General features: G+C 65.4%; 36 protein-coding genes. 5 read left to right on the top strand and 31 right to left on the bottom strand.

What is annotated here, in order from left to right; all coding sequences use genetic code 11:
* Positions 1-192 precede the first annotated feature (192 nt).
* The 21 genes from E3T61_RS16405 to E3T61_RS16305 form a co-directional block, all read right to left on the bottom strand.
* Entirely contained in the window at positions 193-489 is a 297-nt protein-coding gene (locus E3T61_RS16405) for a WXG100 family type VII secretion target (protein ID WP_130176088.1), read from the bottom strand.
* A gap of 780 nt (positions 490-1269) precedes the next feature.
* On the bottom strand, positions 1270-2046 hold the full coding sequence (locus E3T61_RS16400; protein WP_134641933.1) for a hypothetical protein: 777 nt from the start codon (positions 2044-2046) through the stop codon (positions 1270-1272).
* Positions 2047-2188: 142 nt separating this feature from the next.
* Positions 2189-3055, bottom strand: coding sequence for a hypothetical protein (locus tag E3T61_RS16395; protein ID WP_134641932.1), 867 nt, complete (start codon positions 3053-3055; stop codon positions 2189-2191).
* Positions 3052-3642: a hypothetical protein gene (locus E3T61_RS16390; RefSeq protein ID WP_134641931.1), complete on the bottom strand. Its 591-nt coding sequence runs from the start codon at positions 3640-3642 to the stop codon at positions 3052-3054. Before E3T61_RS16390 ends, E3T61_RS16395 begins: the two co-directional genes overlap by 4 nt.
* Entirely contained in the window at positions 3639-4280 is a 642-nt protein-coding gene (locus E3T61_RS16385; protein ID WP_134641930.1) for a hypothetical protein, read from the bottom strand. The genes E3T61_RS16390 and E3T61_RS16385 overlap by 4 nt, the downstream gene beginning before the upstream one ends.
* 4 nt (positions 4281-4284) lie before the next feature.
* Positions 4285-5619 (bottom strand): putative T7SS-secreted protein, encoded by a 1335-nt coding sequence (locus E3T61_RS16380; RefSeq protein ID WP_134641929.1) that lies wholly within the window; start codon positions 5617-5619, stop codon positions 4285-4287.
* Positions 5620-5686: 67 nt separating this feature from the next.
* The gene (locus E3T61_RS16375) at positions 5687-6001 is read right to left on the bottom strand and encodes a hypothetical protein (protein WP_134641928.1); all 315 of its coding nucleotides are present in this window, start codon (positions 5999-6001) and stop codon (positions 5687-5689) included.
* 141 nt (positions 6002-6142) lie between these two features.
* Positions 6143-10621: an FtsK/SpoIIIE domain-containing protein gene (locus E3T61_RS16370; protein ID WP_134641927.1), complete on the bottom strand. Its 4479-nt coding sequence runs from the start codon at positions 10619-10621 to the stop codon at positions 6143-6145.
* Between the two features lie 51 nt (positions 10622-10672).
* Complete coding sequence (locus E3T61_RS16365) at positions 10673-11161, bottom strand: DUF6121 family protein (protein WP_134641926.1); 489 nt, start codon at positions 11159-11161, stop codon at positions 10673-10675.
* A gap of 30 nt (positions 11162-11191) precedes the next feature.
* The gene (locus E3T61_RS16360; RefSeq protein ID WP_134641925.1) at positions 11192-12211 is read right to left on the bottom strand and encodes a hypothetical protein; all 1020 of its coding nucleotides are present in this window, start codon (positions 12209-12211) and stop codon (positions 11192-11194) included.
* A gap of 154 nt (positions 12212-12365) precedes the next feature.
* The gene (locus tag E3T61_RS16355) at positions 12366-13088 is read right to left on the bottom strand and encodes a hypothetical protein (protein ID WP_134641924.1); all 723 of its coding nucleotides are present in this window, start codon (positions 13086-13088) and stop codon (positions 12366-12368) included.
* A gap of 2 nt (positions 13089-13090) precedes the next feature.
* Positions 13091-13753: a hypothetical protein gene (locus E3T61_RS16350; protein ID WP_134641923.1), complete on the bottom strand. Its 663-nt coding sequence runs from the start codon at positions 13751-13753 to the stop codon at positions 13091-13093.
* Positions 13750-14778 carry a type IV pilus assembly protein PilM gene (pilM, locus tag E3T61_RS16345; RefSeq protein WP_255455697.1) on the bottom strand — a complete coding sequence of 343 codons (1029 nt, stop codon included), beginning with the start codon at positions 14776-14778 and terminating at the stop codon, positions 13750-13752. The genes E3T61_RS16350 and pilM overlap by 4 nt, the downstream gene beginning before the upstream one ends.
* 59 nt (positions 14779-14837) lie before the next feature.
* A complete protein-coding gene (locus E3T61_RS16340) occupies positions 14838-15611 on the bottom strand; it encodes a prepilin peptidase (protein ID WP_134641936.1) in 774 nt (257 codons plus the stop codon).
* Positions 15612-15670: 59 nt separating this feature from the next.
* A complete protein-coding gene (locus E3T61_RS16335; RefSeq protein ID WP_134641921.1) occupies positions 15671-17533 on the bottom strand; it encodes a hypothetical protein in 1863 nt (620 codons plus the stop codon).
* Positions 17534-17583: 50 nt separating this feature from the next.
* Positions 17584-18360 carry a PilW family protein gene (locus E3T61_RS16330; protein ID WP_478213452.1) on the bottom strand — a complete coding sequence of 259 codons (777 nt, stop codon included), beginning with the start codon at positions 18358-18360 and terminating at the stop codon, positions 17584-17586.
* Positions 18361-18365: 5 nt separating this feature from the next.
* The gene (locus tag E3T61_RS16325; protein ID WP_166793280.1) at positions 18366-19781 is read right to left on the bottom strand and encodes a type IV pilus modification PilV family protein; all 1416 of its coding nucleotides are present in this window, start codon (positions 19779-19781) and stop codon (positions 18366-18368) included.
* Positions 19782-19833: 52 nt separating this feature from the next.
* On the bottom strand, positions 19834-20310 hold the full coding sequence (locus E3T61_RS22550; protein WP_134641918.1) for a type II secretion system protein: 477 nt from the start codon (positions 20308-20310) through the stop codon (positions 19834-19836).
* A gap of 141 nt (positions 20311-20451) precedes the next feature.
* Positions 20452-21681, bottom strand: coding sequence for a type II secretion system F family protein (locus tag E3T61_RS16315; protein ID WP_166793279.1), 1230 nt, complete (start codon positions 21679-21681; stop codon positions 20452-20454).
* On the bottom strand, positions 21681-23234 hold the full coding sequence (locus tag E3T61_RS16310; RefSeq protein ID WP_134641917.1) for a type IV pilus twitching motility protein PilT: 1554 nt from the start codon (positions 23232-23234) through the stop codon (positions 21681-21683). Before E3T61_RS16310 ends, E3T61_RS16315 begins: the two co-directional genes overlap by 1 nt.
* 29 nt (positions 23235-23263) lie before the next feature.
* A complete protein-coding gene (locus E3T61_RS16305) occupies positions 23264-24934 on the bottom strand; it encodes a GspE/PulE family protein (RefSeq protein ID WP_134641916.1) in 1671 nt (556 codons plus the stop codon).
* Between the two features lie 195 nt (positions 24935-25129).
* On the opposite strand from E3T61_RS16305, the gene E3T61_RS16300 reads away from it, so the two are divergent.
* A complete protein-coding gene (locus E3T61_RS16300; RefSeq protein WP_134641915.1) occupies positions 25130-25363 on the top strand; it encodes a hypothetical protein in 234 nt (77 codons plus the stop codon).
* A gap of 94 nt (positions 25364-25457) precedes the next feature.
* On the opposite strand, the gene E3T61_RS16295 is transcribed toward E3T61_RS16300, so the two are convergent.
* The 7 genes from E3T61_RS16295 to rpoB form a co-directional block, all read right to left on the bottom strand.
* Complete coding sequence (locus E3T61_RS16295; protein ID WP_134641914.1) at positions 25458-26138, bottom strand: hypothetical protein; 681 nt, start codon at positions 26136-26138, stop codon at positions 25458-25460.
* Positions 26139-26213: 75 nt separating this feature from the next.
* Positions 26214-26912 carry a hypothetical protein gene (locus E3T61_RS16290; protein WP_134641913.1) on the bottom strand — a complete coding sequence of 233 codons (699 nt, stop codon included), beginning with the start codon at positions 26910-26912 and terminating at the stop codon, positions 26214-26216.
* A gap of 295 nt (positions 26913-27207) precedes the next feature.
* Positions 27208-28404: an Acg family FMN-binding oxidoreductase gene (locus E3T61_RS16285; protein WP_134641912.1), complete on the bottom strand. Its 1197-nt coding sequence runs from the start codon at positions 28402-28404 to the stop codon at positions 27208-27210.
* Positions 28401-29192, bottom strand: a complete 792-nt coding sequence (locus E3T61_RS16280) for a hypothetical protein (RefSeq protein ID WP_134641911.1) — start codon at positions 29190-29192, stop codon at positions 28401-28403. Before E3T61_RS16280 ends, E3T61_RS16285 begins: the two co-directional genes overlap by 4 nt.
* 62 nt (positions 29193-29254) lie before the next feature.
* Positions 29255-29737 carry a PNPOx family protein gene (locus E3T61_RS16275; RefSeq protein WP_241992632.1) on the bottom strand — a complete coding sequence of 161 codons (483 nt, stop codon included), beginning with the start codon at positions 29735-29737 and terminating at the stop codon, positions 29255-29257.
* A gap of 318 nt (positions 29738-30055) precedes the next feature.
* Positions 30056-33952, bottom strand: coding sequence for a DNA-directed RNA polymerase subunit beta' (locus E3T61_RS16270; protein ID WP_134641910.1), 3897 nt, complete (start codon positions 33950-33952; stop codon positions 30056-30058).
* Between the two features lie 44 nt (positions 33953-33996).
* On the bottom strand, positions 33997-37488 hold the full coding sequence (rpoB, locus tag E3T61_RS16265; RefSeq protein ID WP_134641909.1) for a DNA-directed RNA polymerase subunit beta: 3492 nt from the start codon (positions 37486-37488) through the stop codon (positions 33997-33999).
* 446 nt (positions 37489-37934) lie between these two features.
* Between rpoB and E3T61_RS16260 the strand changes: the two genes are divergently transcribed.
* Positions 37935-38804: a spermidine synthase gene (locus tag E3T61_RS16260; RefSeq protein ID WP_134641908.1), complete on the top strand. Its 870-nt coding sequence runs from the start codon at positions 37935-37937 to the stop codon at positions 38802-38804.
* A 56-nt stretch (positions 38805-38860) separates the two neighbouring features.
* Here E3T61_RS16260 and E3T61_RS16255 read toward each other — a convergent pair whose 3' ends face one another.
* The 3 genes from E3T61_RS16255 to E3T61_RS22390 form a co-directional block, all read right to left on the bottom strand.
* Positions 38861-39820: a metallophosphoesterase family protein gene (locus tag E3T61_RS16255; RefSeq protein ID WP_166793278.1), complete on the bottom strand. Its 960-nt coding sequence runs from the start codon at positions 39818-39820 to the stop codon at positions 38861-38863.
* Between the two features lie 53 nt (positions 39821-39873).
* A complete protein-coding gene (locus E3T61_RS16250; protein WP_134641906.1) occupies positions 39874-41661 on the bottom strand; it encodes a CotH kinase family protein in 1788 nt (595 codons plus the stop codon).
* Positions 41662-41811: 150 nt separating this feature from the next.
* Positions 41812-42288 (bottom strand): hypothetical protein, encoded by a 477-nt coding sequence (locus E3T61_RS22390; RefSeq protein WP_241992631.1) that lies wholly within the window; start codon positions 42286-42288, stop codon positions 41812-41814.
* Here E3T61_RS22390 and E3T61_RS22385 point away from each other — a divergent pair.
* The 3 genes from E3T61_RS22385 (at position 42268) to E3T61_RS16235 (ending at position 44263) form a co-directional block, all read left to right on the top strand.
* Positions 42268-42495, top strand: a complete 228-nt coding sequence (locus E3T61_RS22385) for a hypothetical protein (RefSeq protein ID WP_241992630.1) — start codon at positions 42268-42270, stop codon at positions 42493-42495. The genes E3T61_RS22390 and E3T61_RS22385 overlap by 21 nt on opposite strands.
* A gap of 143 nt (positions 42496-42638) precedes the next feature.
* Positions 42639-43772, top strand: coding sequence for a PQQ-dependent sugar dehydrogenase (locus E3T61_RS16240; protein WP_134641904.1), 1134 nt, complete (start codon positions 42639-42641; stop codon positions 43770-43772).
* The gene (locus E3T61_RS16235; RefSeq protein ID WP_134641903.1) at positions 43772-44263 is read left to right on the top strand and encodes a SprT-like domain-containing protein; all 492 of its coding nucleotides are present in this window, start codon (positions 43772-43774) and stop codon (positions 44261-44263) included. The genes E3T61_RS16240 and E3T61_RS16235 overlap by 1 nt, the downstream gene beginning before the upstream one ends.
* Positions 44264-44306: the final 43 nt, after the last annotated feature.

Genomic DNA, 44306 nt, shown 5'->3' with positions numbered 1-44306 from the left:
CGTGACGCGGCGGGTGGCGCGGGTGCTGCGCGTGACGCGGCGGGTGGCGCGGGTGCTGCGCGTGACGCGGCGGGTGGCGCGGGTGCTGCCGGCGTGACGCGGCCGGCGGAGCGTGTGCTGCCGGCGTGAAGCGGCGGATTGACCAAAGGCGTGACCGGAAACCGGTCACGCCTTTGCTCACACAATGCGGAATTAGCCGCCGATGCCGCGGGCGAGCTCGCTGTCGACGTTCTCCAGGGCGGTGGCCGCCCGGGTGAGGAACTCCGACATGCCCTGCAGGCCGTTGACGGCCTCGGTGGTGCCCTTGGTGAACTGCTCGTACGAGGTGTGGAAGGCGCCCGATGCGGCGTCGGTGACGAAGCCACCGGCGACGAGGTTGTTGACCAGGCTCTGCAGCTGCGACAGCTTGGCGGTGAGGTCGTCCTTGCCTGCGATCAGGCTGCGCGACGCATCGGTCATCTCGCCGTAAGTTACGTTCATATTCGCCATGAGTTACTGCTCCTCTTATTAGTAGTTCGGGGCCAACCCCCTCAGGCCGACCGACTATGTACAACCTAACGAACCTGCGTTGCTCCGCGGAATGGGCAGCACTCCCCATGCACTCGATGGGTAGGCATCCGTCATGAGCGGCGACGCATCCGCCACTAAAGGCGGAGTTTTTCGCGAAACGCCGTGCTACGCGGCCCAAGACACGGCGTGCCGCGAATTTCTCCGCCTTTACTGCACGCCGATGGGCTACGGATGGCGCGAGGCGCGGGCAGGTCCCGCGGCGACGCATCCGTCACTGGCGGGTAGACACCCGTCATGAGCGGCTACGCATCCGTCACGAAAGGCGGAGTTTTTCGCGAAACGCCGTGCTGCGCGGCCCGAAACACGGCATGTCGCGAATTTCTCCGCCTTTGCTGCACGCCGATGGGCTACGGATGCGCGAGGTGCGGGCACGTCACCCCGCGACGCATCCGTCACTGGCGGGTAGACACCCATCATGAGCGGCTACACATCCGTCACTAAAGGCGGAGTTTTTCGCGAAACGCCGTGCTACGCGGCCCGAAACACGGCATGTCGCGAAATTCTCCGCCTTTACTGCGCGCCGATGGGCTACGGATGCGCGAGGCGCGAGCACGTCACCCGGCGACGCATCCGTCGTTGGCGGATAGACACCCGTCATGAGTGGCGACACATCCGTCACTAAAGGCGGAGTTATTCGAGAAACGCCGTGCTGCGCGGCCCAAAACACGGCATGTCGCGAATTTCTCCGCCTTTACTGCGTCAGGACACGGATTCCCCGCTGTAGAGCGACTCGCCCGAGCGCCAGGCGCTCAGGCAACCGATCAGGGCGAAAGCGGCACAACCCGCGGCGCCCCAGATGAGCCAGGCGAGCTGGCCGGCGTCGGGAACCGGGACGCACTCGTTGGTGTAGCAGCTCTCGGCAGCGAGTTGATAGACGAGCGGGATGGCACCGAGGAGCGCGCCGCAGCCGAAGGCGAACCACAGTTCGAACCGGAATTGGTAGGACAGGAAGCGCCAGGCCCGTTGGTCGGCCGAGCCGTAGACGATGCCGCCGCCGAACCGGGCGGCCAGCCGCTCGTAAGTCATCCGCTTGAGCAAGGAGAAGAGCAGCAGCACGGTCATCCCGGACGCGAACAGGCCGTGCGTGACCAGCAGGGTCCACAGGCTGGAGTCGGCGTCGGCGAAGACGTCGGTGGTGATGTCGTAGTACACCGGCCCCGCGATCAGCGCAGCCCAAGCCAGGACGCTGATCAGCAGCCAGAAAGCACGAAACCGGAGCCGGGCGGGCCGCAGCACCACCACGTTGGAGCCGCCCTGGAAGAAGCCGCGTTCGCGGGTGAACCACAGGCCGCGGCGGTGATACTCGGCCAGGAACAGCGGCGCCGCGGCGACCATCAGGATGAGGAACGGAGCGGTGATGAGGTTGTCGCCCCACTTCTCGCCACCGGAGAATTCGCGCAGGTGGTCACCGCCGGCCGTGCGCACGACCAGCAGGCAGAGCACCACCACAGCTGCGGCGCACAGAGCACCGCCCACGAGATACAGGGTGCGTGCGTTGAACGGGGTGGGTTGACTCGGTGGCCCGTGCGAGGCCACGGTGAAGGAACGGCTGCGGATCTCGGCCTTACGGCGCTGCGCCGCACTCCGCCTGCGAGGCTGGGGCAACGAGGGCCCGGCCCTAGGAGTAGGACTCGGCAGCGCCGAGGGGCTCGCCGGCGCGCCAGTAGTTCACCGCGAGCAGCAGGCCGCCGGCCACGAGGGCCAGGCCGATCACCAGCGTGGTGATGAAGAACGGGGTGTCCTCGAATCCGAGGGCGATCCAGCACAGGCCGAGGAATCCGCCGCCGAGTCCGGCGATCCACAGGTCGAAGCGCCAGCGGAAGGTGAGCCAGCGCCAGGTGCGCTTGCCGGCGCTGCCGGTGACGGCATCCGGGTGCCGCGCAATGTGGCGCACGTACACGGCCTTCTTCACCAGCGACACGAGGATCACCGTGAACAGCGCGGCGGCCAAGCCGCCATACGAGGCCAGCAGCATCCACACCGCGGTGGCGTTCTCGTCTTGCAGGCCGGCAGGCCACGCCGTGCCGCCGATGAGGTTCTGCAGTGGGATCAGCACCAACACCACCCAAGCGGCCAGGGGCACCAGAAGCCAGGCGGCGTGCAGGCCCAGCGGCAGCGGCTTGAACTTGGCAGTGGTGGATCCTCCGCGCCAGAAGGTCGTGTCCCGCTCGGCCATCACGCCGCGGCGGCGCAGATACCCCGGGATCAGGAAGCAGGCGGCGGCCACCAGGATCGCGGCCGGGATCGCGGTCATGGCGGACAGCGACGAGAGCTCCCGCTCGACGAAGCCGAACTCCGCCCGGTACGACAGGTTCTCCTCGTTGATGCGGGCCAGGGCGTCCGCCTGCAGCGAGGAGATGCCCACGATGGTGACAAAGAGCAGTGCGACCGCCGCGAGGGTGAGCACCACCCCGATCGAGAGCAGGATCAGGCCGCGGGTGTTGCGACCTGTCGTGACTTCGGGCGTGGCGGTGCTGTGGCTCATATCGAGTCGGCCTTCCAGGTGATCGAGTCAACGATCGCGTCGAACAGTTCGGTGAAGAGCTCGGGGCTCTCCACCATCGGTGCAGAAATCGTGATGCGCAGCAGGTCATCGCTGTGCGGGCGGGGCAGCCAGTACACGACGCGCAGCGACGGCACCTTCTCGCCGCCGACCCGTTGTTGGGCGAACTCGGATTCCCTGGCCACCGGCCCGGTCTGCTGTTCGAGCAGCACGGCTCCGGGCAGAGCGGCGCGCAGTCGGTCGGCCAGGTCCAGCTCCGCCGACGCGAGCACCGGCCAGCTCTCAATCGTGGAGAGCATCGCGGCGGGAAACGGGATGCCGGGCATGATTTCCAGCGACAGCGCGAACGACGTGGCACCGGCATCCCGGGCCTGCTCGGCGCTCTTGACGAACTCGTCGCGGGTTTGCCGGCGCACCCGCGCGGCGCGGTCGCCGCCGCCGACCTGCTTCTTCACCAGGGCCACGATGCGCTTGGTCATCGCGGTCTCGTCCTGCAACGGGATGACCGCCCAGGTGCCGGGCAAGATGATCGAATAGGTCTGGTCCGGGCTGACTACCTCACGGGTCACGCGGCCACCTCGAGTTCGATGCGCAGGGCCGCGACAACCTCTTCGGTCTGACGCGGCATATTGACGAAGGCGCCGACACCTTCGGCGGAGAACACCAGCTGCACGTACTGCGCGGCGCCGGGCGGGAACACGGCGAAGACCGTGCGCTCCTCGATGGTGGCTTCCTCGTCACCGGGGTCGCGGCGGGAGATGAAGGTGTGCGCGGCCACGAACGGTCCGGCGGGCACCTCTCCGGTGAAGGTGGTGACGCCCAGGTACTCCGTGCCGGGGAAGCGCCGGCCCTCGTCGGCCTGCAGCTCGGCGAGGTAGGCGGCGGCGGCCTGCTCGCTGGTGAGGCCGGCGCCGATGTCGGTGAGTTCGAAGCCGAGAGCGCAGGAGGCCCGACCGGACTCGGGGTACGGGATCCACACGGCGCAGCTGATCCGCGGGTTGCCGATGCCGGCGAGGCGCACCTGCAGCGTCGTGAGTTGCCCGCCGAGCGTGCGGCGACTGACGGCATCCGCCACCACCTCAGCGGCGAGGGTCTCCCCCCACAGGGCGGTCTCCGGGCCCCCGAGCGGAATCGGATACCAGGTCTGGTCAGGGTTGACGCTGAGGTCGACGATGTCCCTGGTGGGAAGCGGGGTACGCGAAGTCATCGGTCTAGTCTCTCCCGAATGTCTTCTGCGCCTGATCCACCACACCCGAGTAGTCGCCGAGGAACGGCTCCATCGGGTTCTCAATCAGGTTGTCGACGGCCTTGTACATGGTGTTCAACTGGTAGGTCGAGAGCATGACGCCCTGGATGACCATGGGCGCGTCGAGCAGGCCCGGCGCCTTCGCGGCCATCCGGTAGAAGTCCAGGAGGTCGGTGTTCAGCTTGAGCAGGTTGGTCGGCGCGAGGTTGTCCAGGGTGGGCAGCGCCTTCTCGGCCGCCTCTCGCAGCAACTGCGCCGGTCCGGCACCCGGGGTGACGTCGGGCACGAAGGACTTCTTGAACGCCTCACCCAACGAATCCTTGAAGGGCTTCACGACCACTGCCGCCGCATCGTCCACGCTCATGTACGCGGAGCTGTGTCGGCCGACGCCGCTGAGCTGGCGGCTGAGCGCCGGTGCGCCATCCATACTGTTGGCGGCCTTGGTGATCATGGATGCGCGCAGGTACTTGGCGCCGATCGAGAAGATCTTGCCGCCGAAGACCGACAGCACCGCGCCGACTGCCGCACCGGCGACCGCCCACCAGCTGCCGTCGCCGTTGATGGCCTTGATGGTGGCTTCGATGAGGGTGAGCACTGCGCCGACGGCGGCGAGCACCAGCAGCACCTGGCCGAGGATGGGCACCCAGGCCAGGAAGATGGCGAGCACGCCGGCCCAGTCGCAGATGACCTTGAGAATGTCGAGCGCCTTGGCGCCCCAGTCATCCCACCAGCTGTCGTTGAGGTCCTGGCTCTTCTTGCCCTCGACGACCTCGAGGATGGCCGTGATGGCCGTCTCGGCGGCCTGGTTCTTCACGGCGAGAGCCGAGTGCCACTCGCCGTGCGCTGCCTGCAGAGCCTGACCGGCGGCCTGGGCGGCCTCGTCGGCCTTGTCGGCGGCGGCCGTGTCGGTGGCGGTGGTCTCCGGGGTGGCGCTGGCGGCGGTGGCGGCCGTGCGGGTCGCGGTACGGCCGGCGGTTTCGGCGGCGGTTTCCTTGTCGCCGATGTGCGCGATGGCGGTGTTCGCGGAGTCCTGCGCGAGGCGCAGCTGCGCGGAGTACGTGATCAGGGCCTGCGCCGTGCCGGAGTAGCGGTCCTTGGCCTTGCTGATGTCGTCGGCAACGTTGCCGGCCTCTTCACGGATCGCGTCGATGGCCTTGGATGTCATGCCCTCCACCGACTTGATCGAATTGAGGGTGGTCACCGAGCGGGCGATGGCGTTGGCGATCTCGGCGTAGTGCTGCGCCTTGGTGCGCAGCAGATCCGGGTCACCCTCGAGGGCGCGGAATTCGGTGTCGGTCATGATGATTCCTTCGGCAGGCTGCGGGAAGTTCTCGGGGTGGCCGGGCGGGCGGGTCGCGTGACCGGAGTCACTGCGGGGTGGCGGTCTGCAGCGGCGGGGCCGAGTCGGTGAGCGCCTTCGCGAGGCCGTCGTCCACCTGGGTGAACCCGTCGGTGATGCCGTCGATCTTCTTGCGCAGGGCCTCGACCGCTTCGGTCATGGCCTTGCGCTTGTCGTTCCACTTGTGCGCGAAGTCTTCGACGTGGTTGCCGAGGTTCTCGTGACCGGTGGCGGTGGCCACGTCGTCGCTGAACTCGTCGGCGTTGGTGAATTCGGACACCACGGCATCCAGGTCGTCCCGCAGCTGATGAAGCAGCTGCAGGTTGATGATGAGATCACTCATGATCGGTTCCCCCTAGGTATTCGGCTGGGCCGGCTGAGCCACGACGGATGCGCGTTGGCCGGCTGCCTGTTGTGAACACTACCGAAGCCGGCGAACGGGTTCGATGGGCAGCGGTCCCCATCACGCGACCTGGCGCCCGTGTCACGCGAGGAGCGGCAGCTGCACCCGCACGAAGTTGCCCTTGGCGATGAGCACACCGCGGCCGGGCGGGAACTCAGAGCGGTTGAGCCGGGGCAGCGCGGTCTTCAGCAGGATGTCGCCCTCCACCGATTCGGGCTGCAGCAGCAGTCCGCGGCGGGAGTTCTTGATCTCGCCGAACAGCGGCCAGGACGAGTTCCAGACACTGGTCTCGGCCTCGGCCAGCAGGAAGTGGTCGCTGCGCTTGACCGCCCGGGTGAGCTCAAGGATCCCGCCGTCGGCGGGTGTCTGCAGGAAGTCGCCCAGGCTCTCGACGAACACGGCGATGCGACCCTCGGTATCGGGGTCGGCCACCGCCGCGGCTAGGTCTTTGGCCAGCGCCGCGATGGCGTCGACCGTGGTCGCGGCTTCGGTCCAGAGGTCCAGCCGGGAGATCGGCGAGCGGGCGTTGCCGAAGTAGTACAGCCGGGCATCCGGTTCGAACCGTTTGAATGACGCGGCGATCGACTCGATGGCGGTGCTGCGGCCGCTGGCCGGAGGTCCCGCCAGCAGCAGGGTGCCGCTGGGCTCGAAACCGGCCGGGCCCAGGTCGATGTCGCCGAGGCCGAGCACCACCCTCTCGCCCACCCGGGCGGGCAGCTGGCCCTGCGGGAATTCCTTGGGCAGCGCCCCGATTGCCGGCGCCTCGGCCACGCCCGCGCGGCGCATGGCGTCGGCGAGTCGTTTGGTGGCGGCGGACTGCGCCGACTGCGCCGACAGGCCGCCGAGGATGGCGATCTGGGTTTCGAAGCCGTCGACGATGGCGCGGCCGGCGGGCGACTTGATGCTGAGGATGTCGCCGGGCACGTCGAGCATGCCGTAGCCGTCGTCGGCGAGCCGCAGCACCACCTTGCGCTGAATCGCGGAGGAGATCGATGCGGGCACAGCGCCGGCCCGGTCCGCGGTGAGGGCCACGTGCATGCCCAGCTGGCGGCCGTCGGAGAGGATGTCCTTGAACACGTCGAACCACTGGGCACGGCCGGCCATGATCTCGAAGTCGTTACGGAAGTTGGGGAACCCGTCGATGAGCAGCAGGATGCGCGGTTCGACCGGTTGGCCGGCCAGCTGCCGGTATTCGCTGATGTTCGACGCGTTCGCCTCGGCGTAGAGCGCTTTGCGGCGGTCGAGTTCGCTTTGCAGGGTGCGGAACAGGCGCACGATGCGTTCGGTGTCGTCGCCCATGATGATGGAGCCCACGTGCGGCAGCTGCTCGAGCATGCGCAGGCTGCCGGCGCCGAAGTCGAGCCCGTACACGTGCACCGGGCCGCCGCGCGGGGTGATCGCCGCGGCGCAGGCCAGGGTGCGCAGCACCGCGGATTTGCCCGAGCCGCCGGTGCCGAAGACGGAGATGTGCCCGTCGACGTCGGGCCGGAAGTACGCGGAGACCTGTTGCTGCTGCTCGGCGATGTCGGAGACGCCGAGCAGAAGTTCGGCATCCGTGCGCTGCCGCAGCAGGCTGAGGTCGTAAGCCTCGGCGAGTTCGTCGAGCCAGGGCCGGCGGGGTGCGGGGATGCCGGCGCCGGCGTTGGCGCCGACGATGGTGGTGACCAGGCGTTGCTGGTCGGTGGGGCCCAGGTCGCGGTCTTCGTCGACGTAGCCTACCTCGCGGGGTTCCTCCCAACGGCTCTCGGCGCCGAAGCGCAGCTCGTGCACGTCGATGCCGGCGCGTTCGGGTTCCCGGCTGGTCCAACCGCCGGCGTAGGCGGACTGGAACTGGGCGAGCCGGCCGGGGCCGGTCTTGGCGACGCCGCGGCCGGGGATGGCCGGGTCGAAGTGCGCGGATTCCTTGGTGCCGATCACGTCGGTGCTGTCGGACTCGTCGGCCATCCGCAGGGCGATGCGCAGCGGGGTGTTGGCGCGCAGGTTGTCCTTGATCACGCCGGCGGGGCGCTGGGTGGCCATGATCAGGTGGATGCCGAGCGAGCGGCCACGCTGGGCGATGTCGACGACACCGTCGACGAACTCGGGCACCTCGGTGGCCAGGGCGGCGAACTCGTCGATGACCAGCACCAGGGCGGGCGGGCTGTCGGGGTCGCCGCGCTTCTCCAGCTCGAGCAGGTCCTTGGCCTTCTTGCGGTTGAGCAGGTGCTCGCGGTGGTGCAGTTCGGCGCGGAGGCTGGTGAGCGCGCGCCGCACCAGGTGCGGGCTGAGGTCGGTGACCAGGCCCACGCAGTGCGGCAGGGTGACGCAGTCGGCGAACGCCGAGCCGCCCTTGTAATCCACGAACAGGAAGGTGACCCGGTCGGGGCTGTACTCAGCGGCCATACCGAGCACCCAGGCCTGCAGGAACTCGCTCTTTCCGGCGCCGGTGGTGCCGCCGACGAGGGCGTGCGGACCCTGGGTGCGGAGGTCCAGGTGCATGGCGTCGACACCGGCGGAGCCGATGATGGCGCGCAGCTTGCCGGCCCGGCGGGGTTTGGGGGTGCCGCCGCTTCGGTCGTGGATGGAAGTGTTCTGCTGCCACCGGTCGATGACCGCGGCGCTGGTCTCCACCATGTCGTGGCCGAGCAGGGTGACCAGCGACACGGTGCGGGGCAGGTCGCTGGCGTCGGCGACGAGGGCGCCGGCGTCGATGACCGGGGCCATCCGCTTGGCGAAGTCGAGCGCGGCAGCGGAGTCGACCTGTTCGGTCACGACGTTGTTGATGGTCTCACCCAGGCGCACGAAGCCCACGGTGGCGATGCCGGGTTCGTCGCCGAGGTGCAGGTAGGTGCGGCAGACGGCGGGCAGCGCGGCCACGGTCGGGCCGATCCAGATGGGGTAGACGCCGGCGTCGGCGGCGATCTCGGCGAGCTGCACCAGCCGGGCCCGGTCGATGGCGACGTCGTCGGAGATGAGCAGCACGATCGCGGGGATGGCGGATTTGGTGCCCTCGTTCAGGCTGGAGGAGCCGACCTCGCCGCCGCGCTCGAGCGCGGCATCCGTTTGCACCATGGCGCCGCGGCGTTGGCTCTTGGCCTGGGCGAGGCGCGCTTCGACGACGCCTTCGATGCTGGAGAGCACCGCGCTGGCGCTGGCGGCGCTGTCGGCGAGGTGGCTGCCCTCGATGGGGCTGTGCGGGGAGGAGGTGTGCGGCATCCACTTGAGCCACTCCAGCTCGCGGGACCAGCTGGGCGTGAGCAGGGACGCCACGACGAGTTCGGCCGGGGAGTGCAGGGCGGTCAGCTGCACCAGGATCGAGTTGATCGACCCCATCGCCTGGGCGGGTGAGCCGGCGATGCCGAGCGCGCCGGAGTCGTAGAGGTTGTCGATCAGGGGTACGCCGTCGAGGGTGCGGTTGGCGTTCACCACCTCGGTGAGCTTCTCCTCGAACTCCGGCAGCATGTCGCCGCGGCTGGAGTCGGAGATGGTGTTGCGGGAGTTCATGGTGCCGCAGCCGAGCCGCACGTTCAGGAACGACCAGTGCTCGGGCCGGCGGGTCCAGAGCATCGGTCCGCGGTTCATCGCGTGTTCGTGCGCCTCCAGCGTGGACGGCGATTCTTTGAGCCGCAGCTCGTGCTCGATCACCCGTTCGGTGGCCAGGCGATTGGTGAGCACCTCGAGGCGGGAGCCGAACTTCGCCACGGCCTTGGCCATGCGGCGCTTGTCGCGGCTCTTGGTGGTGAGGAAGTTGCCGATCAGCATGACCGGGGAGAGCAGGCAGAACAGCAGGGTGGTGGGGCTCTTGGTGAGCGCGAACATGGCGCCGCCGAGCAGCAGCGGGGTGATCATCGCCAGCAGCGGGAAGGGCGGGTCTTCCTTCTCGGTGGGAACCTCCGGCGAGACGAACTCCTGGCCGATGTAGCGTTTCTCCACCTTGGGCGAGCGGTTGAAGAAGATCGGTCCGGGCTTGGGGGCGCTCTCCGGGGCCGGCGCGTCGGTGAGCAGGCGGATCTCCACCTCGGAGTCGCCGAGCAGCAGTCGTTCGGTCTTGGCGATGCGCAGCCGGCCCACGATGCCGCCGTCCACAACGACGCCGTTGGCGCTGCCCAGGTCGATGACCTCCACGGCGTCGCCGATCTCCAGCCGCACGTGCTTCTTGGAGACCAGGCTGTCGTGCAGCACGATGTCGCAGGAGGGGTCGCGGCCCACCAACAGGCTGCCGGGCGCGAGCGGGAACTCGCGGCCTTCGTCGGGGCCGGAGAGCACGGTCAGCTGCGCAACCGCGGGCACCGTCAACGTTGACGGGGCCTGGTAGAGCACGCCGGCGTCGGCGAGGCTCACGGATGCGCCGGAGCCGATCCACGCCTCCCCCACCGGGCCGTCCGGCGGCAGGGTGAGCGGCACACTCTGACCGGGCAGCGTCGCCCGCAGGGTGAGGAACCGATCCGGCGAGTGCACGGTCTGCGCGTCGACCCGGCTGATGGTGCCGGCGATTTCGGAGATCGTGGCCGCGGCATCCGCGGTGACGATGATGTCGCTGGCGGCGCCGTTGGGGCGAACCAGGGTGAGCTTGAGGCGCATTCAGTCCCTATTTCAGTACTGCGGTCGGAGCAGGATCACGTGCCGGTGGTGCTATTCGCCGCGGCGTTCCCACGGCCAGAGCGGGCGGCCGTTTTCGCCGTAGTGCGAGGCCAGCAGGATCGAGTAGATCAGGGCCACGATGAAGGCCAGCAGCGCCACGGTGAGGGCGAACGGGCTGGCCAGCATGCCGCCGGCGAAGAGCAGCGCCCCGAACGGGTCACCGTTGCCGGCGGCCACGAGGATGGCGCCGGTGGCGATGAACAGGCCGTATGCGGCGATGCCGGTGGCAACGGCAAACCCCACCACGACACGTTGCTTGTCGGGTGGGGTGGCGACGCCGAGGGTGATCAGCATGATCAGCACCAGCACAACGGCGACGGCCGTCATGGTGGGGCCCACCAGCGGGCCGGCCGAGCGGTCGGCGATCACGTCGAGGTTGGTGGCCAGGCTGATCAGGCCGAACGCGGCCACGAGCAGCGCGGCGTAGAGCACGGTCGCGAATACCGCGACGATGGTCGCGTATTTCTGGTAGTCGCGCATTGTGCTCCCCCCGCACTGCCCTGCCGGTGGTTAGGCCGGACGAGCGAGCTGCGGTCCTTCGGCAAGCTGACGCTCGTAGTCGGCCTTGGCGGCGATGTTCTTCGCCGTGACGCTGCGTCCGCGGCGGGAGATCCAGGCGCCGAACCAGATCGGCACCTCGCGGGCCACGATGGCTGCGGCGATCGCGCCGGGGTTCAGCCACTGGGTGCTCACGAAGCGGGCGGCTTCGGCGGCGGTCAGGTTCCAGGCCTGGACCGACAGCAGGGCGCCGCCGATGTAGGAGAAGTAGACCACCACGGCGACGAGGAAGCCGCCGAGCACGTAGGCCCACCAGCCGGCGCGGTTGAGCACCGCGACCAGGAGGGCGAAGGCCAGGAAGAAGAAGATCACCGGCACGTAGAAGACCGGCAGCACCAGGAAGTCGGTGAACCGGGCGGTGGCGTCGGCGACGGTGGCCGCGCCTGCGGCGGAGATGAAGAACGCGATGAGTGCGTAGACCGCGCCGAATACCGCGGTGGCGATCAGGCCGATGAGGATGCCGGCGGCCCGGTTGCCCTGGGTCTTGGGCGGGGTGGGCGCGGTGACGTAAACCGGGCTCGGCGCGAACTGCTGGGTCTGCTGCTGCTGCGTGGGCTGCACCGGCTGCTGCACGGTGGGCTGCGCGGTCGCGGGGATTGCGACGCCCTGCGCGGGAACGTAGGTGGGCGTGTAGTCCTTCTGCTCCGCAACGGCTTCATCGCGGGCGACCTCGGCCGGGGTGGGCTCAACGATGAGACGTTCGACCTTCTCGGTCGGCGCCTCCGAAGCGGATGCCGTGACGGGAGTGGCCGGTTCGTAGTCGATGGGCTCGCCGGGAACGTAGGCGGGCTCGGGCGCAGCGTCGGGCGTCGACGTCTCCACGACCGGTTCGCTCACGATCTCGTCGACCGGCTTGCTCGGGTCGGCGACCGTGGTCGGCTCCGGGTTGGTGTCGTTGGGGGTGTCGAAGTGCTCAGTGGGAGCATCCGGGTTGTCGTTCTTGTGTCCCTCGTTGGGGGTCGTGTCGGTCATGCTGCACTCCTCGTGAGCCTCGTGGCCGTAGCTCTGTGCTGCCACTGTAGCAATCAGGCGCGCAAAGTCGCCGGAAGCGCGGGGCGCAAAACGCGCGTCGACCAGCCCCGGAGAACATTTCGAGGGCAGTTAGTGGTGAAACTCGAAGTGTCTCCTAACCGGCGGCCGGGGCCACAGCCGCGTCCGCGGCAGGCACCAGCACGTAGACCAGCCCGGAGATCACCGCAGTGACCAGTCCCGAACTTGCCTCTCCCACCGCAGGGGCCTTGGTCGTGGTGGTGAGACCGGACACGAGGAACAAGCGCTCACCGGTCTGCAGCCCGTTGACGAAACTGAGCGCGTTTGCGTACCCCCCGCTTACCGTCACCGTCACGGCCAACGATGCGAAGTTCTCCGCGGTGATCTGCGCGCTCGTCACCGGGGGCACGCCGGCCGTCGGCACAGTCGCCGCATCGATCGGCGCGGGTGCGGGCGTTGGAGTCGCCGTTGACCCGGCTTCCGAATCGACAACGGCAGCGGGAGCCTCCACAGGCGCATACGGTGTCGCATCCGAGACAGTGAATCCATCCAGCGTCACCTGCGTCGAGCCGGCGAGCGTGTCGAGCTGCTTGACGAACGCGGGCATCATGGTGCCCGAGGGCACGGATGCGCTGAGCGGGGCCAGCTCCGCCTTAAGGGTGCCGATGTCGTCGAAGTCCTTCTTGAGCTGGTCGAGCACCGCAGCCTGGCCGGCATTCGACGCTTCAACGCTGACACGTTGCTCGTTGGCCGTTGCAGCTGCCGCAAGTTGCGGCTGGATTCCCAGGAAAACACCTCCGACGAGCACAAAGACCATCACGAGCACGGAGCCGATCAGCCACAAGCGGTTCTTATCCATGACTACTTCCCCTCGATGACGAAGCGCTGTGCGTAGGCATCGTCGTTGACGTGCATGGTGATGGCGACGGTGTAGACACCGCTTTCTGCCCGTGTCACGGATCCTGGCAACGCGTCGGCATATCCCGGCAGAGTGGCCAAGGAGTCCAACCAGGTGGGCACGTCTGGCAGCACGGCACTCTCCGCGGTGAACGACACGGTTGCCACACGAGCCCCTTGCAACGGTGCTGTGGGCTGCCCATATAGGGCCAGCGGCGACGCCGAGTCCACGGCAACCGTACTGATGGTCACGCTGGGAGGAAGAATCGCCTGAACGCCTTCCAGGTACTGCTTCCAGTTGATTTCGGTCGACACTCCAACCTGCTGCGCCGCCGTGACCAGGTCAACTTCGCCCTGCACAATGCGTACTTCCATGTACTGGCCCTGATCGGAGATGAGACCCGATGTCAGCGCCTGCTGGCTGGCCAGCTGGGTCTGAGCCGTGATGGCTAATGCAACCGACGCCCCGGTGCCCACGATGGTGATCGCGACCACCCCGATGACACCCAGCCCGAGTCGACGTCGCACGGCCTTGGCTTGGCGCTGCCGGTGCACTTCGGGCGGGAGTAGGTCTACCCAGGGCTCGCCACCAATGACCAGGGCGCCAGCCTTCCCCGCGCGGCTCATGCTGCACGACCTAGGGCGAGTCCGAGCGCGACGGCGAACTCAGAACCGTTCCTGTGCAGCTCCTCGAGGCTGAGCCCCCGGCCCAATGCGACCGTGCTGAAGGGGTCTGCTACCTCTACCGTGAGTCCCGTGATTTCTGCCAGAGCCTCAGGAAGGCCGCCGAGCTGGGCGCCGCCGCCACTCACCAGGATCTTGTGCACAGCATCGATCGGCCGGGTATTGACGAAATAGTTGATGGTATTGCGCAGGCTCGTCAGTTGTTCACTCGCGACCTTGTAAATGGTTTCGACCGCGCGTTTGTCAGCTGCCGCCACCGGGCCGGTGGCTAAGCCGAGGCGCTGCTTTACGTCTTCCGGCGGCTCCGTTTCCGGGGTGCTGATGGCGCTCAGAGCTTCTGTGATGTCGTCTCCGCCGGTGGCGATGACACGCATGAATTGAGGCACTCCGTCGATGGCTATGACAACGCTGGTGGTGCTTCCGCCGATGTCGACGAGGGCTACCGTTCCGGCCACCTGCGGCCGGGAGATCAGAACCCGGCTCAAGGCAAACGGGATCAGGTCGACGTCCGTTGTGGTGAGGCCGGCGAGCTCGGTGGTGTTGACGTTCGCGAGCACGGCAGCTTTGACGGCCGCGATGAGCAGCCCCCGCACCATGGGACCGTTCTCGCCCGCGACCTCGGCGATCGGATAGAAGTCGAGAAGGGCGTCGGCCACGGGGATAGGAAGCATTTCCTGCACCTCGAATGGCAGGGACTCGCGGATGCGTGCCAGCGACATCTTTGGCACGCTGAGGTCGCGGGCAAGCACCCGCTGGTTGCCCACGCCCAACACAACCTTCCGGCTCTTGAATCCGCCGTTTGACCAGAGCTGCCGGAGCGCCGCAGCGACGGTGTTGGGTTCGATGACTTCGCCGCTGCTGACGGCACCCGCCGGAAGCGGCACCTGGAAGTACCGCAGCATCGTGGGCCTGGACGACCCGGCATCGGCCACTTCGACAGCGCGCAGCATCGAGCTGCCTATGTCCACCCCTACGATGCTTGTTGCCACGATTTACGCTCCTTCACTGCTGTTGATCTTGTTCATTGCTACACAACTCCGAGAAGGGACAGGTAGCCGTTCCACAAAGGCGCTCCCAGGAAGATCCCGACCCAGGCGCCGGCCAGCATCCACGGCCCGAATGGGATGCCGCTCTTGCGGTTGGCGCGGCGAGTCACGAGCAGTGCCAGGCCGAAGAGACCGCCAAGCAGGAACGCAGCGAACGCACCGACCGCAAATTCGCCCCAGCCGAGATAGCCGAGAAAAAGGCCCAGGACGCCGGCAAGTTTGACGTCGCCGAAGCCCATTCCGCCTGGATACGCGAGCGCCATACCGAGATACGCCACCCACAGAACGGCAAGTCCTATCCCTGCTCGAACTAGCGACCCCAGGTCGCCGGACGCAAGACCCGCACCGCCGAGAAGTACAGCACCGACGACGTACGCCGGTAGCACGATGGAGTTCGGCAGCCGATGCACGTCGATATCGATCAGCGCGAGAGCGATACTCACGGTCGCAAGATACAAGAAAGCCACCAGAGTGAGGCTTCCGGCGAGCATGCCGTCGTCGGCCGCTGTCGCGAGGAGCCAGGCCGACACTGCCGCAAAGGCGATTCCCGTGCCCAATTCCACCAATGGGTACCGTGTCGAGATTGCGGTCTTGCACGATCGGCACTTGCCGCGCAACACGAGCCAGGAGAGTACCGGCACGTTGTCCCTGGGGCTGATGCCTGCACCGCAGCGAGGGCATGCGCTCGGTGGCGACACGATGGACAGACCGGCAGGCACGCGGTAAACGATGACATTCACGAACGAGCCAATCATCAAACCGAGGATGCCGACGACGGTGAGATACACCGGGTTTGGGCCGTTAGGGATGAATGTCACGGTCCCGTACTTCCATCGGACTTGAATGCCGCCGCGACATCGGCGAACTGGGTGATTCCGTAGGTTGTTGACGTGGGCGCAAGGAATTTAGGAGGTGCGATAGTGAGAAGGCGCGTGTCATACGTGTAGATCTTGTCGTACCCATTGATGATCGAGCCGTTGTTGAATTTGACAGGGCCTCGGTAGGTCTGCGCGATTGCACCCATCACTCTAAGGTCGCCTCGGTCACCGCCTGTATCAAAATTCTGAACTTGAAACGTGTGTCCAACAGCGAGGATGGCAGCTTGAATTAGACGCTCGCCTGGGGTCGCGTCCGTCGGGGGCATCGCGGTACAGGTTCGGCGACTTCCGGTCGCGAAGCTGAAAGTACCCGTGCACGACTTCATGGGATTCCAAACCCAGACGGTGTTCTGGGCGACAAGACCCAGCACATTCGTTGCCGCATCCTGATAGCTGAGATCGCCAGTGATGTAAACGTTGTTCTGCGCCGCAACGGTCACCGCAGCGTTTAGAACGCCTTTTACGTAGACATCCCCGTTGGTGCATTTGTATGCCGGTGAGGCCGGTGTGGATGAGGGCGGTGTGACCTCACCAGCTATCGGGTACTGAAAGGCGATTGGAGATGAAGCTGGGTACTGAAACTTCCAGCCAGAGTCCGCGCCCGTGTCTGTACAGGTGAAGCCTGCCGGCGCAGCCGGTGGTGTGGCCGCCAGATTCCAGTAGTTCGGATTCGTTGGTGATGTCTGAACGTTTTGTATGAAGATGAGGTTCTCGTTTGGGACCGAAATCAATGCGCCTGCCGATGACCTGAGGTCCGCCAGCGCGCCGCACGCAGCCGGCAGCGGGTCGGAGTTGGCGACGCTGGTGTTCAGAGTCGGTCTCGTCACCCGAGTCCAGGGTGAGATCACTCGCATCTTTCCGTCGGACGTGAAGGTGATTGTCGTCGGGCCCGTGTACATACAGCCAGGTCGGGGGACGAGTGCAGATAGGTCATTCCTGGTTTCGTCAGCCATGCTTCCGTTTGTAAGCGGTAGCGTCAGCACTCCACCCGGCACCGGGCCAGAAACTCCGGTGCCCCAGTCCGTGGTCGAGCACCCTCCTCCATTGGTGTAGAGCGGAGTGTTACTCGACGTTACTTTGCCGTCGAAGGACGAAGCACAGACTTTGAGCGTGTCGTTGGAATGGACTGGCCCGGTGACCTCGTCGGAGGCTCCAAACGCAATTTCTACACACCCCACGTTGTGCCGTGAGCCTGAGACCACGGTCGTGGACGCGTGGCTTGGAACGCACGCGACAGTGGTCGTGGCCGGGTCTAGTAGCTCGTAGTCGGTGAAGTAGACGTAATTGATAAATCCTTTCTGCTTGAGGTTGGCGATTACGCTCCGCGTCTCGCTACCCACCCGACCTGTCGAACGGATCCTGACAACACCTTGGGCGGAGTAGTCCGAATTGTCTACTTCATAGCGAAAGGAGGCCCGGGTAGAGGCCCCGGCAAGGCTCGCCCAAGTGCCACCGGCGCTGATGCCGAATGCGGCATTCACACTCGCGACGCCAGGCAGGTTGGTTGTTAGTGCGCTGCCTGAACTGACGGTGAATGCCGCTGCCGGATTGCCATACTTCTGATACGTACTGTCGTTCGACAGACGGCTCGCGTACTCGTCAACCCCGGCATAGGCCGCCGATAAAGCCGCGTTCCAGTCTTGGTCATTCCGGGCCTTCACCAGACCACTTGTTGACAAACTGAGAACTGTTGCAACCATCAGCAGCATCACCATCGCAAGGCCGATGACAGCGACGAGCGCAACGCCGGACTCATCTGATTGTCGTCGCCCGGGGCGACACTTGGTAATGCCAATCATGGGGTGGCCTCCTTCGATGCGGGCTCTCTAGCGGTCTTCACGAGGCGCGGTCAGGGGGACTTGAGGTTCGGCGGTGCCACGGTGTTGACAACCGATATTGCGCTGCCAGGCGAACCGGTGACGGTGGGCAGGTTTACAGAGATCTGAACAGATCTCACCAATTTGAGGTCCGCAGGCGAGAGACTTCCCGTTGGTGACAGCGCGATTTCAACGCCAAACTCATTGAAGTATGAGAAAAGGGGCGGACTCGCGCTCGATAGCGGCAGGGTCATCGGCGCGATTGGGCCACCCAGGATTCTCGTCGAGTTCGCCGGTGCCGTCGCGGCTGGCGATGCAGGCGACGCCGGCGGCACAAAGGTCCACGATGTCCCCGACGAGTGGGCAGTTGCGGTCCACCTGCTCTCGACCAGCCGACGTCCGGGTGACGAAATCTCGAATCGCACCATGGTGGGTTTCGCTGGGAGGTAGGTCAGGTCGGAGGCCGCATCCACGTCCACGCTGCTATAAAAGACGACTGCTTCGCGGCCTGCGAAACGAAGCGCCGGGTCGCTGACGAGCGCGCCGGTCACCTTCAAGGTTGTGGCAGCCCGAATCACTCGGCTCATCTCGTTCACAGCGTTGGAAGCCGTCCGCGTGTTGTCGTCAGTCGCCCTTTCAAGCGAAACGGACTTCGAAACGCTCATGAACAGTCCTGTCACCATGGCTAACACGAGGCCGAGGAGCATCATGCTGACCAACAGTTCAACCAGAGAGATTCCGGCCTCGCCAGGTGCGGCTCTCCGGGCCAGAGTCGGGAATGGCGAGGACCTCGGCCGGAGCCCGGTCATCCCACTCATCGTGGATCCAAGGCGAAGAGCCCACCGGTCACGGCCATGGGTTGGCCGGCCGTAATCATCCACATCTTGCCCGGTTTGTCGAAGAGAGTCGGAGTAGTGTCCGTCGCGCTCTGGGTGGTGTACAGACGCCAGGACCCAAACGGAAGTGCGATGCGGTAACGGCTGCTGCCACCGCCAGTCATCAATTTCCCGAATTTGTAAGTCATCATGACGTTGCAGGCGGGTTGACCAGGAATGGCTGTATCGCTCTGCGACACGGCCGTAAGCCACTGGTCTCCGCCATCTCGTTCGACGTCGACTATTCCCATCGGGATATCAACGTCCGCCACCACGAGGGGTGCGAGGGGCACGGCGGGCAGTTTCAGTCTGGTCAGGGCCGGGCTAACCCGCGTGTCCGGAGCCCAGGATTCGGGATCGACCGACAGACATGAAGGCGTGAGATCGACGTAGGTGCCAGCCACCGCCTGGTAGCCGACCTCCCATGGGTGAAGTTTGACGCTGGTACCGGTCGCGGCGATTGGGAAGACGCCGTAGGAATTACTGAACGTGGCGCTCATGTCTGGGGGAATAGTAGGGGTTGGAGCCGGAGCCGGAGGGGCGTTCGATGCATAGTGCAGGTTGACTGTCGCCGCATCGTCGTACTTGAAAGCGAACGACGTTGAGGAACCGACAGTCACCGGGAGCGTTTTGTCCGGGTTAGCCAACTGCTTGTGATCGACCATCCCAGTGTTGCTAAGTCTGATCGTGTAATCCCCAGCTGGGACCTGAAGGATGAAACTGCAGCCATCCGCATCAGTCGGGGAAAGCGTGACGGCACCGAGAGATGGTGAGACCGTGAATGTCACGTCCTTCTTGCCTCGATCCCTAGCGTCAACAACCGAGATCAGGATTGTTCCCTTTGTTGGGTCGTTGATTCTGGTCGTAGGGGCCAACAGCGTGTCAGTGATGACAGGGTCAGACGTCGATCGCATCCCCTGCCACGAGACGGAGACCGTGACGAGTTTGTACTGCAGCGCTCCGCCACCAGTTCCGCAGGTGGACGCCACACCCGCGGGAGTGACCCACGCCGTGGTGCGTTTGATGGTGTAAACCCCGCCCGAGGCATTGTTCACTGTGCGGTCCAAGACATTGAAGATCTTGAACGGGTCACCGTTCGCCCGGACCGCATCAATCTCAGACGCGGCCAGGCTTGAGGCCACCTCGCGTGATTTGTTGTCATGGGCAATCACCAAAGTGGAGAGGAGGGCAGCGCTAACCCCGATCGCTACAATCGCGAAAATCAGCATCGAGACCATGATCTCGATGAGGCTGAGGCCCGCGTCGTTCTCCGATCGAGATTCGGCATGCCGCTGACTGGCCATATTCCTCCCCTCGAGGTTCGAGTCTGATGCGAGATGGATCTTGACGAACAAGAATGAGTGGAGCCTCCTGCGGGAGGCCCCACTCATTCATCGCCGAGCGGAGCTAGCTGGCGACGCCGGCCGCGCAAGTTCCTTCTTTAACTCCAGTTGCGTCACTGGCGACGAAGGTCTTTCCAGTCACGCTCTTGGCTGTGATGCAGAACGCAGACGAGCCAACAGTCGCGCTGAAAGTGATGGTAGGACGGAGGACGTCAGTGAAGTAGTTGGAAACTCCAGGAAGTGCGTAGCCGTCGGTCGCAAGACCGTCGGCGAAGTCGGCGGCGGTCGGCATTACGCCAGCGTGGGCCGTCGAATACGCAACGACCGCGGTCTTCGCGTTGGAGATGTCGGATTGGACGGCGCTCTCTTTGGCGGTGTTCTGGATGCCCAGGTACACCGGAATGGCGATCGCGGCGAGGATGCCGATGATGATGACGACCACGAGGAGCTCGATCAGGGTGAAACCCTTTTCATTCGATTCGGGGTCGTTGCGGCGGCGGTTCAGTGCGGCGAGGCTGCGAGAGAGCAAGGTGGGGTCCATTCCATAGGTGTTATTAAACTCGCGGTCGAGCCGCTGGAACTTTCATGATATTGGCAGGATATTTTCAGCCACGACCCAAGAAGGAGGGGTATTCTTCGCAATCGCCACCCCACTCCAGGGGACAGAATTCAACCCCGACGGTTACTTGACAGCGCTAGCGATGCTGAAGATTGGCATGTATAGAGCGATGACCATTCCGCCGATCACCACGCCAAGGAATGCGATCAATAGCGGCTCAATCGCAGCAGTGAGTTGCTCAGTGGACGACTCAACTTCCTGGTCATAAAAGTCAGCAATCTTGTTCAGCATGATCTCAAGGGAGCCCGCGTCCTCCCCCACCGCGATCATCTGGGTGACCATTGGCGGAAAGACCGGATGCAAGATGAGCGGCCCGGAAATCGACTGACCCTGCCGTACGGACTCCGCGACCTTCATCAGGGCGTTTTCGATGACCCAGTTACCTGATGTCTCGCCGACGATTTTCAAGGCCTGCAGGATCGGCACGCCGGCGCCGATCATGTTGGCGAAGTTCCGACTGAATCGGGCAACGGCGATCTTCCTCAGCAGGTTTCCGAACACGGGAAGCCTGAGCTTCACCGGGTCCACTCTCATTCGCACCTGCTCGGTGTGCTTGTTCTTGCGCCACCAGAGACCAAAGATGACGCTCGCCACGACCAGCACAGGGACAACGTAGACCATCGCGTGGGAGAGATTAACGAGAATCATGGTCGGCACGGGAAGGCCGCTCCCGAGCCCACTGAACATCTTCTCGAAGATGGGCACGATGAAGATAAGCATGATCATCACAGAAACCAGGGACATGATCAGCACGATCACCGGGTAGGTCATAGCTGATTTGATAGTGCCTCGCAGCTTGACCTCTTTTTCGAAGTTGGCCGCTATCGACTCGAGTGCACCGTCCAAGAAGCCACCAGTCTCACCCGCACGCACCATGTTGATCATGATCGGGGGGAACGACTGCGCATGCTTGGCGAACGCATCGGAGATCGAAACACCGGTCTCCACCTCGTCACGAACCTGAGTCAGGATCTTCGCGAGGGGCTTGCTCTCCGTTTGCTCGGCGAGGATGTTGAGGGTGCGCAAGAGGGACAACCCCGAACCGATCATGGTCGCCATCTGGCGGCTCATGATCGCGAGGTCTTTGAGACCGACACCCTTGCTGAAGCCGGGGATGGAAATCTCGCGGTTGAGACCGGTCCCCTCCGTCGATTCCCTAATCGAGATCGGCGAGATGCCCATTGCTCCGAGGCGAGATGCGACGGCGCCCTCACTCGACGCATCCAGTTTGCCCTTGACGGTCTTGCCCTTGTTGTCGCGGCCGACGTAGGCCCAGGCCTGTGCGGTGGACATCAGCGAGCGGGCTGCGAGTAGTTGTCGCCGTAGTCGATGCCGCCACTCCCCATATTGCGTGAAGGCGAATCGAGGGGGGTCTCAGCACGCTTAATGAGCTGGGCCAGGCTGTCTGCGTCGTGGGCCTTGTCCATGGCCGCCTGCCGGGTAATCTGGCCCGAGTCGACGAGGTCGGCGAGGTGCTGGTCCATGGTGTGCATGCCCTCGGCTCCACCGGCCTGCATCATGGAGGTGATCTGGTGGGTCTTGCCCTCGCGAATAAGGTTAGCGATGGCCGGAGTGGTGACGAGGATTTCGGTGGCCACAACACGGCCCTTGTCATTCGCCTTCTTGACCAGGGTCTGGCAGACGACACCGCGCAGGGTCGCGGCGAGCTGCGTGCGGATCTGACCCTGCTGGTGCGGCGGGAACACGTCGATCATGCGGTCGATCGTCTGCGCGGCATCCTGGGTGTGCAGGGTGGCGAAGACCAGGTGGCCGGTCTCAGCGGCGGTCAGGGCCACCGAGATGGTCTCGAGGTCGCGGAGCTCGCCGATCAGGATGATGTCGGGGTCCTGGCGCAGCACGTGCTTGAGGGCGGCGGCGAAGCTGTGGGTGTCGTGACCCACCTCGCGCTGGTTGACCAGCGACTTCTTGTGCCTGTGCAGGAACTCGATCGGGTCCTCGACCGTGACGATGTGGTCGGGCCGGGTGCTGTTGGCGAGGTCGACCATGGCCGCGAGGGTGGTGGACTTGCCCGAGCCGGTGGGGCCCGTGACGAGCACCAGTCCCCGCGGGAGCAACGAGAAACGACCGACCGACTCAGGCACACCCAGGGCCTTCAGCGGTTTGATCTCGCGTGGGATGAGCCGGAAGGCCGCACCGATCGAGTTGCGCTGGTGGTAGAAGTTCACCCGGAACCGGGCGCCGGCGGCGGTGTAGGCGAAGTCGAGCTCGCGCTCCTCGTCGAAGCGCACTCGGTCGCCGATCGAGATGATGCTGTACAGGGCGGCGTTGACCTTGTCGGGCATCCAGACCGGGAGGCCCTCGATGGGGCGCAGGGCGCCGTCCATGCGCATGGTCGGCGGAGCGCCGACGGTGATGTGCAGGTCGGAGGCCTCCAGCTCGAGCACCAGGGTGAGTGCGTCGATGAGGTCGGGGTCGGCCTGGCGGCCGTCCGGGCCGATCTGCGGGGGTGCCGGAGCGCGCACTGGTGTCTCTGAGACGACCGGCTCGGCACGGATGGCAGCGCGGCGACCCGAGGGGACGTGAACCGAACCGGGTGCGTAGACACGCTCGCCCTGGGGCGGGGCGTAGGTGCTTAGGATCGGCACCGTCGCTGGTTCCACGACATCGAGTTGGAGTGTGGCCACCTGATCCGCCACTGCTGATGTCAGTTTCGGGGCTATAGCGTCGATCTGAACGATGGTCTCATCGACTTCGTCGGCCTGGGCTGCGTCAGCCAACACGGCAGGGGCAACGCTCCCCTCTTCCGCTTCGGCAGCGATTGCGTCCCACCAGGAGACGTTGTCCCCGGGCTGGCTCGCCGGAATCTCATAGATTGGCTTTTCCATGCTGTGTTCCCCTTCGGCACGCGCGAACGCTATGCGACGACTCGCAGAATCTCTTCGATAGATGTCAGGCCCATGCGAACCTTTTCCCAACCGTCTTCACGGAGGGTTATCATTCCTTCGGCCCGAGCCGCCCGGCCGATGTCGGCGCTTGACGCACGTTCAACGGCGAGCCGTTCGATGCCCTCGGTCACGGTCATGACTTCGTGAACGGCGATTCGTCCGCGGTAGCCGGTCTTTGAACAGTTCTGGCACCCGATCGGCTGGTACAGCACCGGCAGGGGCAACTGCGGGTCGTACCCGAATCGGAGGTGGTTGAGTTGGTCGATCGTCACCTCGGCCGGCTGCTTGCACCGGTCGCAGAGCCGACGCGCCAGCCGTTGGGCCACTACGCAGTCCAGTGCGGAGCCCACCAGGAACGGCTCGATGCCCATCTCGGTGAGGCGGGTGATGGCGCTGGGCGCGTCGTTGGTGTGCAGGGTCGACAGCACGAGGTGGCCGGTGAGCGAGGCCTCGATGGCGATCTGTGCGGTCTCGTGGTCGCGGATCTCACCGAGCAGAACCACATCCGGGTCGCTGCGCAGGATGGAACGGAGGGCGCTGGCGAAGGTGAGCCCCGCCTTGACGTTCACCTGAACCTGGTTGATGTCTTTCATGCGGTACTCGACCGGGTCTTCGACCGTGATCACGTTGATCTCGGGCCGAGCGACGGAGTGGAGCGTGGTGTACAACGTGGTGGACTTGCCGGAGCCGGTGGGGCCCGTGACCAGGATCATGCCGTAGGGCTTGGTGTACGACTTCTTGTAGGCGTCGTAGTTGTACTCGAGCAGGTTGAGGTCGTGCAGGCTCATCGTGGTGCTCGAGTTGTCGAGGATTCGCATGACGATCTTCTCGCCCCAGACGGTGGGCAGGGTCGCCACGCGGAGGTCGATCTGACGGCCACCGTGGCTGACCGACATGCGGCCGTCCTGCGGTTTGCGTCGCTCCGCGATGTCGATGTCGCTCATGATCTTGAGCCTGGAGATCACACCGTTCTGGATGCTCTTGGGGGCGTGCTGCATCTCGTGCAGGACGCCGTCGATGCGGTAGCGCACGCGCAGGCTCTGCTCGCCGGGTTCGATGTGGATGTCGGACGCCTTGTCCTGGATGGCCTGACTGACCAGCAGGTTGACGAACCGGACGATGGGCGCGTCGTCGTCGAGGGAATCCGAGACCCCGAAAGAAGTGCTTTCGACCGGAGCCTGCTCCTCTTCCATGGTTGTGGTGAGGTTGCTGAGCTCGTCGTCGGCGCGGTGATATCGCGCGATGGCGGCCAGCAGGTCGCCCCGCTCGGCCACAACCGGGATGATCCGCATATGCGCTGCCTCGCGCATGTCGTCGATGGCGAACACGTTGCCGGGGTCGACCATGGCCACGACCAGGCGACCGGCCTCGATCGTGATGGGCAACACCAGGTGGCGCCGGGACATCGCTGGGGTCACGAGCGAGACGGCCAGCCGGTCGACCGGATACTCCATCAACTCCACGAACGGGAGGCCGGCCTGTTCGGCACGCGCCTTGGCAAATTGGATCTCGGTGATGACCCCGGAGTCGACCAGGGCGCGCACGGCGGTCTCATCGGCGGGGTCTCCGGCCATGAGCGTGTCGAGGTGCTCGATGGGCAGCAGGCCGTGCAAGATCAGGATTTCGGTCAGGGTGGGCATACGACGCTCCCCCTACCGGCGTGTACTGCGAAAACTCGGGAAAACGCCTGATGAGGGTCAGTCGGGCCCGAGGCGTCTGTGGTGACAGCCCACGCTATCGCCGCGGGTTCGGTTGGCGACAGCCCCGCAACAGGGGTCACGGCGGGGCGGCTGCGGGCTGCGGGCTGCGGGCTGCGGGCTGCGAGACTCTTGGACATGGACTCGTTTACGCTGATCAGCCTGTATGCACTGATTCTCTGGGTCATCGTGCCCGCCGTTGGCCTCCTGCTGCTTTACGGTGTCGTGCGCGTAGCGGTGAGCCGCGGATTACGGGACCACCAGAAATGGATGGAGAAGAACCGACCGGGCGGGTGGGCGCCGCCCGAGCAGCGGTCGACGATGGGGCAGTATCTCGGGTTCGGGGTGACACCGTCTGATCCACCACGCTGATTTGCCGTCGCTGTCGGGCCGAAGGGCGCCTTGTGGGGTCTCGACAAGCTCGACCAGCGGGATGGCGTTTCGCAGGGCGGGGCACCGGGACCGCTCAGGCGCCGGCCCAGATGGTGCCGATCATGTCGTGGGTGTAGCCATCCGGACCCGCGTTCACCCACACGGTGGCCAGCCAGATGCCGCCGCGCAGAAAGTGCGACTGGCCGAAGTTGTCGGTGTCGGTGGTGGTTTCGGTGATGCAGCGCAGCCCCCCGAGTTCTTCGTAGCACTCCATGCCGAGCGCTCGGAGGCGGGCCTCCACGGCGGCGGTCTGCGCCTCGGTGACCCAGACCACGTTCGTGGCCACACCCGTGCCTGAGGGCCCAACCGGGCTCACCCAGCGGCAGCTGAGGTGCTCGGTCGCGTTGATGACGGCGAGCAGCTCGGGGTCGTCGGAGCCGTCGCTCACGTCGGCGCCGGGTTCGGTGGTCCACGGCGGGTTGAGCACGAGATCGCCGAATGCGTTGACCATCGCGGGGCTGTAGATCTCGCCGCACGACTCGGGTTTGGGGGTGCCCGGGGCTATCACGGCGGTGGGCATGGCGACCGGGGCCGGTTCCGGCGTCGAGCTGGGCACGGGCCGACCTGCCTCGGGGACCTCGGGAGTGTTCGCGGGCCAGGGCATCGAAACCACCCACACGGCGGCCGCAATGACGAGCACGGTCACGAGGCCGCCGAGAATCAGCAGCACCAGCTGGCGGCCTGGTGTGATCGTCGACTTTCCGTGAACGGGCATGGGGCCTCCCTGAGCGCGATCCTCCCGGAGGATTTTGCGCACAGCATAGCCCGGACCGGGCGAGGCAGGTGCGGGTTAGGCGCCAGCCCAGATCGTGCCGACCATGTCGTGGGTGTAGCCATCCGGGCCCGCGTTCACGTAGTGCGTGGCCAGCCAGATGCCGTCGCGCAAGAAGTGCGACTCCCCCGCTACGCCTTCACCGCTCTCGGCCGATTCGGCCACACAACGGATGCCGCCGAGCTCTTCGTAGCAGTTCTCACCCAGGGCCAGCAGCCGCTGGTGCACCGTCTCGAGCTGCTCGGCCGACACGAAGACCACGTTGGAGGTGAGGCCGCTGCCGGAACCGCCGTCGGGGTTGCCCCAGACACAGGTGAGGTGCTCCGCGCCCTCGATGAGGGTGCTCAGTTCGGCGTCTTCGGTGCCGACCAGCACCCCGGAGGCGGCGTCCTTCTCGGCCCAGTCGGGGTTCAGGGTGCCGGTCTCGTTCAGGGTGGCCAGCATCGCGGGGCTGTAGATCGCCTCGCAGTCGGTGGGGCGAGGCCCGGCGGCCACGGCGGGGGCTGCGGGGGCCACGGCCTGCGGCTCGGCCGTCGCGGACGGCGTGGGGCGGGTTCCCGGCAGGGTGTCGTTGCTGCCGGTGGGCGTGCCCGCTCCCCCGCGCCAGACCACGAGCACCACGATCAGGGCCACGACAAGCACCACACCGACGGCGCCTAGGGCGAACCAGAGCGGGCGCCGGGACGGTGTACCTGTCGGCGACGTTGCAGCACCCATATCGGGGACCCCTTTCGAGAATTTCCCCCAGCCTAGCTGCCCGGATGCGGCGCTCGGCTCAGCGGCAGGCATCCGTCGTGAACGTGGTTCGGGGTCGCACCGGGGTTTGCGGGCGGGGCCGATGGGGGCATGATGGCCACGAGCCACCGTGTGTTCATGACTCCTAGTTGCGCGACCTAGTCCGCACTGTCTGTCATACGGTGGCTCCTCGCATGCTGCCGGACAGTCGCCCGGCATCGGGATCCTCATCCGTTGGGCTCCCGGCCCGCACGGCGCCGACACGGCACGCCACGAATCAGGGCGTGCGCAGGAGGGAGGTCACATCGCGCCTCATGGACACCGGAAACTCCGTCGTGGGGGTTCCGATGCGGAGGAGCATTTGGATCGTTTGCCCGTCGGGCGCGTATGCGTCATGGATTGCCGCATAGGGCACCGCCATTGTCGGGTATTCCTGCAGGACCTGGCTCAACGGTTGCATGACCAGGCCGAGGGTGCGGGCGTGGAGGCTGATCCGCGCGTACAGGATCCCGGCCTCGACCTGCTCCGACCTGGTGTTGCTTGGCGTACTGACGAGTCCGTATGCGGCCGTGTGGTCCACGCCGGCCTCGGTAAGAGCGATCGCATTCCTGGCTCCGGCAGCATCGTCGTTCAGCGCAGGGAAGACGGTGAGGAGGCCTTGGAGCAAGTACTTCTTGACTCCCGTAGTTCCCTGGCCCTCAACGGCGAATCCCGAACGCGCCTCGTTCTTGGCTTGCTCCGTGCCGTGGAACACCGCAGCGCTCTCCGCGGTGGCAGCGCGGTACTGAGTCTCGATGAGGGTTCCCTCGACGGCGAATGCTCCGAGGGCGATCATGTCCTGTTGGTCGCTGAGTATGGAGAGACTTGCCGCAGAGCCCTCGGCGAGGGCCGTCAACGCGTCCGTCTGCGCCACGGTCAGGGGCGCTGCCGTGTACGGGGCCCGATTGGTGTCAGAGAGGAACAGGGACGAGTAGTCATCGGTCGCCACGGATGAGTCCTTTGCCAGGGTCACCCGAGCCACCGGCTGCTGGCTCATCGACTTCTCCAGGTTGGTCTCGTCATAGCTGCCGTCCGGGAACAACTCGAATGAGGCCGAGTACCCAAGCTCCTCCGCAGCGATCCGGAGGTAGGCGAGAAAGGCTCCCTGCGAAACCATGGTCTGCCGTGCATCCGGATCGACAGCCGGGGTGAGTCGGCTCGGGTCGGCATACAGGTCGAGAACGCTTGCATCGGCCTCATCGAGCACAACGTTCCACGGCTGCATGTTGTGTCCGCTCGGAGCCAAGATTGCATGCGCGACCACCTGCATCCGGGCGTCGGTCGACTGCTGGTAATACGTCGCGGTCCACGGTTGGAGGTAGGTCGCGGGAACGAAGATCCCACCGACGGTCAGGATCGCCCCGAGACCCAGCCCGAGCACGCCGGCCACCGCTCCGATCGTGATGAGCAGAATGCGTCGGGTACGGTGCTTCACGGGCGCTCGAAGTGAAGGGTCGCGAGGAACCAACTCAACACACCGACGAGGATCGCCGCGACGATACCGATCGGAATCATGACGCCCCACGACGCTGGTTCGTGCAGGGTCAGCTGCACGAAAGGCGTTATCAGAATAGGCATGCAGGTCAGGAGCAGGAAAACGAGGAAGGCCGCCGCGATCGGGTAGGCGAACGCCCGCCGGCGAAGGAGCCCCACACTGGTCAACACGGCTGCTGGGAGAAAAAACGCATAGTCAAGAATGTGGACGGGGTTTGTGGGCAGAGCCAGGTCTACGACGCTTTGTGGCCTCACGCCATTGAGCAGGGCGGGCAGGTCCTCGGAGAGCCAGAGCAGGCCGAACAGTCCGGCCACCACCAAGAGAGTCCACGCCGCCACCACAGCGGCACGACTGTGCGTGAAGCGCCCTGTCGAACTCTGCCGGTTGATGGATGCCAACCCGCCGATCAAGGCGAAGAGGCTGAGGCCGAGCACCCCGACCCACAACAGGAAGATCGGACCGAACGGTATCGAGAAGGTGTAGATCACGTAGCTGTAGACGGTGAACGCCACCGCCCCCAGGCACAGCAGGCCCGCGCGATACGACCGGCGCAAAGCCAGAATGGCGCAGAGCACGATCGTCGGAGCGACCACGACCGCATTGATGATGTCTTGTGCCAGCGCCTGGTACAGGAACGCCGATGTCAGGTTGTCGTAGATCCCGTCAACCGACAGCCCGACGATGCTGCCGACGAAGGCCAGGGCGGCCGCGGCGATCGACAGACCCAACCAGGTTCTGGCCGCGGCGTTCGCCCGGTGCTGGTCGACGTCGTCTGGCGCAAGGTCCGCAGTCATGGCCGGCCCCTGCCCCCGACATCCCGCACCTTGAACACGGGGAAGTCCGCTGCGATGGTCTCGAACGCCGCCACCGGCTGGGACCGATCGACCGGAATGTGCGGTCGGGCTCCCGGTGCCTGCGCGAGAAAGGCCTTGAGAATCGGCGGGCGAGCAGCCACGGGAACCTCGTCGAGCAGCACCTGTCGCCTGCGTCCCGCGCGAATGACGGCGCTCCCATTCGCAGCCCGAACGTTACGCACCCATCGTGAGCCCTGGCCCAGCATCGAGACCACGTACTCGCCGCCTTCGTAGCGGGCGACCACAAGCGGCAGGGTGAGCAGGGTGCGCGACTTCGGATTGACGGTTTCCAGGCTCACAGCGCCATGGCCGACGATACCGAGTGAGAACAGCCGCGCGCTGACGCGGTTCAGGAACCGCGCCCACCGGTTGGGGCGTCCGCCGGCGTACATCTGCCGGAGGGAGTCTTCACGATTCACGATCCACCGCGTGTCCTGGAGATGAAGCTGGTCTTCATGGGGCTCAGCGTATCCGCAGGATGGCGCCAATCACCGGGTGGGACTGTCGAAACCGGTGAACATGCGTGCAATCTGCGATCAGCTCACGGGGCATCCAGCGACGGCAGGTTATGGGGAAGAAAGCCGGAAACTAGGATCGAATGTTCAATTCCGTCCTTCTAAGGTCACTTTTTCCTTTTTTGCCCGGCGTGCGGGATCTCGACAAGCTCGATCAACGTGGGGCCTTAACGGGGAATGGCCCCCTGCCGAAGCAGGGGGCCATCCGGGAATCAACCTCGGTTAGTTGTACGTACCGGGGGTGAAGTCGTCCGACGAGAAGCTGTCGAAGTCGACGAAGCTCAGGTCACCCTCGGTGAACGCTGCATCATCGGTGAAGATGCGGTTCGGGTAACGCTCAGCCTTGGCTTCATCCGTTGCCTCGACGTTGACGTCGCGGTAGCGGGGAAGACCGGTGCCGGCCGGGATCAACTTACCGATGATCACGTTCTCCTTGAGGCCCATCAGCGGGTCGCTCTTGCCTTCCATGGCCGCCTGGGTCAGAACCCGGGTGGTCTCCTGGAAGGAAGCGGCCGACAGCCACGACTCGGTTGCCAGCGAAGCCTTGGTGATACCCATGACTTCCTGACGAGCCGAAGCCGTCTTCTTGCCCTCGGTGAGCGCGGTGCGGTTGAGTTCGTTGTACTTCAACCGGTCAACGAGCTCGCCCGGCAGCAGGCCGGTGTCGCCGTGCTCCACAACAGTCACCTTGCGAAGCATCTGACGAACGATGACCTCGATGTGCTTGTCGTGAATCGGCACGCCCTGCGAACGGTAGACATCCTGCACGCCACCGACGAGGTGCTTCTGCACCGCGCGGACACCCTTGACTCGAAGAACTTCCTTCGGGTCGACGGCGCCGATGATGATCTGCGTGCCGAGCTCCACGTGCTGGCCATCCTCAACGAGGAGGGTCGCACGCTTGAGAACCGGGTAGGCGATGGCTTCGTCACCGTTGTCGGGGGTCAGGATCACCTTGCGGCTACGATCCGTGTCCTCGATGGTGATGCGGCCGGCAACGTCGACGATCGGCGATGCACCCTTGGGGGTACGCGCCTCGAAGAGCTCCTGCACCCGGGGCAGACCCTGGGTGATGTCGTCTGCGGATGCGGAACCACCGGTGTGGAAGGTACGCATGGTCAGCTGCGTGCCGGGCTCACCGATCGACTGTGCGGCGATGATGCCGACGGCCTCTCCGATGTCCACGAGCAGGCCGGTAGCGAGCGAACGGCCGTAGCAGACCGCACACACACCGACAGCAGACTCGCAAGTCAGCACCGAGCGCACCTTGATGTTCTCGACGCCGGCCAGAACCAGCTTCTCGATCATCACGTCACCGACGTCGTCTCCGGCGTCAGCAACGACCTCGCCCTTGGCGTTGACCGCGGGGGCGGCCAGGCTGCGAGCGTAAACCGCGTTCTCCACGTTGGGGTGACGCGAGAGGTTCCCCGCGGCATCCTTCGTGGCGATCGGCAGGTCGAGACCCTTGGTCGTGCCGCAGTCGTCTTCGCGGATGATGACATCCTGCGAGACGTCAACGAGACGACGCGTGAGGTACCCGGAGTCTGCGGTACGCAGAGCGGTGTCGGCCAGACCCTTACGAGCACCGTGAGTAGCAATGAAGTACTCGGCGACGGACAGGCCTTCGCGGTAGCTCGAGATAATCGGGCGAGGGATGATCTCACCCTTCGGGTTGTTAACCAGACCACGCATACCGGCGATGTTTCGCACCTGCAGCCAGTTACCACGAGCACCAGAGGTGACCATCCGGTTGATCGTGTTGTCAGCCGGGAAGTTCGCCTGCATGGCCGCGGCGACGTCTTCGGTCGCCTTGGTCCAGATCTGGATGAGCTCCTGACGACGCTCGAGGTCGGTCGTGAGACCCTTCTCGAACTGCGTCTGAACCTTCGCGGCCATCTTCTCGTACGTACCGACGATCTCCTTCTTGTTCGGAGGCGTCAGGATGTCGCTGAGCGCGACGGTCACACCGGAACGGGTGGCCCAGTAGAAGCCGGCGTCCTTGATGCGGTCGAGCGTTGCCGCTACTTCCACCTTCGGGTACCGCTCTGCCAGGTCGTTCACGATGGCCGAGAGGGTGCCCTTGTCGGCAACCTTCTCGAAGTACGGGTAGTCAGCCGGCAGCGCCTCGTTGAAGATGGCGCGGCCCAGCGTGGTGTTCACCAGGACGGTTCCGACAGCCTGACCATCGACCAGCTCGACACCGTCGGGCTGAGTGCCCTCGGTGAAGTACAGGTCGGTGATGCGGATGCGCACCTTGGCGTTGAGGTCGAGCGACTTCTGGTCGTGGGCCAGGATGGCCTCCGAGACAGAGGTGAACGCGCGGCCCTCGCCGGTGACGCCTTCCTTGAGCGTGGTCAGGTGGTGCAGACCAATGATCATGTCCTGTGTGGGCAGGGTCACCGGACGACCGTCGGACGGCTTCAGGATGTTGTTCGACGCGAGCATCAGGATGCGCGCTTCGGCCTGGGCCTCCATCGACAGCGGCAGGTGCACAGCCATCTGGTCACCGTCGAAGTCAGCGTTGAACGCCGCACAGACGAGGGGGTGCAGCTGGATGGCCTTACCCTCCACGAGCTGAGGTTCGAAGGCCTGGATACCGAGGCGGTGCAGCGTGGGTGCACGGTTCAGCAGAACCGGGCGCTCACGGATGATCTCCTCGAGCACGTCCCAAACCTGCGGGCGTGAACGCTCCACCATGCGCTTGGCGGCCTTGATGTTCTGAGCGTGGCTCAGGTCGATCAGGCGCTTGATCACGAACGGCTTGAAGAGCTCCAGAGCCATCTGCTTGGGCAGACCACACTGGTGCAGCTTCAGCTGCGGGCCGACGATGATGACCGAACGGCCAGAGTAGTCAACACGCTTACCGAGCAGGTTCTGACGGAATCGACCCTGCTTACCCTTGAGCATGTCGCTCAGGGACTTGAGGGCGCGGTTACCAGTACCCGTGACCGGGCGACCACGACGACCGTTGTCGAACAGTGCGTCAACGGCCTCCTGCAGCATCCGCTTCTCGTTGTTCACGATGATCTCGGGGGCACCGAGGTCAAGCAGACGACGCAGACGGTTGTTGCGGTTGATCACACGACGGTAGAGGTCGTTGAGGTCGCTGGTCGCGAAACGGCCACCGTCGAGCTGCACCATCGGGCGCAGTTCCGGCGGGATGACCGGCACGACGTCGAGCACCATCGCGGCCGGCGAGTTGCCGGTCATGATGAAGGCGTTGACGACGCGCAGACGCTTGATGGCGCGGATCTTCTTCTGACCCTTGCCCTCGGCGATCTGCAGGTGCAGGTTTTCGCTCTCGGTGACCAGGTCGAACGCCTCGAGGCGCTTCTTGATGGCCTCGGCGCCCATGTAGGCCTCGAAGTACATGCCGAAGCGGTCCTGGAGCTCGTGGAAGACGGAGTCTTCCGGCTTCAGGTCGCCGACCTTGAGGGTGCGGAAGTCTTCCCACACACGCTCGAGGTGAGCGATCTGCTCGTCGGCCGACTTGCGGACCTGGGACATCTCCTTCTCGGCGGCGTCCTTGGTGCGCTTCTTCTGGTCGCTCTTGGCGCCCTCGGCCTCCAGTGCTGCGAGGTCGGTTTCGAGGCGCTGCAGGCGGTCGGCGATGCGGGAGTCGCGTGAACCTTCGAGGGTCTTGATCTCGAGGCGCAGTTCGTTCTCCAGCCCAGGCATGTCCTGGTGGCGACCGTCTTCGTCGACCTCGATGACCATGTAGGCAGCGAAGTAGATGACCTTTTCGAGGTCCTTCGGAGCCATGTCCAGCAGGTAACCGAGACGCGAGGGCACACCCTTGAAGTACCAGATGTGCGTGACGGGGGCGGCGAGCTCGATGTGGCCCATGCGCTCACGGCGCACAGACGACTTCGTGACCTCTACGCCACAGCGCTCACAGACGATGCCTTTGAAGCGCACTCGCTTGTACTTGCCGCACGAGCACTCCCAGTCGCGGGACGGTCCGAAGATCTGCTCTCCGAAGAGGCCATCCTTTTCGGGCTTCAGCGTGCGGTAGTTGATGGTTTCGGGCTTCTTGACCTCACCGTGCGACCAACGACGGATGTCGTCAGCGGTGGCCAGGCCAATGCGAAGCTCGTCAAATGTTGTTACGTCGAGCAATTTCTCTCCTTGGAAAGTTTTCGAGTATTCGTCAGTGGCCTGGTTTAGATGTCGTCGATTGACGACGACTCAAACCGGGTGGAAATGTTGATGCCCAGCTCCTCCGCTGCGCGGAAGACCTCGTCATCCGTGTCGCGCAGGCTGACTGCGGTTCCATCGGCCGAGAGCACCTCGACGTTCAGGCACAGCGACTGCATTTCCTTGATCAGAACCTTGAAGCTCTCGGGGATACCGGGTTCCTGAATGTTCTCGCCCTTGACGATGGCTTCGTACACCTTGACGCGGCCGAGGATGTCGTCCGACTTGATGGTCAGGAGTTCCTGCAGGGCGTAAGCGGCTCCATATGCTTCGAGCGCCCACACCTCCATCTCACCGAAACGCTGTCCACCGAACTGCGCCTTACCACCCAGCGGCTGCTGCGTGATCATGGAGTACGGACCCGTCGAGCGTGCGTGAATCTTGTCGTCGACAAGGTGGTGCAGCTTCAGGATGTACATGTATCCGACCGCGATGGGCATCGGGTACGGCTCGCCGGAGCGGCCATCGAACAGCTGCGTCTTTCCGGTCGAGTCGATCAGGCGGTCGCCGTCGCGAGTCAGAGTCGTCGAGTCGAGAAGACCGGCGATTTCCTCCTCGAGCGCGCCGTCGAACACCGGGGTCGCGACCTTGGTGTTCGGGGCTGCACTGTGCGCGGCTTCGGGAAGACGGCCGGCCCACTTGGGCTTGCCCTCAACCTGCCAGCCCTGCTTGGCGATCCAGCCGAGGTGGGTCTCCAGGACCTGACCGAAGTTCATTCGGCCGGGGATGCCCAGCGGGTTCAGGATGATGTCAACCGGGGTTCCGTCGGCGAGGAACGGCATGTCCTCGACCGGCAGGATCTTGGAGATGACACCCTTGTTGCCGTGACGACCGGCGAGCTTGTCACCCTCGGTGATCTTGCGCTTCTGGGCGATGAAGACCACAACACGCTGGTTGACGCCCGAGCCGAGCTCGTCGTCGCCATCCTGCGAGTCGAAGACCTTGACACCGATGATGGTGCCACGCTCACCGTGGGGAACCTTCAGCGAGGTGTCGCGAACTTCGCGGCTCTTCTCGTTGAAGATCGCGCGCAGCAGGCGCTCCTCGGCGGAAAGCTCGGTCTCGCCCTTCGGCGTGACCTTGCCCACGAGGATGTCGCCGGGGCGAACCTCGGCTCCGATGCGGATGATGCCACGCTCGTCCAGGTCTGCAAGCAGATCCGGGGAGACGTTGGGCAGGTCGCGAGTGATCTCTTCCTTACCCAGCTTGGTGTCGCGCGCGTCAACTTCGTACTCTTCGATGTGAATCGAGGAGAGAACGTCGTCCTTCACCAGGTTCTGGCTCAGGATGATGGCGTCCTCGAAGTTGTGACCCTCCCATGACATGAATGCCACGAGGAGGTTCTTTCCGAGAGCGAGCTCACCCTGGTCGGTAGCGGGACCATCGGCGATGACCTCGCCGGCCTCGATACGGTCGCCGGCGTTGACGATGACGCGGTGGTTGTAGCTGGTGCCCTGGTTGGAGCGGCTGAACTTGCGCAGGTAGTAGTCCTGCGTTCCACCCTCGTCGAGCTGGATGGTGACGACGTCAGCCGACACCTCCATGACCACACCGGACTTCTGTGCGGTGAGCACATCACCGGCGTCGATGGCCGCGAAGCCCTCCATACCGGTTCCGACCAGCGGGCTGTCGCTGAGCAGCAGCGGCACAGCCTGACGCTGCATGTTGGCACCCATAAGTGCGCGGTTAGCGTCGTCGTGCTCGAGGAAGGGGATGAGCGAGGTCGCGACGGACACCATCTGGCGCGGCGAGACATCCATGTAGCCGATGTCTTCTGCGGGGAAGAGGTCAACCTCTCCACCCTTCTTACGGGCCAGAACGCGGCCCTCAGCGAAGCGGGCTGCCTTGGTCAGCGGGGCGTTGGCCTGCGCGACGATGTACTCGTCTTCCTCACTTGCGGTGAGGTAGTCGATCGTCGTGGAGACGACACCGTCGATGACACGACGGTACGGGGTCTCGATGAAACCGAAGGCGTTGATCCGCGCGAACGAGGCGAGCGAACCGATCAGGCCGATGTTCGGGCCTTCCGGGGTTTCAATCGGGCACATGCGGCCGTAGTGGGACGGGTGAACGTCTCGCACCTCGACGCCGGCGCGGTCACGGGACAGACCACCCGGGCCCAGCGCGGACAGGCGACGCTTGTGCGTCAGTCCGGCGAGCGGGTTGTTCTGGTCCATGAACTGCGACAGCTGCGACGTACCGAAGAACTCCTTGATCGCGGCGACGACGGGGCGCACGTTGATCAGGGTCTGCGGGGTGATCGCTTCGATGTCCTGCGTGGTCATGCGCTCGCGAACGACGCGCTCCATGCGGGACAGGCCGGTGCGCACCTGGTTCTGGATGAGTTCGCCGACGGCGCGGATACGACGGTTACCGAAGTGGTCGATGTCGTCGATGTCGATGCGGATGTCGGTCTCGACACCTTCACGGCTGCCGCGGATCGTGGTCTGGTTGTCGTGCAGCGCAACCAGGTACTTGATCGTGGCCAGAATGTCCTGGAGCGTGAGAACGGAGTCGGTGAGCGGCGCCTCGAGGCCCAGCTTGCGGTTGATCTTGTAACGACCAACCTTGGCCAGGTCGTAGCGCTTGGAGTTGAAGAAGAAGTTGTCCAGCAGCGCACGCGCGGCCTCGGCGGCAACCTGCTCGCCCGGGCGCAGCTTGCGGTAGATGTCCTTGAGGGCTTCTTCCTTGGTGAGGATGTTGTCCTTCTCGAGGGTGAGCTCGATGGACGCGAAGCCCTTGAACTCCTCGAGGATCTCTTCGGAGGTGAGTCCGAGGGCCTTGAGGAACACCGTGACCGACTGCTTGCGCTTGCGGTCGATGCGAACGCCGACCTGGTCGCGCTTGTCGATCTCGAATTCGAGCCAGGCACCACGGCTCGGGATGACGCGGGCGGAGTAGATGTCCTTGTCGGAGGTCTTCTCCTGCTCGCGGTTGAAGTACACACCCGGGGAGCGCACCAGCTGCGACACGACGACACGCTCGGTGCCGTTGATCACGAAGGTGCCCTTGGGGGTCATCAGCGGGAAGTCGCCCATGAACACGGTCTGGGTCTTGATCTCACCGGTGAGGTGGTTCATGAACTCAGCGTTGACATACAGCGGTGCGGAGTAGGTCTTGCCCTTTTCCTTGCACTCGTCGATGGTGTACTTCTCCGGCTCGAGCTCCGGGTTGGTGAAGGACAGCTGCATCGTTTCGCTGAGGTCCTCGATCGGAGAGATCTCCTCGAAGATCTCGTCGAGGCCGGTGCGGGCGTTCAGGTCGTGGCGACCTGCGGCCTGCGCCTCGGCGAGGCGGGCTTTCCAGATGTCGTTTCCGACAAGCCAGTCAAAGCTCTCGGTCTGCAAAGCCAGCAGATCGGGAACCGTGAGGTTGTCAGAAATCTTTGCGAACGAAAGACGGCCAGCGGCTCGTCCGTTCTTGGGTGAATTGGTGGTTGCGTTGCGCGCAGCAGCCAAGGAAGTAACCTCCGTGGACCCCGTCAGGTCTAATCACTGTTAGTAATTTGGTATGGACTCCGCAGATCCTGGGCGGGGATGTCCATCCTTCATGTGAGGACATCCGGCTCAGAAATGTGCTGCAAGGTGGCTTGAGCACGCAAAGCCGACCGCAATATGAAGGCAGAGTTAAATCTGGGAGCGCAAAGGTCAACTATATGCCGTTGACGCGCTCGTGTCTACCGGAATGTTGACCTTCGCCAAATTCTCAGGTATAACCCGGTTTCGCGCGGCCGGCTGGAGCGGCAGGGCGGGGTGTTGAGTTGCTCCATTGTGCCCCATCCCGGCGGATGCCGCTGCCACCCCGTGCGCGTCGGCGCGGCGCGCTGGCGGCGAGAAGTCAGTTGGGGCTGGTTGTGGCCTGAGCTTCGGGGCGGATGCGGCGGCGGGGCTGTCAGACTGGGGGCATGAGCAGGGGCGAGCACGAACATCCGACGATCACGCTGAAACTGAGCGGGCACCAGGCCGTGATCGAGCCCGACCGGTTCACGCCGGGCAGCTACCAGCTGGTGGTCGACGGCACCCCGCAGTCGCACGTGAACATCGACAACCCCGACGAGCTGTTCTTCGAGTACATCCAGCGCATCGGGCACGTCATCGACCTCATCGGCGACCCGGGCGAGGCCATCACGGCCGTGCACCTGGGCGCCGGCGCCCTCACCCTGCCCCGCTATGTGGAGGCCACCCGGCCCGGCTCGAGGCAGCAGGTGGTGGAGATCGAGAGCGACCTGATCGACTTCGTGCGCGCCGAACTGCCCTGGGACAAGCGCGCCAACCTGCGCGTGCGGCACGGTGATGCCCGCGAGGTGCTCGGCAAGCTGCCCGCCGGACTGCACGGCTCGGTGGACCTGCTGGTCGTCGACATCTTCTCCGGCGCCCGCACCCCCGCGCACGTGACCAGCCGCGAGTTCTACGAGCTCGCCGCTCCCCTGCTCTCGGCCCGGGGCGTGCTCGCGGTGAACGTGGCGGATGGGCCGGGCCTCGCATTCGCCCGCGGCCAGGCGGCCACCCTGTCGGCGGTCTTCGGGCATGTGATCGGCCTGGCCGAGACGCAGGTGCTCAAGGGGCGCCGGTTCGGCAACATCGTCTTCGTCGCCGCACACACCCCGCTCGACCTGCACTGGGTGCCGCGACTGCTGGCCGGGGGCCCGCATCCGGCGAAGGTGGTCGAGGGCGCCGAGCTGGCCCAGTTCATGGCGGCCGCGTCGGTGTCCACGGATGCCACGGCCACGCCGTCGCCGCTGCCCGGCCGCACGGTGTTCCAGATCGGCAACTAGAGCCCGCAGCCGGGCCGTCCGCTCGTCGGATGCTGGATGGCCGGGCGACCCTCGCTCTAGCGGCTGAGCCGGATGGTGTCTTCGAGCGTGCTCTTGCCCTCCGCGTCGGGCCGGTAGTACTGCAGCACGAACTGATCGGCGGTCGCCTCGATCACGCTCGCTCCGGTGCCGTCCAGACAGAGCCGGCTCCCCTCGCGCAGCTCGAGGGGACACTCACGGTAGTTGGCCGTGCCGCCGAGGCCGGCCGTGAGGTAATGCAGGCCATCGACGACGACGTCCTCGTAGATGTGCTGATGGCCCGCGATGACGATATCCGCCCCCCACCCGGCGTAGTCCCAGCCGGCGGTGGGCCGCATCTCCCGGTTGTCCTCGTGCACACCGGAGGTGTACGCGGGGCGGTGGAACAGCACCACGTTCCAGGCATCCGGCCGGGCGGCACGCTGGTCGGCGAGGGTTTCCTTCAGCCAGCCCCGTTGGATCTCCAGTTCCTCCGGAGTGGTCTCGCTGTCCAGCACGAACAGCGTGACGTCCCCGACATCCTGCGTGTACCAGCGCTGCTGCGCGTCGGCGGCCGTGCTGAGATAGGGGAAGGCGGCGCGGTAGGCGTCGAGCCCGGCACCCGCGTCGGTGTAGTCGTGGTTGCCGAGCGTGGGCCACAGCGGGGGCGTACCCTGCCCGTCCCGGCCGCGATCGAAGTAGCCCCACACCGATTCGGCATACGGAATACAGCCCGCTACGTTCTGGCTGTTGTCTCCGGCCGTCACGATGGCGTCCACAGCCCAGGCGTCGGCCTGATCAGCGGCCCATTGTTCGCCGGCGTCGCACGTGCCGAAGTCGGAGATCAGCGCCAACCGGGTCGGCGGCGGCGGAGTCGGCTCTGCGCTTGCGGAGGGTCTCGAGTCGGAGTTCGCCGGGGGCAGGGGAACGCACCCGGCCAGAACAAGAACCGCAGCAGCGAAGGCGGCCACGGCCGCGCCTGTCCGGCGGGCCCGGCGGCCGTGCACTGTTCTTGTCATCCACATCCTCACTTCTGACAGTCCGCTGATTCAGTTCAGCACGTCGACGCTGCCTACGGCAATGACGGAAGCGCCGGCACCGCCTTGGCCAGCAGGCGCACCTGGATGGCCTCGATTTGCTTGGACTGCCCCGTCGTTCCCGCTGTCGCACCGTTGCTCACCCACGGCTGCCAACCGATGTCCTGCACGTGGGTGCGGTACGAGACGTCGTATTGGGAAGCCAGCTCTCCGGTCAGGCGGAACTGGATGGCCTCCATCTGCAGGGCACGGCCGGTCGTGCCGATGTTGGAGGTATTGGTCCAGCCCATCCAGCCGATGTTCTGAACGTGGGCGTTGGCCTCGATGTTCGCGACCGCAGAGGATCCCGGTGTCTCGAGGATGAACGCTTCCATCTGCCTGGCCTGGCCGAGCGTGCCCGCCACCTGGCCGGTGTTCACTTTGCGCTGCCAGCCCACGTTCTGCAGGTGGCCCTTGTATCGGAGCATCGGCGTGGCGCCCTGCTCCTTGAGCAGCATCGTGGCCCGCGTGGTGAGCCAGTCGCGCAGGTAGCCGACCTCGCCGGCGTAGGTGTCGCTGTAGTTCTTGCCGAGGCCGGCGATCAGCAGCGTGGGCTTGCCCAGGATGGGCCACACGGCGAAGTTCGCAGCGGCGGAGGCCGTGATCTCGCTCTCCCAGCGGGTGATCTTGGCCGGCATCAGACCGACCTCCTGGGAGATGCCCGCTTGCCACAACTCGTTGGCGCGCTGCACGAACTCCTTGGAACGGAACAGGTCGAAGTAGAATCCGTTGCCCTGTTGGCGCAGAATCTGCGCGTTCTTCGCATAGTCAGCCTGCGCATCCGAGCCGAGGGACGGAGCGCGGTCGTAGTTGCCCAACGCGCTGTCGAAGTCCCACACCGGCCCGGCGAACAGTTTGCTGGCCGGTCCGTTCTTGTAGAAGTAGACGCTTGACTGGGTGATCTCAGGGTTGGCCGTCTGTTCGAACACGTAGTAGAACTTGACGAACGAGTCGACGTCGATCAGGGCGCTCAGCGCAACCCAGTCCACCTGCGGCGCTGCCAGTATCGCGTCCACCTTGTTCAGGGTGCTCTGGATGTCGTTCCAACCGGCTTGGGTCGCGGCGGGCAGCGGCCCCTCGCCGGCATCCGGAACACCGGACTTCGAGTCCTTCAGGACGAACAGTGTCTTGCTGGTTGTGGTCCGGAAGTTGTGGGGTTCGGCCAGGCCGTAGTTGTTATCCAGCTCGACCAGCACTCCCGTCGGGTCGGTGAGGTCAACGCGGTTGGCCTTGACCTCGGTCTTCTCGCTGATCAGATAGTTGCCGAGGTAGGTGCCGTTGACACGGAGGTCGACCCACCTGGACTCCGGCGAGTAGGCCAGCCCGATTGAATTGGCCAGGTCGAAGGCCGCTCTGTTGCGCATGAGGGATGCGTCGGCGGCGTTGGCCAGAAGGATCCAGGTCTTGGAGGGAGCCATGCCCAGAACAGCGGTGTTGTCCTTGAACTTGATCTGGTACGGCTTCTTGGGAAGGTTCCAGGTGTAGTTGCCCCGGCCCTTGATCTCGCCGACAACGGGCACGGCGATGTTGCTCACCCCGGCAGGGTCTTCGATGGTCATCGTGGTCGCGACCTTGTTGTCCTTGGACGAGTGCACGTAGCTCAAGGTATTGTGCAAGGCGTCTGGGTCGCTGAGGGTGATGTTCAGGGTCGGCAGGTTCGGTGTTTGTGGTGCGGCGGTAGCGTGTGGCAGATCACCGACATTGACGAGGGTGATGGTGAGGGCGGCGGTCATCGTGAGGACCAACGCTCGCAGGGTGCGACTCTCGCGAGACAGTATCTGCATGGGGGAGGCCTTTCGTGGGTTCCTAACACTCGGGACATGTCGGCGGTTGGAGAAACGGCGTCAGCGTTGACGACGATGCCCGTCTGCTGGCACACCATACGCCCGTGCTGAGAAATCCTCAGGATCTTCTCGAGACGGCGTCTTCGCCGCCTAACCGGTGTGTGAGAGGAGAACTCGCCGCTCGGGGGCCGGAAAGCTCGAGACATACCCCCGATAGGGCGTCAGCCCCTCGCCGCCGGGGTTACGCTGGAGGGGAACCCGACCTCCCCCGCGGCACCCCTCGGCCGCCCTGTCAAGGACATCATCCTGACCATCATCACTGGCTACGACGCCGTCACCCTCCGGGAAAAAGTCGACCTTCCCGCCGCCGCAGAACGTCTCGACGACCTCGGCCAACTCCGCAGCCTCTCGGCGCTGAATGAGAAGGTCACGCTGCTGCGCCTGCTCGACCGCCTGGACGAAGCCCTCGAGATCGCCAATCAGGCGTTGCGCCAGGCCCGGTTCACCGGTGACCGGCAGGATTTCGTGCTGTGCCGCATCCGTCGCGCCCAGGTGATGCAGTTTCAGGGCAAGCTCGAGGAGGCCGCGTCTGAGCTGACCCAGTGCGTGCTCGAATCGGAGACGCACGAGTGGAACCTCACCGCCGCGTTCGCCCGGGAGACCCGTGGCAAGGTGCACTTCGACCAGGACGACCTCGACGGCGCCCTGGCCGATTTCACTGCGGCTGTGTTCCTGCGGGACAAGTCCGGCGCCTCGCCGGACGAGCTGGAGAGCGCCCTCATCGCGGTGGCCGTGGTGGAGTCGTTCATCGGCGAGCGCCGCGCCCTGCGCTGAGCTGCGCGGGGCACGCGCCGGTACGCGGGTGGCGCGCCACCGGCACAGCGGCGCCTGACCCGCATAACGGCATCCGGCCGAGCGCCCGATCACCGGCTCGAATCTGAGAAATTCCAAGACTTTCGTGGCATTCTGCAGGAGATATGCATCACAGACGGGTTTGGGGCGGCGTGGTCGCCGCGGGCATGGTGACGCTGTTGTGCGCCTGCACGGCGAGCGCTCCGGTGCCCAGCGCCAGCACCACCACGCCGGCGCAGCCCACCCCCGAGGCCAGCGCACCGGCGACGGATGCCGTACCGGTGCGCCCGTCCGGTGAGCCCGTGGTGATCGCGGAAGGGCTCGACGCTCCGTGGTCCATCCTGCGGTTGCCCGGCGGCGCCACCCTGATCAGCGAACGCGACACGGCCCTCGTGCGCGAGTTGCTCCCGGACGGCAGCCTGCGCGACGCCGCGACCGTCGCCGATGTCGATCCGAACGGTGAGGGCGGGCTGCTCGGGCTGGCCTACCTGCCGCCGAGCGGAGCCGACGGCGGCTGGGTCTACGCGTACTTCACCGCCGCATCCGACAACCGCATCGTGCGGATGCCGCTGACCGGCACCGCGGGCAGCATCGGCCTGGGCGCGCCGGAGCAGGTGCTCTCCGGCATCCCTGCCGCCGGCAACCACAACGGCGGGCGTATCGGCTTCGGGCCGGACGGCCTGCTCTATGCCACGGCCGGTGATGCGGGCGACACCGACAACGCCCAGGACCTCGGCTCGCTGGGCGGCAAGATCCTGCGGATGACCCCCACCGGGGAGGTTCCGGCCGACAACCCATTCGGAAATCTGGTCTATTCCTATGGGCACCGCAATCCGCAGGGCATCGCCTGGGATTCGTCCGGGCAGCTCTGGGTCAGCGAGTTCGGCCAGAACACCTGGGACGAACTCAACCTGATCACCGCCGGCGGCAACTACGGCTGGCCCCTGGCCGAGGGCTCGGACGGCGGCTCCGGTTTCACCGACCCGGTGCGCCAGTGGTCCACCGGCGAGGCGAGCCCGAGCGGCCTGGCCATCGTCAACGACACAGTGTTCATGGCCGCCCTGCGCGGCGAGCGGCTCTGGCGTATCGATCCCTCCACAGGCACGGTCGACGGCTGGTTTGTCAACAGCTTCGGGCGGCTGCGTGATGTGGTGTCCGGTCCCGATGGCACACTGTGGTTCGTGAGCAACAATACGGATGGCCGAGGCACCCCCGCCCCCGGCGACGACCGTCTCTACCAGGTGGAGGTGAGGCCCTGATGGCCGATCTGTTGCGAGTGCGTCGCTGGGCTGACGCGCTCATCACCCTGCACCTCGATGCCACCTGGACCTTCGACTTCGACAACGCCAAGAAGCGGGCCGGGCTGTGCAACTTCACCGCGAAGAAGATCACCGTGTCGCGCTACCTCGCCGCCCGGTACGGCGACGACGAGATCCACCAGATCCTGCTGCACGAAGTTGCGCACGCCCTGGCCGGCGCCCGGGCCGGGCACGGCCCGGTCTGGCGGAACGTGGCGGTCGGCCTCGGCTATGACGGCAAGCGCACCCACGACGGCGAGATCGCCGACGATCTGGCCCCGTGGGTGGGTACCTGCGCCGCCGGCCACACGCATTACCGGTATCGGCAGCCGACCCGTCCGTTGGCCTGCGGTCTCTGCGGACGCGGTTTCACCGCCGCGCACGTGATCACCTGGACCCGGCGCGAGATCACCGCGGCCGCCCGGCGCCAGGCCGCCGCCGCCGCGCGCTGACCTGCCGCCGGCCGTGGCGCCGGCGGACCCGCGGTGACGGAGG

The sequence above is a fragment of the Cryobacterium lactosi genome (assembly GCF_004403945.1).
GTDB lineage: Bacteria > Actinomycetota > Actinomycetes > Actinomycetales > Microbacteriaceae > Cryobacterium > Cryobacterium lactosi.
The sequence above is the reverse complement of the archived record's forward strand: the minus strand, read 5'-3'. Positions and strand labels throughout refer to the sequence as shown.

Bases quoted from the DNA above. Each gene is read 5' to 3' on its own strand.
- E3T61_RS16355 (WP_134641924.1), bottom strand. From the start codon at position 13,088: ATGGATAAGAACCGCTTGTGGCTGATCGGCTCCGTGCTCGTGATGGTC.
- E3T61_RS16260 (WP_134641908.1), top strand. From the start codon at position 37,935: ATGAGCAGGGGCGAGCACGAACATCCGACGATCACGCTGAAACTGAGC.
- E3T61_RS16330 (WP_478213452.1), bottom strand. From the start codon at position 18,360: ATGACCGGGCTCCGGCCGAGGTCCTCGCCATTCCCGACTCTGGCCCGG.
- E3T61_RS16385 (WP_134641930.1), bottom strand. From the start codon at position 4,280: ATGACTTCGCGTACCCCGCTTCCCACCAGGGACATCGTCGACCTCAGC.
- E3T61_RS16375 (WP_134641928.1), bottom strand. From the start codon at position 6,001: ATGAGTGATCTCATCATCAACCTGCAGCTGCTTCATCAGCTGCGGGAC.
- E3T61_RS16240 (WP_134641904.1), top strand. From the start codon at position 42,639: ATGCATCACAGACGGGTTTGGGGCGGCGTGGTCGCCGCGGGCATGGTG.
- E3T61_RS16370 (WP_134641927.1), bottom strand. From the start codon at position 10,621: ATGCGCCTCAAGCTCACCCTGGTTCGCCCCAACGGCGCCGCCAGCGAC.
- E3T61_RS16365 (WP_134641926.1), bottom strand. From the start codon at position 11,161: ATGCGCGACTACCAGAAATACGCGACCATCGTCGCGGTATTCGCGACC.
- E3T61_RS16305 (WP_134641916.1), bottom strand. From the start codon at position 24,934: ATGCCCACCCTGACCGAAATCCTGATCTTGCACGGCCTGCTGCCCATC.
- E3T61_RS16340 (WP_134641936.1), bottom strand. From the start codon at position 15,611: ATGATTGGCTCGTTCGTGAATGTCATCGTTTACCGCGTGCCTGCCGGT.
- E3T61_RS16250 (WP_134641906.1), bottom strand. From the start codon at position 41,661: ATGCAGATACTGTCTCGCGAGAGTCGCACCCTGCGAGCGTTGGTCCTC.
- E3T61_RS16235 (WP_134641903.1), top strand. From the start codon at position 43,772: ATGGCCGATCTGTTGCGAGTGCGTCGCTGGGCTGACGCGCTCATCACC.
- E3T61_RS16310 (WP_134641917.1), bottom strand. From the start codon at position 23,234: ATGGAAAAGCCAATCTATGAGATTCCGGCGAGCCAGCCCGGGGACAAC.
- E3T61_RS16295 (WP_134641914.1), bottom strand. From the start codon at position 26,138: ATGCCCGTTCACGGAAAGTCGACGATCACACCAGGCCGCCAGCTGGTG.
- E3T61_RS22550 (WP_134641918.1), bottom strand. From the start codon at position 20,310: ATGGACCCCACCTTGCTCTCTCGCAGCCTCGCCGCACTGAACCGCCGC.
- E3T61_RS16350 (WP_134641923.1), bottom strand. From the start codon at position 13,753: ATGAGCCGCGCGGGGAAGGCTGGCGCCCTGGTCATTGGTGGCGAGCCC.
- E3T61_RS16380 (WP_134641929.1), bottom strand. From the start codon at position 5,619: ATGACCGACACCGAATTCCGCGCCCTCGAGGGTGACCCGGATCTGCTG.
- E3T61_RS16360 (WP_134641925.1), bottom strand. From the start codon at position 12,211: ATGACCGACACGACCCCCAACGAGGGACACAAGAACGACAACCCGGAT.
- E3T61_RS16405 (WP_130176088.1), bottom strand. From the start codon at position 489: ATGGCGAATATGAACGTAACTTACGGCGAGATGACCGATGCGTCGCGC.
- E3T61_RS16290 (WP_134641913.1), bottom strand. From the start codon at position 26,912: ATGGGTGCTGCAACGTCGCCGACAGGTACACCGTCCCGGCGCCCGCTC.
- E3T61_RS16395 (WP_134641932.1), bottom strand. From the start codon at position 3,055: ATGAGCCACAGCACCGCCACGCCCGAAGTCACGACAGGTCGCAACACC.
- E3T61_RS16335 (WP_134641921.1), bottom strand. From the start codon at position 17,533: ATGATTGGCATTACCAAGTGTCGCCCCGGGCGACGACAATCAGATGAG.
- E3T61_RS16255 (WP_166793278.1), bottom strand. From the start codon at position 39,820: ATGACAAGAACAGTGCACGGCCGCCGGGCCCGCCGGACAGGCGCGGCC.
- E3T61_RS16315 (WP_166793279.1), bottom strand. From the start codon at position 21,681: ATGTCCACCGCACAGGCCTGGGCCTACGTCGGCCGCGACAACAAGGGC.
- E3T61_RS16300 (WP_134641915.1), top strand. From the start codon at position 25,130: ATGGACTCGTTTACGCTGATCAGCCTGTATGCACTGATTCTCTGGGTC.